The following is a 55,205-nucleotide window of genomic DNA, read 5'->3' as shown; positions in this document are numbered from 1 at the left end:
TGCGCAGGCCTTCGCTGTAGGGCCAGTCCAGCACGCTGCTGCTGACGCCGGGCATCTGCTTCTTGTCGGCGAGGGTGATGAACTGCACGTATTTCGCGCCGGGTTGCGGCTCGACGCGCCTGATCAGCTCGGCCAGCGGATAGCCGATCCAGGGGATTACCATCGACCATCCTTCGACGCAGCGCAGGCGGTAGACGCGCTCTTCCATCGCCGCGATCTTCATCAGCTCGTCCAGGTCGTAGACCTTGGGCTTCTTCACCAGCCCTTCCACCGACACCTGCCATGGGCGCGGGCGCAGCGTGCCGGCGTTGCGGGCCGGGTCGGACTTGTCGGTGCCGAACTCGTAGAAGTTGTTGTAGGTGGTCACGTCCTGGTAGGGCGTGCGCTTCTCGGTCACAACGTAGGCGTTGTTGGGCGTGGCCGCCAGCTTCGGGCCGTGCTGCCCCTCCGCCCAGGCGTTACGGGCAAACCATGGCGCCAGCGTGGCGCCGGCGGTGCCCGCGGCGGCCAGCGCCAGCATGCGGCGGCGCGACTCGAAGATATGGCGGGGAGTGATCTCGTCGGTGGCGATATCGCCGCCGCGGAGCCATTTGGGGGAAGGAATCAACATGGTTTTCCTCGTTGCCTGGCACTTGCAGGGTTGGACTCAGGGCTTGGTCGTGGCGTGCGGTCCATTCCTGACAAATTTTTTTCGGTGCGGCGTAGATGCGGCGCAGGCGCCACGCCGGCGGCTAGCCGCCCTGGTATTGCTGGTAGACCGCCTGCGCCAGCGTCAGCAGCCGCGCGCGCTCAAGCGGCCCGGCCAGCGCGAAGCCGAGGTCGCGGTCGATCCAGTAGAAGGCCATCGGCGCCGGAGCGGTGGCCGGCCGCCGCGCGCCTTCGCGCGGCATATGTTCGACGCGGAAGCCGGTGTCGGGCGTGCCTTGCGTCATGCGCCGCAACTGCAGCGACAGGCGCGTGCCGTCGTCCGCTTCGTACATCAGGATGGCCGACGGGCCGCCTTCGGCGACGCCCAGCCGTCCGCCGATCAGGTGGAAGCCCTGCGCGCGCAGGTCGGGCACTTGCAGCGCCATGCCGATGCGCTTGGACAACCACGCGATCAGGTGAGCTTCGTCGCTGGCGGCGACTTCCACGGGGTGACGCATTTCCGGCGCGTACACCACGTGCGTGGCAAGCGCCTCGCGTGCAAAGCGCTCGCCGGGTGCCATCGTCACGGTGGTGCTGCCCATGCGATCGTGGGCCACCCAGCCGAGCGCGCCCCCGAGCGCCAGCAGTGCCACCGAGGCACAGGTGGCGGCCAGTGCCATGGTCCAGCGCGGCGCGTGCCGGCGCCCGTCCTGGCGCGGCTCGCCACGCAGCGCGGGCGGCAGCGCGGCCAGCGGCACCGGTTCGTTCAATACGGGATCCAGCATGCCGTGCAGCGCATCGGCCTGGCGGCGCCATGCGGCGACCTGCGCCGCTGCGTCCGGGTGCTGCGCCAGGTACGCCTCCACCGCTGCGCGGCGCGCGCCGGACAGCTGGCCGTCGGCGTAGGCATGGAGATCGGCTTCGTGGATTGCGGACATCATTTCACCCGCTGCAGTGTGCTGGCGGCAGGCATGGGCTGGGCGGGAGCGCCGCCGTCGAGCAACCGCCGCATCTGCTCGCGCGCGCGCGCCAGGCGCGACATCACCGTGCCTTGCGGGATGTCGAGCACGCGCGCCGCCTCGGCATAGGTCAGTTGCTCCAGGCTGACCAGCAGCAGCACCGCGCGCTGGGCCTCGGGAAGCTGCGCCAGCGCCTGCAGCAGGTCGCGGCGCAGGCCAGGGTCGGCCGCGGGCGCGCTGACCTCAGGCAGGGTATCGGTGGCCACCACCAGGTCCTTGCGGCGCAAGCTGTTCAGGCGCAGCCGGTGCATCAGGGTCAGCAGCCACGGCAACAGACCGTCGGCGCCGTCGCCCCACCAGGCGCCGGGGCGCAGGCGGAAGCGCCAGCGGTAGCGCAGCGCGCGCTCGAGCGTGTCCTGCACCAGGTCGTCGGCCTGCGCCGAGTCGCCGGTGAGACCCCGCGCGTGGCGCCGCAGCCGCGGCGCCAGCGCTACGAGCTGGCCCTCAAAGCCTTCCATGCCGTGGCTTGCTTCAGTACGTCCAGGGCGTCAGCCCTTCAGGGCTTGGCGACGTGCCAGACGTTGTTGAGGTTGTCGCCGGTCTTGTCGCCAGGCTTGGCGTCCTTGGCAAAACGGTACAGCGGCATGCCGCGGTAGGCCCACTGCTTGCCGCCGTCATCGCGGGTGATGATGGTGTACTGGCCCGAGGGGTTCGTGCCCGGCGCGGCCATCAGCGGCGGCCAGTTGGTGGCGCAAGGGCCGTTGCAGGCGCTCTTGCCGCTGTTGGCGGTGTCGCGGTCGAAGGTGTACAGCGTCAGGCCCTGCGGGTCAGTCAGCACGCCATCGGTCACCTTCACCGTAGGCGGCATGGTGCCGGCGCTGCTGCCGCCCATGCCCATGCCCATGCCGGAACAGCCGGCGAGCAGGACAGCCGCGCAGCCGAGCGCCAGCGCGGCGGGACGAATGAGGGATGCTGCAGAGGTAAGACGCACACGTGCCATGATCTTTTTCTCCATGCTAACCGGTACCGCCAGCCGGCACCGTTCCACCAGTAAACACCGGATGTGATGCCTTTATTCCGTCACGTTGCAAAAAAAGACAAAAAAACCTGCCCGGAGGCAGGTTTTTTTGCATGGCGCCATGATCCGCCGTGCGTGGCGCTCAGAGTTCGCCGTAGCTGTGCAGGCCGGACAGGAACATGTTGACGCCGAGGAAAGCAAAGGTCGTCACCAGCAGTCCGACCAGCGCCCACCACGCAGCCACCGTGCCGCGCAGGCCCTTCATCAGCCGCATATGCAGCCACGCCGCGTAGTTCAGCCACACGATCAGCGCCCAGGTCTCCTTCGGGTCCCAGCTCCAGTAACCGCCCCAGGCTTCGGCCGCCCACAGCGCGCCGAGGATGGTGGCGATGGTGAAGAAGGCAAACCCGACCGCAATGGCCTTGTACATCACGTCGTCGAGCAGTTCCAGCGACGGCAGCCGCTCGGCAAGGATGCCGCGCTGCTTGAGCAGGTACGCGACCGATACCATCGCCGCCAGCGCAAAGGTGCCGTAGCCGATGAAGTTGGCCGGCACGTGGATCTTCATCCACCAACTTTGCAGCGCCGGCACCAGCGGCTGGATTTCCTGCGCGTTGCGGGTGACCGTGTACCACAGCAGGAAGCCCACAGCGGCCGACACCACCAGCATGACGAACGGGCCAAGCGCGCGCGTGCGGTAGCGGCCTTCGTAGTACAGGTAGAACAGCGAAGTGATCAGCGTGAACAGCACGAACACTTCATACAGGTTCGAGATGGGGATATGGCCGATGTCGGTGCCGATCAGGTACGACTCGTACCAGCGCACCAGCATGCCGGTGAAACCCAGCACGATCGCGCCCCAGCACAGCTTGCTGCCGATGCTGTAGCCGGTGTCCGAGCGCGTGGCCAGTCCGACCCAGTAGAACAGCGTGGACAGGAACACCAGCGCGCTCATCCACAGGATGGCCGACTGGCTCGACAGGAAGTACTTGAGGAAGAACGCCTGGTCCGCGCGCGCGAGCTGGCCCTGGTAGAGCTGGATCGCAAATAGCGACAGCACCGTCAGCCCCAGCATCAGCGGACGTACCGGCTTCCAGTGCCAGCCGAGCAGTGCAAAGGTAGGCACGGCGCCGATCAGCACGGCCTTGTCGTAGCCATCCATCCACTGGCCGTATTGCGACAGCGCAACGCCCGCGCCGACGGCCAGCGCCAGCGCGAACAGCCAGTCCACCGACGTCAGCCGGCGCAGGAAGGAAGGTTCGAGATAGGCCTCGTCGCCGGCGCCCGCCTGGGCGCGCTTGGCGTGGTGGGCCGGGTTCACGTTTGAAGACATAGCGTATCTGCTCGTTTAACGGCTGCCGCCCTGATGTGGGGCTTCCGTGGGGGTCCCGCCGGCGGCACGGCCGACGTCATCGCGCAGCGCCGTGAATTCCTTTTCGAAGTCCATCGTGCGGCGCTGGGTCGACATCGCCATCAGTACATGGCTGCTGGACGGCGTGGCCTCTGCGGAGGGCTTGTCCCTGATCCAGATCCAGACGCGGCGCTCGCGGATATAGAACATCGCGAACACGCCCAGCGTCAGCAGCAGACAACCAAGATACACGATGTTCTTGCCCGGCGCACGGGTCATCTGGAACACGCTGGCCTTGATTTCCTTGAACTCGTCGAGCTGCAGGAATACCGGTGCGCCGTAGAAGAAACTGTCCGACAGCGCATTGATCGCCTGCTGCAGGAAGGTGCCGCTTTGCGCGCTGTTTGGCACCACCGGCAGCTTGTCCTGGGCGCGCGCCAGCTGCCAAAGCTCCCACATCGAGCCATTCAGGATCTTCAGCAGCACGTCTGCGGCCTTCTGCTGCTCGGCCTGCGGCACCGACTTTTCCAGGAACGCCGCGATCGCGGTGAAGCCGCCCGGCGGCGAGTCCGGCGTCGGGCGCGTGGCGCCGGCAAACAGGTCGAGCGCGCGCAGCGCGCTTTCGGCAAGCTGGCGGCGCAGGTCGGCCTTGTCGTCTCCCGGCATCGAAACCAGCGCAAAACGGCGCGCGGCCTCGCCGCGCAGCGCACGGTCCTGCAGCGCGGCGCGCAGGCGCATCCAGTCGGCAACGCTGCCCTGGTCGTCGGCGGGAATGCGCAGGTAGCGGAACTGCTCGCTCGGCGATTCGCGCATGCCGGCCAGGAACACCGACTGCCCGTCCATCTGCACGGGCACCATGTAGTTGTTGTACTCGCGCGCCTGCCCGGTGCGATCGCGCAGCTTGTACTGCACCGAGGGGCCGACGTTTCGCAGCGTCTTGGCGCGGTCGGCGCTGGCCGCGGCACCCAGGTGCTTCTCCAGCGTCTCGTTCAGCGACTTGCGCGCGACGCCGCGCGCATCGGGCTTGCCCGAGGCATCGGTGACATTCTCGATATTCATCAGCCGGAAGTCGCTGAACTCGACCGTCACGCCTTCGCTGTCCGCGTCGGTGCCGGTGCCCTTGAGCGGCGCATTGCCGCCTACGGCACCATCGATGGCAAAGGTGCCGCGTGCGGTGCCCTGCATCGGATAGCCGACGAACTTCAGGCGCGAGCCGCCATCCTCGAAGCTGGACTGGTAGATCGCGATGCCGTCGACGATCAGCGGCTCGTTCACCTTGATGGTCGCCTCGGTCTGTTTGCCGGTGACGCGGTCGGTGACGACCACGTCGGAGGCGAACAGCTTGGGCATGCCGGTCTGGTAGAAATCGATTGAGAACTTCTTGAGCGTGAGCGCGAACGGCAGGTCCTGCACCAGCGCGCCGTCGGCGACGTTCAGGATGGCCGTGGACACGGTCTGCCCCTCGGGCACGTAGGCATTGCCGCGAAAGCCGGGGTTGGTCGCCGGCAGCCGATGCTGCGGCGGGATCTCGCTGATCACCGCGTTGCCGCTGATCGGGGTCTTGCCACCCAGCCACATCTGCGCGCGGATCAGCATGTCGCCGTCGAGCAGGCCGCCGATGCAGATCACCACGATGGCGGTATGCGCCAGGATATAGCCGACCTTGTTGGCGGCCCCCGCCTTGCCCGCCAGCAGCGTGGCGCCGTCATGCTCGACTGCCTTGATGCGGTAGCCGCGGTTGCGCAGCAGCGCCGACAGCCTGCCGACCGCCTCGGTGCGCGTGCGCGCGCCGTCGAACTCGCCGCGATGGTGGAAGGCGCGCAGGCTGCGCTCGCGCACATGGTCCTTCCACGAGCGCATGTCCGCAATCATCTTGGGCGTGTTGCGCACCAGGCAGAGCGTGGTGGACACCACCAGGAAGGCCAGGATCAGCAGGAACCACCACGAGCCGTAGACCTTCTGCAGCGACAGCGTATGGAAGACATCGGCCCAGAACGGCCCGAACTGATTGACGTAGTTCGGATACGGCTCGTTCTGCTTGAGCACGGTACCGATGACGCTGGCAATGGAGATCACGGTCAGCAACGTGATCGCGAAGCGCATCGAGGACATCAATTCGACCGCGTCGCGCAACACGCGGTGAGGGGTCTTCAGGTGCAGCCCTGAAGTGGAGGCGGTCGACATGTGCAGTGAAACCTAAGACAACGTGCTGCTTTGAAATGAAAAAGGGTGGACTTGCTTGGACGAGCAGGCCACCCTTTTCGATTTTGACAAGCGCGTTCGGTTGCATGCCACGCGGGCTGCATGCCGAAGCGCAGGCGCCTGGCGGCGCCAGCGTACTGCGCTAACGTCGTTACCGGACGCCGGCGACGTAGTCCGCCACCGCCTTGATCTCGGCATCCGACATCTTGGCGGCGATGGTCGTCATGACCGAATTGTTCTTGCGGGTGCCCTGGCGGAACGCCACCAGCTGTGCCTCGGTGTATTCCGACCACTGTCCGCCAATACGCGGATACTGGGCCGGGATGCCAGCACCGGTGGGGCCATGGCAGGCGGCGCAGGCCGGCACGCCCTTGGCGGCGATGCCGCCACGGTAGATCTTCTGGCCTTCCTCGATCGTGTTCTTGTTCTTGGCGGTGGCCGGCTTGATCGGCTGCTTGGCCAGGTAGGCGCCAATGTTGCGCATTTCGTCGTCAGTCAGCACCGATGCCATCGGCACCATGATCGCGTTATTGCGCGCCTTGGACTTGAAGTCGGCCAGTTGCTTGTGAACGTATTCCGGATGCTGGGCAGCCAGCTTGGGGTTGGCGGCGGCCGCGCTGTTGCCGGCTGCGCCGTGGCAGCTCAGGCAGGCGGGCACATTGCGATCCGGGGCACCTTGCGTGTACAGCGTCTCACCCTTGGCCGGGTCGGCCTTCGCGGCGGCCTGCTCTGCGGCAGATGCCAGTCCGGAAAGGGCGGCTGCAGGAACGGCCAGTGCCAGGACACCCAGAATCTTCGCAATGCGGTTCATTCGCACACCTTCTCTGAATTGTTTTGGATACCGTAATGCATGCCGACCGGCACTCTGCCGGCGGTGAGGACGCGCCGGGGCAAAGGCCTGACATCGTGGCGACCCGCGCGGATGACCGATCCGCTGCGGTTTGCCTGGCGGCAGACCCCCGCCAGCCCCTGCTCCGCAGCCGCGGCACCCGAGGTGCAACACATGATGCGAAACAAGGCCGTGCCCACGATAGGACGACACAACGAGGCTTCCCGTCCGGACAACGGCAGCCGAGCCACGCGGCAAAGGATGTCGCGCGTCACCCGGTCAGGAGACCGTAAACCGGCGTATTGTACAATAAGTTATGTGCCGGATTGATGCCTTGCGCCCTGCCGTGCCGTGTTGATGCGGCTGCGGGCTGCGCCAGATCAAACCCCGGCGAGCGGCCCCGGCCGCAGCCCTGCCCACCCTTGGCGGTACCCCCGGCCACGGCCGCGCCAAAGCGCGCCGCGCGGCGCCCCGCCCTACCTCTCCAGCGCATGTCCCTTCTTCACCAGGCCCGCTTCTTTATTACCGTCAACCACCTGCGCGACCTGCCCGCCACGGCCGTGCCCGAGGTAGCCTTCGCCGGCCGCTCCAACGCCGGCAAGTCCACCGCCATCAACATCCTGTGCAACCAGAAGCGGCTAGCGTTTTCCTCGCGCACGCCCGGGCGCACGCAGCACATCAACTATTTCACGGTAGCCCCGGTCAAGGCGCCGGAACCGCAGGCGTTCCTGGTCGATCTCCCGGGCTACGGTTATGCAGAGGTGTCGGGCTCGGCCAAGTACCACTGGCAGGGCCTGCTCAGCGACTACGTGCAGACGCGGCCGCAACTGTCGGGCCTGATCCTGATGATGGATGCGCGCCGGCCGTTCACCGACCTCGATTGCCAGATGGTCGAGTGGTTCCTGCCGACCGGCAAGCCGATCCACGTTCTGCTGACCAAGGCCGACAAGCTCACCAACAGCGAGAACGCCAAGGCACTGCGCGAGACGCGCAAGATGCTGCAGGGCTATGCCGAGCAACTGGAGACTCCGGTGCCCCTCACGGCCCAGCTGTTTTCCAGCCTCAAGCGGCGCGGCATCGAAGAAGCGCAGGGTGTGATCGCCGGCTGGCTCAACCTGCCTGAGGCTCAAAAGGACGCAGCGCAGGATGCAGCCCCGACGGCTGAGCCGCCTCCTTCCACGGGTCCTGCGTCCCCTGCGGCATAAAGCCGCAGCGTTGCAAGCGCGCAAAAAAAAAGCCCCGCTGCAAGCAGCGGGGACGAACTTTCCCGCCGCTGGGGCGGGTACCCGCTCAGGGAGGAGTAGCGGGGGACACCCGCGCCACGCAAGGCGCAACGCATAGTGTCCGCGAGTATGATGGCGGGCACGCACAAAAGTTTAGTTTTTCTTCAGCCGGCATCCTTGCGCCGCGCGCGCAGTGCTTGCCGGCTGGCAATTGGGACCTTCCTGTCCCGTCTCCAGCACAAGAAGCCTGCCATGTCGACCTTCCCCGAGTACCGCCCGCGCCGCATGCGCCGCGACGATTTCTCCCGCCGCATGATGCGCGAACATCGCCTGTCGCCGGACAACCTTATCTATCCGGTGTTCATCCTCGACGGCCAGAACCAGCGCCAGTCCGTGGCCTCGATGCCGGGCGTCGAGCGGGTCTCCGTGGACCTGCTGATGCCGGTGGCCGAAGACTGCGTCAAGCTCGGCATCCCGGTGCTCGCGCTGTTCCCGGTGATCGACTCTTCGCTGAAAACGCCCGATGGCATCGAGGCCATCAATCCCGACGGCCTGGTGCCGCGCGCGGTGCGGGCGCTGAAGGACCGCTTCCCCGAACTCGGCGTGCTGTGCGATGTTGCGCTCGACCCCTACACCAGCCATGGCCAGGACGGCGTGCTGGATGAAAACGGCTACGTCATCAACGACACCACCGTGGAGATCCTTGTGCGCCAGGCGCTGGCCCAGGCCGATGCGGGCGTCGATATCGTGGCCCCGTCCGACATGATGGATGGCCGCATCGGCGCGGTGCGCACGGCGCTGGAAGACAACGGCCACATCCATACGCGCATCATGGCTTACTCGGCCAAGTACGCATCGGCCTTCTACGGGCCCTTCCGCGATGCGGTGGGCTCGGCCGCCAACCTGGGCAAGGGCAACAAGATGACCTACCAGATGGATCCGGCCAACACCGACGAAGCCCTGCGTGAAGTGGCGCAGGACATCCTGGAAGGCGCCGACATGGTGATGGTCAAGCCCGGCATGCCGTACCTCGACATCGTGCGCCGCGTGAAGGACGAGTTCCGCTTCCCCACCTACGTCTACCAGGTCAGCGGCGAGTACGCGATGCTGAAGGCCGCCGCACAGAACGGCTGGCTCGATCACGACAAGGTCATGATGGAATCGCTGCTCGCCTTCCGCCGCGCCGGCGCCGACGGCATCCTGACCTATTTCGCACGCGACGCCGCGCGCCTGCTGGCCGCCTGAACTGCGCCGCTCTATCGGGAACTGATCACCTATGGAACTGCTCGGCTTCTCGGCCAGCCAGGTACACCCGCTTGCCTCGCTCGCCGAAGCGGGCAGCTTCCTCGGCGGGAATGCCGCCGCGCTGTTCGTCTGGGCGGACTTTTCCACGGAAGAAGTCACCGCTGCCCCGGATGCCTGGCGCGAGAATGTGCGCCAGCTCGCAGGCGCCTCGGTCCTCGACCTGCACCTGGCCGACGCCACCAATGCGGCGCATCCGTCGTATTTCGACACGACCAATGCGTATGACATGGTGATTTTCCGCAAGCTGACCTTCGAGACCAGCCGCGCGATCGCCGAGGCCGGGCCGCAGGAGGCAACGCCAGCCAATGCGCCCGGGACATCGGGCGACGCGACGGCGCGTGCGCGCCGGTATCCGCCCGGCTTTCTACCCGCACTGGCCAGGATCGATACCCAGCCGGTCACGTTCTTCGTCTTCGATACGCTGCTGGTCACGGTGCGCAGCGGCCCGTCGCGCACCGTCGACCAGGTGCGCCAGCGCCTGCTCGAGCTTTGCCAGGCGCCGCGGCCGCAAGCGGCGCCCGCGCGCGGCAACGGCCAGACGTTGCTGCACGGCGTGCGTCCGCCCAACCGGCCAGAGGACCTGATGCTGCGCCTGCTCAATGCGATGGTGGACCGCTATCTGGAATTGCGCGCCCCGCTGACACGCCAGCTCGACCGCTGGCAGCGCGCGCTGCTGAACTCGCGCCGCAGTTTTTCCAGCTGGGAGGGGCTGCTCGACGCGCGCATACAGCTGCGCAAGCTGGAGCACCTTAGCGAGGAGCAGCGCGATGCGCTGCAGGAATTCCGCGACAGCCTGCTCGACAACCGCTACAGCAGCGACCAGCAAGGCACCCCGGTAGACGTCCCGGGGCGCGACGAAGTGTTGCTGGTACGCATCAACGACGTGATGGAACATATCCAGCGCGTGCTCGCGCATGCGCGGCGGCTGGAGGATTCAATCGAGTCGGCGGTGCAGATCCACTTTTCGGCAGTGGCCCACCGCACCAACCGCACCATGCGCATGCTGACGCTGATCACGGCGCTGTTCATGCCGCTGACGCTGATCACCGGCATCTTCGGCATGAATTTCGAGCGCATGCCGTGGCTGCAGGCGCCGGATGGATTCTGGTGGTCCATCGGACTGATGGGGGCGGTGGTAGTGGTGCTGGGCGCGCTGTGGGCCGTGGCGCGGCAGCTGGAGCACTAGCGCAGGCGCGGGTACGCCTCAGGTGCTGGCGCGCTTGCCGAAGGCCCGCTCCAGGCTCTCCAGGAAACGGTTGGCCGACTGATAGCCGATCACCCGCACCGGCCGCTCGCGCCCATCCGGCCCGAACAGGATGATCCCCGGCGGCCCGAACAGCCCGAAGCGCTTGAGCAGTGCCTTGTCGTCGGCATTGTTGGCGGTCACGTCCGCCTGCAGCAGCACGATTTCGGACAACCGCGCGCGCACGCGCGGGTCGACGAAGGTCATGCGCTCCATTTCCTTGCAGCTGACGCACCAGTCGGCATAGAAATCTAGCAGCACCGGCTTGCCGGTTGCCGCGGCCTGCGCCACGCGGGCATCCAGGTCCGCGACACTGCGCACGCGCTCGAAGCGCACCGCCTGGGCGGCACCTGCGCTTTCCGCACCGCGGCCCGCGCTCAGGTGCGACAGCGGCTGCAGCGGGTCGCGCCCGCCCGATGCCACGCCGATCAGCACGATGGCCGCGGCGATCGCAAACAAGACGCCAAGCCCCTTGCCCACGCGCGCCAGGTTGCGCGGATCGGCACCGAGCCCGTCAAAGGCGCCGAGGAACACCGCCGCGACCAGCAACAGTACCGCCACCAGCAGCATCGTCGCCCACGCCGGCAGCACCGGACTAAGCATCCACAGCGCCACCCCCAGCAGCAGGAAGCCGAAGAAGCGCTTGGTCACTTCCATCCAGCGCCCGGCGCGCGGCAGCAGGTTGCCCGCGCCCACGCCCACCAGCACCAGCGGCACGCCCATGCCGATTGCCATCGCAAACAGCGCCGCGCCGCCGATGACCGCATCGCGGGTCTGCGCGATATAGGCCAGGGCGCCCGCCAGCGGCGCGGTCACGCACGGCCCGACGATCAGCGCGGAGATCGCGCCCATTGCCGCCGCACCGGCTACCTGGCCGCCCTGGCGGCGGTTCGACGATTCCGTCAGCCGCGTCTGCCAGCGCTGCGGCAGCTGCAGCTCGTACAGGCCGAACATCGAAAGCGCCAGCGCCACCATCAGCGCGGCAAACAAGCCCAGCACCCATGGGGTCTGCAGCGCGGCCGAGAGGCCTTCGCCCAGCAGCCCGGCAGCCACGCCGACGGCGGTGTACACCACCGCCATGCCCAGTACATAGGCCAGCGACACCACCAGAGCACGGCTGCGCGTAACGTGTTCGCCGACGACGATCGATGACAGGATTGGCACCATCGGCAGCACGCACGGCGTGAAGGTCAGCAGCAGGCCCAGGCCGAAGAAGAGCACCGCGATCAGGCCCACGTTTCCGCTCGCCAGCGCGCCCGCGATGCGGTCGCTGTCATCCGCGCGCAGCGTCGCAGCGGGCGCCGGCTGGGGCGGCTGGGCTGGCTGAGCCGGCGACGGGGCCGCAGCAGGTGCATCGGAGCGCCCGCGTTTGCCGAACAGGTCAGCCAGGCCGGTGCCGCCGACCTTGTAGACGCTTTCCATCGGGGGATAGCACAGGCCCTTGTCGGCGCAGCCCTGCGAGGTGACCGTCAGCTTCCACTTGCCGTCGGCAGGTGCCGCCGCCACCGGCACGCGGATGGTCACGCTGTCGCGGTACGTCTCCATCTCCTTGCCGAAGGTCTCGTCGAACTTGACCTTGCCATGCGGGAAGTCCGGCTTGCCGAGCTGCACGGCGGCAGGCTCGGTCGCAAAGGCGAAACGCTCCCGGTACATGTAGTAGCCGGGCGCGACATCGAAACGCACCTCCACGGTGTTTTCGTCGATCTGGCGCGCGGCGAAGCGGAAAGCTTGCTCTGGCGGCAGGAAGTCGTCCTCCGTTGCCGCCAGCGCAGCGCCAGCCAGGCAAAGCCAGGCCAGTACTGCGAGCAGGACTGCGGCAATATGCCGCGCGCGGACCAGCCCGCGCGCGCGCTCCGGAAGTGCCAAACCGATGTTCATGAACCTGTTCCCTGTCTGTTCTGGCTGATAGGCTCCGCCGTACCCGCTGCTGCGCGGCAGTCCCGCTGGCCCCTTATTCCACCGGCATCGCGCCGGCACCCGTCTCGCTGCGCACCCACGCCAGATAAGGCGCAAAACCCGCCGTCACCGGCACGGCGATGATCTCCGGCACGTCATAGGGGTGATGTTGCCGGATCACGGCCTCCAGTGCAGCGTAGCGTGCGCGCGTGGTCTTGATCAGCAGCGGCCACTCCTGCGCCTGCTCCAGCACGCCTTGCCACCAGTATTCGGATTCAACCGGGGGCAAACGGTTCACGCAGGCCGCCGCGCGCGCCTCCAGCACGGCCCGGGACAGCCGCGCCGCCGTCTCGGCATCGGGGGTATTGGTGATCACCACGAGCACTTCAGCGGGATCGGGTGACTGGCCGGCATCGGGCATCGGCACTCTCCTGGAATGGCTGGCAATGGCGGCTGGCGCCCAAAACAAAAGAGCCAGGCGGATGCCTGGCTCGATTGTAAGCGGTGTGCCCGCAACCGTCGCACGACGGCAGCAGGCAGGAAACGCACTTATTCCGCGGCTTCTTCAGCCGGGGCTTCGGTGATTTCCGGACGATCCACCAGCTCGACCAGCGCCATCGGCGCGTTGTCGCCCTGACGGAAGCCGAACTTCAGGATGCGGGTGTAGCCGCCCGGACGGGTGGCGTAGCGCGGGCCCAGTTCGGTGAACAGCTTGGTGACCATGTCGCGGTCGCGCAGGCGGGCGAAAGCCAGGCGGCGGTTGGCAACGGTGTCCTTCTTGGCCAGCGTGATCAGCGGCTCGACGACCTTGCGCAGTTCCTTGGCCTTGGGCACGGTGGTCTTGATCAGCTCGTGCTGGAACAGCGAGTTGGACATGTTGCGCAGCATCGCGAGACGGTGCGACGAGGTGCGGTTCAGTTTCCGCAGACCATGACGGTGACGCATGATGATTCCTTTCAGTTAAGTGTTTGACCAGCTCTTCTATCGTCCGATGCGGCTGGACGCGGGCCGGTAGTCATACATGCCCCGGCTGAAAGCCGGGGCGGTTACCGCAGTGCGGGGCCGAAACCCCGCGCCGCAATTACTTCTCCAGACCTGCGGGCGGCCAGTTCTCGAGCTTCATGCCGAGGGTCAGGCCACGCGAGGCGAGGACTTCCTTGATCTCGTTGAGCGACTTGCGACCCAGGTTCGGGGTCTTCAGCAGCTCGTTCTCGGTACGCTGGATCAGGTCGCCGATGTAGTAGATGTTCTCGGCCTTCAGGCAGTTGGCCGAACGCACCGTCAGTTCCAGGTCGTCGACCGGGCGCAGCAGGATCGGATCGATCTGCGGCGTGCGGCTCGAAGCAGCCTCGGCTGCCGACTCGGTACCTTCCAGCGCGGCGAACACGGACAGCTGGTCGACCAGGATGCGGGCCGACTGGCGGATCGCTTCCTCGGGCGAGATCACGCCGTCGGTTTCGATGTTCATCACCAGCTTGTCCAGGTCGGTACGCTGCTCGACGCGAGCGGACTCAACGGCGTACGACACGCGGCGCACCGGCGAGAACGAGGCGTCCAGCACGATGCGGCCGATGACCTTGCCCGACTCGTCGCCGAACTTGCGCACGTTGCCCGGCACATAGCCACGGCCTTGCTCGACCTTGATCTGCATGTCCAGCTTGCCGCCGGCCGACAGATGAGCGATTACGTGGTTCGGGTTGATGATCTCGACGTCGTGCGGCAACTCGATATCGGCAGCCGTGACAACGCCTTCGCCATCCTTGCGCAGCGACACCGTGACTTCATCACGGTTGTGCAGCTTGAACACCACGCCCTTCAGGTTGAGCAGCAGGTTGACGACGTCTTCCTGCACGCCGTCGATGGTGGAATACTCGTGGACCACCCCAGCGATCGTGACTTCGGTCGGGGCATAGCCGACCATCGACGACAGCAGCACGCGACGCAGGGCGTTACCGAGCGTATGGCCGTAGCCGCGCTCGAACGGCTCCATCACGACTTTGGCGTGATGGTCGCCCAGAGGCTCGACGGCAATGATTTTTGGCTTGAGGAGTGCTGTTTGCATTAGGTTGTCCTTTTCAATACCCTCGGCTCGTTACACCGATAAGGCTGACGTTTGGAACCTGAAAATACCCATCGTAACGATGGGCGAAGCCCGACCGCGCGTAGCGCGCGTCGGGCTGAAAGAGAAGCTTTGCGGAGAACGCAAGCGCTGGGCCGTCTGCTCGCGGATTAACGCGAGTACAGTTCGACGATCAGGCTTTCGTTGATGTCACCAGAGATATCGGCGCGATCCGGAACTTGCTTGAAGGTACCTTCGAACTTCTTGGCATCCACGGCAACCCAGGTCGGGAAGCCCGACTGCTCGGCCAGCGACAGCGATTCGGCGATACGGACTTGCTTCTTCGACTGTTCGCGGATGGCAACGATGTCGCCCGACTTGATCTGGGCCGACGGCACGTTCAGGGTCTGGCCATTCACCAGGATAGCCTTGTGCGAAACCAGCTGGCGCGCTTCGGCGCGGGTCGAGCCAAAGCCCATGCGGTAGACCACGTTATCCAGGCGCGATTCCAGCAGTTGCAGCAGGTTTTCGCCGGTGTTGCCCTTGCGACGGTCGGCTTCGGCGAAGTAGCGGCGGAACTGGCGCTCGAGCACGCCGTAGATGCGCTTGACCTTCTGCTTTTCGCGCAGCTGGTTGCCGTAGTCGGAGGTGCGGGCACCCGAGGTGCGGCCGTGCTGGCCCGGCTTGCTGTCCAGCTTGCACTTGTCGGCCAGCGAGCGGCGCGAGCTCTTCAGGAACAGGTCGGTGCCTTCACGGCGGGAAAGTTTGGCCTTCGGGCCGGTATAACGTGCCACGTTGTCTTCCTTTGATCGATCACGGCGCCTTCTTGACGCGCCGCGAGTCCGTCAACGCAGTTCTTCCCAGAACTCTGGGAGGACCGTGACGGACGGTGGGCTTATGAAGCGCGACCTGGCCGGTTGTGGCCGGATACGACGCTGAAAGCATTTACAGTGCATCAACGCCGGAATGTGCATTATGCGTCATCCCGTCGATGCAAAACGAAAACCTGCCGCATCAAATGCAGCAGGTCAACGCGCGATAGTACCATATCCGAAACCGGCAGGTAAACCCGCCGGGCCCGGACAACGCCAGCGCTTAGATGCGGCGGCGCTTCGGCGGACGGCAGCCGTTGTGCGGAATCGGCGTGACGTCTTCGATGATCGCGATCTTGATGCCCAGCGCATTCAGCGCGCGGACAGCCGACTCACGGCCGGGGCCGGGGCCCTTGATGCGCACTTCCAGGTTCTTGATGCCCTGGTCTTGCGCCACGCGGCCGGCGTTCTCGGCAGCAACCTGGGCAGCGAACGGGGTCGACTTGCGCGAACCCTTGAAGCCCTGGCCACCGGCGGTCGCCCACGACAGGGCGTTGCCCTGACGGTCGGTGATCGTGATGATGGTGTTGTTGAACGAGGCGTGGACGTGCGCAATGCCGTCGGCAACGTTCTTCTTGACCTTTTTACGCGCGCGAGCGGCGTTATTCGGACCTTTTGCCATTAGTTTCTTCCTCTGCCTTCGGCTTTACTTCTTCAGAGCCACGCCGGCCTTGCGCGGACCCTTGCGGGTACGGGCATTGGTCCGGGTACGCTGACCGCGCATGGGCAGGCCCTTGCGGTGACGCATGCCACGATAGCAACCAAGGTCCATCAGACGCTTGATGTTCATCGTGGTTTCACGACGCAGGTCACCCTCGACCGTAACCTTGCCCACTTCGTCACGAAGTTTTTCCAGGTCGGCGTCGGTCAGATCCTTGACCTTCTTGTCAAACGGTACACCGGTGGCCTCGCAAATCTTGCGAGCGCGCGAGCGGCCGACACCATAAATGGCCGTCAGGCCGATTTCGGTGTGCTTGTGGTTCGGGATGTTAACCCCTGCGATACGTGCCATTCGTCAATCCTCTTTCCGATTAGCCTTGGCGTTGCTTGTGGCGGGGATCCGACGAGCAGATCACGCGCACGACACCGTTGCGCTTGATGATTTTGCAGTTGCGGCAAATGCGCTTCACAGAAGCCAGCACTTTCATAATTTTCCTCTTCCTTCAATTCCTGTTCGCTCACTTCGTCCGGAAGACGATTCGTGCGCGCGACAGATCATATGGGGTCAGCTCGACCGTCACCTTGTCACCCGGAAGGATCCGGATGTAGTGCATTCTCATCTTGCCGGAGATATGGCCCAGCACTACATGGCCATTCTCCAGCTTGACTCGGAACGTCGCATTGGGCAGGTTTTCCAGGACCTCGCCCTGCATCTGGATGACGTCGTCTTTAGCCATACCTAGCCTGTACCGATCCGAAGTCAGCGCAAGGTCAGATTGCCCTTGAAATTCGCCTTCTTCAGCAGCGACTCATACTGCTGCGACATGACATAGGACTGAACCTGGGCCATGAAGTCCATCGTGACGACCACGATGATCAGCAGGGAGGTTCCGCCGAAATAGAACGGAACGTTCCAGCGCAGCACCAGGAATTCCGGCAACAGGCAGACCAGTGTGATGTAGATCGCACCAGCCAGCGTCAAACGCACCAGGATCTTGTCGATATAGCGCGTCGTCTGCTCGCCCGGACGAATGCCCGGAATGAAGGCACCGCTTTTCTTCAGGTTGTCTGCCACTTCACGGCTGTTGTAGACCAGGGCCGTGTAGAAGAAGCAGAAAAATACAATCGCAGCAGCGTACAGCAGGATATAGACCGGCTGGCCCGGCGACAGCGTGGCAGCCAGGTCCTTGATGAACCCGCCCACCGAGCCGGTCGCGTCAGACGTAAACCAGCCCGCGATCGTTGCCGGGAACAGGATGATCGACGATGCGAAAATCGGCGGAATCACCCCTGCCATGTTCAGCTTCAGCGGCAGGTGCGACGACTGGCCGCCGTACACCTTGTTGCCGACCTGACGCTTGGCATAGTTCACCAGGATCTTGCGCTGGCCACGCTCGACAAACACCACGGCGAAGGTCACACCGATCACGATCGCCACGATGAAGATCGCCGCGATGATGCTCATGGAACCCGTTCGGACCAGTTCAAACAGTCCGCCGATCGCGTTGGGAAGCCCCGCCGCGATACCGCCGAAGATGATGATCGAGATGCCGTTGCCGAGACCGCGCTCGGTGATCTGCTCACCCAGCCACATCAGGAACATCGTGCCGGTCACCAGCGTGATCACCGCCGTGGCCCGGAACATCAGGCCAGGATCCAGCACCAGCCCAGGCTGCGACTCCAGCGCCACCGCAATCGACAGCGCCTGGAACGTGGCCAGGACCACGGTGCCGTAACGCGTGTACTGCGTGATCTTGCGCTGCCCTGCCTGCCCTTCCTTCTTCAGCGCTTCCAGCTGCGGCAGCACGATCGTCAGCAACTGCATGATGATCGACGCCGAGATGTACGGCATGATGCCGAGCGCGAAGACGGTAAAGCGCGACAGCGCCCCGCCCGAGAACAGGTTGAACATCCCGAGGATGCCACCCGACTGACTCTGGAAAAGCTTCGCAAGCTGCTCCGGATCGATACCGGGCACCGGAATATGAGCGCCGATGCGGTACACGATCAGGGCCAGCACCAGGAACATCAGGCGGCGCTTGAGGTCGCCGTACTTCGCCGTGTTCCTGGCTTGCGCGCTTGCATTGGGTTTCGCCGTGGCCAAACGATGCTCCGACTATAACTGCCTATGCTGCGATAAATGCCTGTCAGGCTGCGATCTGGCCGCCGGCGGCTTCGATCGCGGCCTTGGCACCAGCGGTGGCGCCCAGACCCTTGATCGACACCTTGCGGGTCAGTTCGCCAGCCTTGATGACCTTGGCGCTCTTGACCAGCTCGCCCACCAGGCCAGCTTGCTTCAGGACCAGCAGGTCGACTTCAGCCGCTTCCAGGCGCTCGATGTCACGCAGCGTGACTTCGGCGGTGAACGCCTTGGTCAGCGAGGTGAAGCCGCGCTTCGGCAGGCGACGATACAGCGGCATTTGACCGCCTTCGAAGCCCACCTTGTGGAAGCCGCCCGAACGCGACTTCTGACCCTTGTGACCGCGACCGGCAGTCTTGCCCAGGCCGGAGCCGATACCGCGGCCGACGCGACGCTTGGCGTGCTTCGAACCGGCGGCCGGTTTCAGGTTGTTCAGTTGCATCTTGCTCTCCAAGTCCCGATCAGGCCAGAACCTTGACCAGGTACGAGACCTTGTTGATCATGCCGCGCACGGCGGGCGTGTCCTGCAGCTCCGACACCGAGTTGATGCGGCGCAGGCCCAGGCCACGCACGGTGGCGCGATGATCCTCGCGCGTGCCGATCAGGCTGCGCACGAGTTGCACTTTTACGGTTTTCTGCGACATTGCGTTCACCTTAACCCAGGATGTCTTCGACCGACTTGCCACGCTTGGCGGCGATTTCGCCCGGCGTGCTCATCTTCTGAAGGCCGTCCAGCGTGGCGCGAACCATGTTGTACGGGTTGGTGGAGCCGTGCGACTTGGTCACCACGTTGGTGACGCCCATCACTTCGAAGATCGCGCGCATCGGGCCGCCGGCGATCACGCCGGTACCTTCCTTGGCGGGCATCATCAGCACCTTGGCGGCGCCGTGCTTGCCAACGACTTCGTGTTGCAGCGTGCCGTTCTTCAGCGAGACCTTGACCATCTTGCGACGGGCTTCGTCCATTGCCTTCTGAACAGCAACCGGCACTTCCTTGGCCTTGCCCTTGCCCATGCCGATGCGGCCATCGCCGTCACCAACCACGGTCAGCGCTGCGAAACCGAGAATCCGGCCACCCTTCACCACCTTGGTGACACGGTTGACCGAGATCATCTTCTCGCGGAGGCCGTCGTCGCGTTCGTCCTGTTGGACTTTTGCTTGCATCTTTGCCATGACGTATCTCTCTCTATGCGCTTAGAACTTCAGGCCGGCTTCGCGGGCGGCGTCTGCCAGGGCCTTCACGCGGCCATGGAAACGGAAGCCGGCGCGATCGAACGCGACGGTTTCCACGCCGGCAGCCTTCGCCTTCTCGGCGATGCGCTTGCCAACCACAGTGGCGGCAGCGGCGGTAGCGCCCTTGCCATCCAGTTCCTTGCGCACTTCCACCTCGGCGGTCGACGCGGAAGCCAGCACCTTGGTGCCGCACTCCGAGAAAACCTGGGCGTAAATATGCGAATTCGTACGGAACACGGTCAGACGATTGACTTTCATCTCCGCGATCTTGGCGCGGGTCTGACGTGCACGGCGCAAACGAGCGTCTTTCTTGTTCATCATTGCACCCCTTACTTCTTCTTGGTTTCCTTCAGGATGACGCGCTCGTCGCTGTAGCGCACACCCTTGCCCTTGTAGGGCTCAGGCGGGCGGTACGCGCGAACTTCCGCGGCAACCTGACCGACTTTCTGCTTGTCCGCACCCTTGATGATGATCTCGGTCTGCGTCGGCGTTGCCGCCGTCACGCCTTCCGGCATCTCATGGATCACGTCGTGCGAGAAACCAAGCTGGAGCTTCAGCGCAGCGCCTTGCAGCTGGGCACGGTAGCCCACGCCAACGAGGTTCAGCTTGCGCTCGAAACCGGTGGTCACGCCCTTGACCATGTTCGCCGCCAGGGCGCGCATGGTGCCTTGCAGGGCGTTTGCTTCACGCGACTCGTCAGCCGGCGAGAAGGTCAGCGTGTCGTTCTCGACATTGACCTTGACCAGGCTGTGAATCGGTTGCGACAGCGTACCCAGCGGACCCTTGACGGAGAGCACGCCAGCTGCCACGTTCACTTCCGCGCCCTTGGGGAGCGCGATGGGAGCCTTACCTACACGGGACATGGTTCTCTCCTTAAGCGACGTAGCAGAGAACTTCGCCGCCCACGCCGGTGGCGCGAGCCTTGCGGTCGGTCATCAGACCCTGCGGGGTCGAGATGATCGCCACACCCAGGCCGTTCATCACTTGCGGGATGTCGCTGCGGCCCTTGTACACGCGCAGGCCGGGCTTCGAGACGCGCTCGATGCGCTCGATCACCGGACGGCCGGCGTAGTACTTCAGGCCGATGCTCAGTTGTGCCTTGCCGCCATCTTCCTGGACGGCGTAATCGTCGATGTAGCCTTCGTCCTTCAGGACCTTGGCGATTGCCACTTTCAGCTTCGACGACGGCATGACAACCGACGCCTTCTGCACGCCTTGGGCGTTGCGGATGCGCGTCAGCATATCGGCGATAGGATCGCTCATGCTCATACTGTTTCTCCTGTAGCCTGTGCGTAATTACCAGCTGGCTTTCGTCAGACCCGGGATTTCGCCCTTGAAGGCGATTTCGCGGATCTTGTTACGCGCCAGGCCAAACTTGCGGAAGGTACCGCGGGGACGACCGGTGATCGCGCAGCGGTTACGCTGGCGAGTCGGGTTCGCGTTGCGCGGGAGCTGTTGCAGCTCGAGACGCGCGCTGTAACGCTCTTCTTCCGACTTCTCTTGGTCGTCAATAATGGCCTTGAGGTTGGCGCGCTTGGCGGCATATTTTGCCACCAGCTTGGCGCGCTTCTTCTCACGTTCAATCAGAGCCAGTTTAGCCACGGTTACCCCTTAATTGCGGAACGGGAACTTGAACGCACCGAGGAGTGCCTTGGCTTCCTCGTCGTTCTTTGCCGTCGTCGTGATGCTGATGTTCAGACCACGCAGTGCGTCGATCTTGTCGTACTCGATTTCGGGGAAAATGATCTGCTCTTTCACACCGATGTTGTAGTTGCCACGACCGTCGAACGAACGGCCCGACACACCACGGAAGTCACGCACGCGCGGCAGGGCCACGGTGACGAAACGATCGAGGAATTCGAACATGCGCTCGCCGCGCAGGGTCACCATCGCACCGATGGGGTAGCCCTGGCGGATCTTGAAGCCAGCGATGGCCTTCTTGGCCTTCGTCACGACCGGCTTCTGACCGGCGATCTTGGTCAGGTCGCCGACGGCGTTTTCAATGATCTTCTTGTCATTGATCGCTTCGCCAAGGCCCATGTTCAGGGTGATCTTGGTGATGCGCGGCACTTCCATGACCGACTTGTAGCCGAACTGTTCGATCAGTTTCGGCACAACCTGTTCTTTGTAAAACTCTTGCAGACGTGCTGCCATGCTCAACTCCTAAACGTGCCCAGAATCAAGCTGCCACGACGGCGCCGGTGGTCTTCAGCACGCGCACGCGCTTGCCGTCTTCCACCTTGATGCCGACGCGCGACGGCTTGCCATTGGCATCCACGAGCGCAACGTTGGAAATATGCAGCGGCATGACCTTGTCAACCACGCCACCGGTGGTGCCGAGCATCGGGTTCGGGCGCGCATGCTTCTTGGCGATGTTCACGCCTTGCACCGCAACCTTGTCACCGAGCACGGCCTGCACGGTACCGCGCTTGCCCTTGTCCTTGCCGGTCAGGACGATGACTTCATCGCCTTTGCGAATCTTGTTCATGTCGGCTCCTTACAGCACTTCCGGAGCGAGCGACACGATCTTCATGAAGCGCTCGGTACGGAGTTCACGAGTCACCGGCCCGAAGATACGGGTGCCGATCGGCTCGAGCTTGTTGTTCAGCAGGACGGCGGCATTGCCGTCGAACTTGATCAGCGAACCGTCAGCGCGGCGAACGCCCTTGGCGGTACGCACGACGACGGCGTTGTAGATGTCGCCCTTCTTCACGCGACCGCGCGGCGCTGCGTCCTTGACGGTCACCTTGATGATGTCGCCAACGCTTGCGTAGCGGCGCTTGGAGCCACCCAGCACCTTGATGCACAGCACTTCGCGCGCACCAGTGTTATCGGCTACTTCGAGCCGGCTTTCTGTCTGAATCATGGTGTTTGTCTTCCCAACTTAATCCGCCAGGTGCCATAGCGCCCGTCGGTCAGTCTTGGTCCCGTCGGCTCCGGCCTTGCGCCAGCACCGTCTGGGTTGATCAACTTTGAAGTCGGTAGGAACCTGGCAATCCCGACAGATCGTCGAGGCCGCCTGGCCCTGGCTCGCTAAACAGGCCCGCCTGGGTGGTACAACTTAGGCGAACGCAATAAAGCGGAAGTCCAGGATTATAGCTACATAATCCTGGACTTGCAAGTCAAGCTAAGAACGTGTTGTTCTTAGATGACGCGAGCAGCCTCTACCAGCCGGGAAACCACCCAGGACTTGGTCCGCGACAGCGGACGGCCTTCCTGGATTTCGACCTTGTCGCCTTCCTTGTACTGGTTGGCTTCGTCGTGTGCGTGGTACTTCTTGGAACGCAGCACGTACTTGCCGTACAGGGGATGCTTGACGCGGTTTTCCACCAAGACCGTAACGGTCTTGTCCATCTTGTCGCTCACGACACGGCCGACCAGGGTGCGGCGAAGCGACTTTTCCGTTTGTGCAGCTTCAGTCATTTCGCGTTCGCCTTTTGAGTCAGCACGGTTTGCACGCGCGCGATGTCCTTGCGAACCTTCTTCAGCTGGCTGGTGTTCTGCAGCTGTTGGGTTGCCTTTTGCATGCGCAGGCTAAATTGGGCCTTCAGCAGCTCGGAGAGCTCCTGGTTCAGGCCTGCGGCGTCCTTGCCGCGAAGTTCGGATGCTTTCATTCCTGCTCTCCTTACGTCCCGACCTGGCGCACCACGAAATTGGTGGCGATCGGCAGCTTGGCGGCCGCGAGGCGGAACGCCTCACGCGCCAGCTCTTCGCTCACGCCATCCATTTCGTACAGCATCTTGCCCGGCTGGATTTCAGCCACGTAGTATTCCGGATTGCCCTTGCCGTTACCCATACGGACTTCAGCGGGCTTCTTCGAGATCGGCTTGTCCGGGAAGATCCGGATCCAGATGCGGCCGCCACGCTTGATGTGACGGGTCATCGCACGACGTGCCGACTCGATCTGACGAGCGGTCAGACGGCCACGGCCCATTGCCTTCAGGCCGAATTCGCCGAAAGACACGGCGTTGCCACGGGTAGCCTTACCCGTGTTGCGGCCTTTCTGCTCCTTGCGGTATTTTCTGCGCTTAGGTTGCAGCATCGTTATTCTCCACTCTTCGCATCGCCAGGCGCACCGCGGCGACCGGCACCTGCACCGGCGCCACCGCGACGGTTGCCACCCGGACGGCCTTCGCCTTCACGGCGGCGGCCTTCCGGACGACCCGGGCGACGACGACGGTCGTCTTGCGGCTCTTCCACCACCGGCGCGTCATTGCGGCCGAGGTGATCACCCTTGTAGACCCACACCTTGACACCAATGATGCCGTAGGTGGTTTCTGCTTCGGAGAAGCCGTAGTCGATGTCGGCGCGCAGGGTGTGCAGGGGCACACGGCCTTCGCGGTACCACTCGGTACGTGCGATTTCGATACCGTTCAGACGGCCGGCGCTCATGATCTTGATACCCTGGGCGCCCAGGCGCATCGCGTTCTGCATGGCGCGCTTCATGGCGCGGCGGAACATGATGCGGCGCTCGAGCTGCTGGGTGATCGAATCGGCGATCAGCTGAGCATCGGTTTCCGGCTTGCGGATTTCCTCGATGTTCACGTGCACGGGCACGCCCATGCGACGCTGCAGTTCGGCCTTCAGCAGTTCGATGTCCTCACCCTTCTTGCCGATCACCACGCCCGGACGCGAGCTGTAAATGGTGATACGGGCATTGCGGGCGGGGCGCTCGATCACGACGCGGCCAACCGATGCGTTCTTCAGCTTCTTCTTCAGGAAGTCGCGAACTTCGATGTCTTCCTTCAGCATGCCGGCGAACTTCGTGTTGCTGGCGTACCAGCGCGAAGCCCAGTTACGGCTGACAGCCAGACGGAAGCCAGTCGGATGAATCTTCTGTCCCATCGTGACTCCTTAGTTGCCGAGCGTCACAGTGATGTGACAGGTTTGTTTCTCGATGCGGTTGCCGCGGCCCTTCGCCCGTGCGGTGAAGCGCTTGAGCGAGGTCGCCTTGTCGACGTAGATCGATTTGACCTTCAGTTCGTCGATGTCGGCGCCTTCGTTGTGCTCAGCGTTGGCGATGGCCGATTCGACCACCTTCTTCACGATCCCGGCAGCCTTTTTCGGGCTGAACGCCAGGACATTGAGCGCGCGCTCGATCGGCAGACCGCGGATCTGGTCAGCGACCAGGCGCGTCTTCTGGGCGGAGATGCGGGCACCGCGATGAATCGCTTTCACTTCCATGATGGCACCTTACCTCTTCGCTTTCTTGTCAGCCGCGTGGCCCTTGAACGTGCGGGTGATCGCAAATTCGCCGAGCTTGTGGCCAACCATGTTTTCCGTCACGTACACCGGCACGTGTTGACGGCCGTTGTGCACGGCGATCGTCAGGCCAATGAACTCCGGCAGAATGGTCGAGCGGCGCGACCAAGTCTTGATGGGCTTCTTGTCCTTGCCGCTGACTGCAACTTCCACCTTCTTCAGCAGGTGGGCGTCGCAGAACGGACCCTTTTTAGCGGAACGAGTCATATCTTTAGCTCCTACCTACCGATTAACGCTTGTGGCGCTTCTGGACGATCATGCTGTCCGTGCGCTTGTTGCTACGGGTACGGTAACCCTTGGCCGGGGTACCCCACGGCGAAACCGGATCACGACCAGCAGCAGTCTTGCCTTCACCACCACCGTGCGGGTGATCCACCGGGTTCATCACGACACCACGCACCGTCGGGCGGATACCGCGCCAGCGGGTCGCACCGGCCTTGCCGATGACGCGCAGGCTGTGCTCTTCGTTGCCCACTTCACCGATGGTGGCGCGGCACTCGATGTGCACGCGGCGCACTTCACCGGAGCGCAGGCGAACCTGGGCGTACAGGCCTTCACGAGCCAGCAGCACGGCGGAACCGCCGGCGGCGCGTGCGATCTGCGAACCCTTGCCCGGCAGCATTTCCACGTTGTTGATCGTGGTACCAACCGGAATGTTGCGGATCGGCAGGTTGTTGCCGGCCTTGATCGGCGCTTCCGCACCGTTCAGCAGTTGCTGACCGGCAACCATGCCCTTGGTGGCGATGATGTAGCGGCGCTCGCCGTCGGCGAACAGCACCAGCGCGATGTTGGCGCTGCGGTTCGGATCGTATTCCAGGCGCTCGACCTTGGCGGGGATGCCGTCCTTGTCGTTGCGCTTGAAGTCGACCACGCGGTAGTGGTGCTTATGACCACCGCCCTTGTGGCGGGTGGTGATATGACCATTGTTGTTACGGCCCGACTTCTGGAATTGCTTTTCCAGCAGCGGAGCGTGCGGGGCGCCCTTGTGAAGGTCCTTGTTGACGACCTTCACCATCGAGCGACGACCCGGGGAAGTCGGCTTGGTCTTGACGAGTGCCATGATTACTTGGCCTCCGCTTCAAAATTGATTTCCTGACCCGGCTTCAGCGACACGTAAGCTTTCTTCACGTGGTTGCGACGGCCCATGAAACGGCCGAAGCGCTTCTGCTTGCCCTTCTGGTTCAGGATCTGAACGGACTGCACCTCGACCTTGAACAGCAGTTCGACGGCGGCCTTCACTTCTGCCTTGTTGGCATCGCGAGCCACTTCGAACACGACTTGTTCATTCTTGTCGGCGACCAGGGTTGCCTTTTCGGAAACCACCGGCGCGAGCAGCACCTGCATCAAACGATGATCGTTCTTGGCTACTTGCGTCATTTCAGCAACTCCTCGATCTGCGCGACGGCTGCCTTGGTCACCAGCACCTTCTTGTAGTGCACGAGCGACAGCGGATCAGCCTGGCGCGGCTCGACAACTGCCACGTGCGGCAGGTTGCGCGAAGCCAGGTAGAGGTTTTCGTCGAGGCTGTCGGTGATGATCAGCACCGAGTCCAGGCCCATGGCCTTGAACTTGTCGGCCAAGAGCTTGGTCTTGGGCGCGTCGACGGTGAAACCGTCCACCACATTGATACGGCCTTCACGTGCGAGCTGCGAGTAAATCGAGCGCATGCCGGCACGGAACATCTTCTTGTTGACCTTCTGGGTGAAGTTCTCTTCCGGCGAATTCGGGAAGATACGGCCACCCCCGCGCCACAGCGGCGACGAGGACATACCGGCACGGGCGCGGCCCGTACCCTTCTGGCGCCAGGGCTTCTTGGTCGTGTGCTTGACCTCTTCACGATCCTTCTGCTTACGGTTACCGCTGCGCGCGTTGGCCTGGTAAGCGACGACGATCTGGTGAACGAGGGCTTCGTTGTAGTCACGGCCGAACACTTCGGGCGAAGCGTCAACGCCCGCGCCGATCTGGCCATTGTCCTGGAGGAGCTTGAGTTCCATTACATGCGCTCCTTAAGCTTTGGCTTTGGCCTTGACGGCCGGGGTAACGATGACCTTGCCGTTCTTGGAGCCCGGGATGGCGCCCTTGACCAGCAGCAGCTTGCGCTCTGCGTCGATCTTGGCGATCTCCAGGTTCTGCACGGTGCGGGTGACATCGCCCAGGTGACCGGTCATGCGCTTGCCCGGGAACACGCGGCCCGGGTCCTGCGCCATACCGATCGAGCCCGGCACGTTGTGCGAGCGCGAGTTACCGTGGGTGGCACGGCCGGAGGCGAAGTGGTAGCGCTTGATGGTACCGGCGTAGCCCTTACCGATGGTCACGCCCTGCACGTCGATCTTCTGACCGACTTCGAACAGGTCGACCGACAGCGAACCGCCAGCTTGCAGTTCGGCAGCCTTGGCTGCATCGATACGGAATTCGCGGATGATTTCGCCGGCTTCCACGCCGGCTTTGGCGAGGTGACCCGCCAGCGGCTTGGTGACGCGGCTTGCGCGTCGTGCGCCGAAGGTGACTTGAACCGCGGTATAACCGTCGGTCTCGTCCGTCTTGATTTGCGTCACGCGGTTGTCGCCGACCTCGACCACGGTCACGGGAATTGCTTCACCGTCGTCCGTGAAAATACGGGTCATGCCAACCTTGCGACCTACAAGGCCAAGGCTCATGGTTTGCTCCATTCCCAGCTGCGATTGGCCGGGGCTGATTGATACACGAAAACTGTGTTTGCGCTTGTGCGCGGGTGGGCTGCGCTAAAGAGGACTGCGCATGGCCAAAACGACCAACCCACTACCCGGAGACACGGGTAGCCTTACACTATAACCATTCCCTGAGGAAAGGGCAATAAGCAATTGCGATTTGCCGGCGGGTGTTGTCAGCCGGATGCAGACAGATGTGCGCAAAAGCTGGCACGAAGGTGGCGCGAGGGCGGCCGGCGCCGCCCGCCGGCATGCGGAAGTCAGGCTGCGACGCGCACGAAGCCGCCGCCATAGAAGACCAGCGGCTCGCCCTCTTGCGCGGAGATTGACTCCACCGCGCCCACGATCAGCAGGTGGTCGCCCACGGGATCGGCACGCTCGACCCGGCACGCGAGCGTGGCGAGCGCGTCGTCAAGGTATGGCACGCCCCGGGCGCAGCGCGTATGGCGCACGCGGGCGAACTTGTCCGCCGCGGGGGTGGCGAAGCGGCGCGCCAGCTCACCGTGCCCGGCGCGCAGAATGCTGACGCCGAAGGGCTGGCCCGGGACGAACAGTGGCGCGTTGGGCGAGTGCGACGCCAGGCTCCACAGGATCAGCGGCGGCGCCAGCGACAGCGACGCGAACGAGTTGACGGTGATGCCGACCGGCCGCTGCTGCGCCGTACAGGCACCGATGACCGCCACGCCGGTCGCGTAGCGGCCGCAAACCCGGCGCAGCTCGCGCGGATCGAGCAGTGTCGCGGCATGACTGATGGTGTCCATGTCAGGCAGCCCGTGGCAGATGGTGGTCGATCAGCTGGTGGCAGGCCTGCGCGTCCATCCACCATGGGAAATAGTCCGGCGGATTGTCGAAGCCGTTGGCGATGCGCGCCGCCAGCGCCGGCGCCTGCCCCGCCGCGCCCAGCAAGGCCAGGATATGGGGCGGCGGCGGAGTCAGCAGCGAGTTGGTCCAGGCCACGACATCGCCGGCGTATTGCCAGTAGCGGGCGAAGGTCTGCTCCATCCAGTCACGGTCGAACGGCCGCTCGCCATGGTCGAGGATGGCGTCGAGATAGACCTTGCAGCATTTGGCGGCATTGTTGGAGCCTTGGCCGGTGATCGGGTCGTTGACCACCACGGCATCGGCCATGCCGAATACCAGCCGGCCCGAAGGCAGCGTCAGCACCGGCTTGCGCACCGTCGGCGCGAAGCGGCCCGCCAGGATGCCGTTGTCGTCGGTCAGCGCCACGCGCTCGCAGCGCTCGGCTTCCCACGGCGCATAGGTACGCAGGATGCGCAGGCTTTCCGCGAGGTGCTGCTCGGGCGTGCGCGCCTCGGCCCAGCGATCCATCGGCCCGCCAGGAATGCCCTCGAACACCATGATCTCGCACGGCCCCGACAGCGTCAGCGCCGGGAAGACGAAGTATTCGCCGACGCCCGGGATCAGGTTGAAGCAAACCCGCGAGAACGGCTCGCGCGGCACCATGCCGGTCACGTAGGTCAGCGCCAGCGCGCGTTGCGGCTTGTCGAACGGGCTGCGCTGCGCATCCCGCTCGAAGCGGCTCACGACCTCGCCCTTGCCGGCGGCCAGCAGCACCAGGTCGTGCTCGCGCGTCAGCGCTTCCAGCTCGTCCACGCCGACGTCGACGATGCGCAGGTCGCCGCCACGCGCGGCGAAGGCTTCCATCCATGCCGGCATCTTCAACCGCTGGTCGACCGCCTGCGCCGGACGGTCCAGCGGCGCGGCCCAGTCGATGGCTTTCGCGCCGGGCTGCTCGGGATGCGGCACGGCCAGGCCGATGCCCTCGACCGGCGGGCAGGTGTCGTCCCACCAGTTGAGGCCGAGGTCTCGCTCGGTCTGCAAGGCGCGGTCGAACATGCACTGGCTCGACATGACCTTGCCGGCGCGGACTTGTTCGGGCGTGCGGTTGGACAGCAGCGTGACCTGGTAGCCGGCCGCCTGCAGCCCGAGGGCCATTTGCAGGCCGGACTGCCCGGCCCCGACGATGGCGATGCGTTGGCGCATGATGTTGTCTCCTGGTTGGATGCGGGGATGGCGTCAGCCGGCCAGCTTGCCGATGGCCGGGACGTTCTGCTCCGGGCCCATGGCGCTGTAGCCACCGTCAACGGCGTAATCCGCGCCGGTAACGAAGCTGGCATGGTCGGAACACAGGAACAGCACTACCTGTGCAACTTCGTCGGGCTCGCCGACACGGCCCAGCAGGTGGAAAGGCGCGGCGACGGCATCGGTACGGGCGCGGTTGCCGCCGCTGACTTCGTCCATCAGCCGGCACCAGGTCCAGCCCGGCGAGACCGAGTTCACGCGGATGCCATCGGGCGCCAGGTCCATCGCCATGCTGCGCGTCAGCTGCGCGATGGCCGCCTTCGATACCGGATAGAGCCAGCGCCCGGTCTGCGCGACGTTGGCCGAGATGCTGGTGAAATTGACGATGGCGCCGCCGCCGCGCGCGCGCATCTGCAGCTGCACCGCCTGCGCCAGCATCACGCCGGACACGACGTTGACGTCGAGTGCCGCCAGCCAGTCGGCACGGCTGGAGCGGAAGCCGTCGTCGAGATAGGTGCAGGCGAGGTTGACCAGGAAGTCCACGCCGCCAAAGCGCTGCGCGACCTGGCTGACCGCATGGCGAACCTGCTCGTCCCGCGTGATGTCGGCCGCGATGAACAGTGCGTCCTTGCCCAGCTCCGCGGCGACCCGCTCGCCGTTGGCGGCATCGATATCGAAGATCGCCACGCGCGCGCCGGCCTCGACGAAGGCCCGCGCCACGCCCGCGCCGATCAGCGTGGCGCCGCCGGTGACGATGGCGACCTTGTCCTGCAATCCCTTCATGGTTGTCTCCTTGTTTGCCATCCGTGTCCGGGTCCGGGCGGGCCTCTGCGGGCCCGCGCCGGATCGATGCTGCAATGATCGCTACCTGAACTCGCCACCTGCCCTCGCCACCCTGACTTCACTACTTGCCTTCGCTCTCTTGCCAGCGCGCCATCAGCGTGTTCGACGGCAAGGCTTCGTCCAGCAGCTTGCGCGCGGTCTCCACGCCCGCCACCGGCAGACCCGCCGGATCCAGCTTGCCGATCTGCACCAGCACGCTGGCCTGGTCCCAGTAGATATGCTCGTGATAGAGCTTGTCGCCACGGAATTTGACGATGGCGATCAGCGGAATCTCCACGCGCTTGCCGGTAGGCGGCACGCCTGGCAGCATCCAGTCGATCTCGCAGGTATGCGTGAAGCAGAACAGCAATTCGTCGACGATCTGCGTGGCGCCGATCGTTCGCGACAGCGGGATCAGCGTGGTATCGGGCGGATTGCTGTGAACAAAGTGGTTCTGGTAGAAGCGCCGCAGCTGCGCGTAGCCGACACCGCCGGTCATGGTCGGGATATGGTTCACATACGGCTGCGGCACCATCGTCGCCATGGTGGCATCGACGTCGCGCGTGGCGAATTCATACTCGCAGTGCTTGTCCCACAGTGCGGAGAAGTCGAAGTGCGGCCCCATCTCGCGGCGCAGCGCGGCGATCGCACGCTGGTGCGCCATCAACGCCGACGGCTTGTCGAAGTGCTCGCCGCCGGCACGCGCAAAGGCGTGGTCGACGCCCGGGTAGACATAGACCTCGATGTTGTCGCGCCCGGCCAGGGCATCGCGGATCGCGGCCTGTGCCTGCGGCGGGCAGAAGCCGTCTTTTTCCGCGATATGCAGCACCAGGCGCCCACGCACGTGTGCGGCCTCGCCCAGCGCATGCTCGATGCCCACGCCGTAATACGCCACCGCGCAGGCCACGTCCGGCAGCCGGCACGCCGCCAGGTAAGCCAGCTTGCCACCCAGGCAGAAGCCCAGCACGCCGGTCTGGCCGACGCATTCCGGGCGCGCCCGCAGCGTGTCCAGCGCCGCGCCCACGTCCTGCACGCCCTTGGCTTCGTCGAACTGCTGATAGAGCCCGAGCGCGCGCTGGAAATCCTCACCACGGTCGGTCAGTTCGATGCCGGGCGCGAGGCGCCAGAACAGGTCGGGAACCAGCACCGTGTAGCCCTCTTCGGCGTAGTAGTCGGCGACCTGCCGCATGGTGGCATTGACGCCGAAGATCTCCTGGCACAGCACGATTCCCGGGCCCTTCCCTGTCGCGGGAACGGCGAGGTAGCCGCTGAAATTGCCCTCGGGGGTCTGGATCTGGATGGTCTGGCCCATGGCCTGGTCTCCTTGTCGTTATCTCTTGACGGTGTCCGCTGGCGCCGCCGTGCTGGCTTCCATGATGGTGGCTCCGCACCGCAGCAAACTAGCCGCCCGCTGCAGCGGCTATCCGATTAGTGCAGGAAACTGCAAACCCGGTCAACGCTGCATCGCTGACGGCAAGGGCATCCGCTATAGTGGATCGCGTGGGAAACCGCGGGCCGGCGTGCGTGCCGGCCACGTCCCCGGACCATGCGGCGCGCACGGCGCCAGGGCTCCGCCAGCACCCGCTGGCCGCCCTGCCCGGCAGCACCGCGGCCACGCCAGAGGAGCGAGACAATGCAGCTGCCCCCCGCCGCCACGGCTGTTCCGTCCACGGGACCGCTGGCGAGCGCCCTGCTCGGCGATCCCGCCCGGTGCGTGTTCGCCTCGACCGACCTGGCCGAGACGCGCGCCGCCGTCGGCCGTGTATTCAAGCCGCACCGGCTCGACGTGCGCGGCACGCGGCTGCAGGCGCGCATGCACCATGCGCCGCTTGGCGCTGTCTCTTTCAACCGCCTCGCCTATGGGGCCGACGTCACCATCGATCCCGGCCCGCTCGGCGACTTCCTGCTGGTGCAGATGCCGCTGTCAGGACACGCCGATATCCGCTGTGGCGACCAGCACATCGTCTCGACGCCCGACTGCGCTTCGGTACTGACGCCCAGCGATCCGCTGGTCATGCGCTGGAGCGCCGACAACGACCAACTGATCGTACGCATAGAACGCAGTGCGCTGGAACGCGTCTGCGCCGCGCACCTCGGCCGGCGCCCAGCGCGGCCGCTGCGCTTCGCGCTCGGCATGGCCTGGCGCTCGGGCGCCTGGCATGAGCTGGTGCGCTACCTCGCGGCAATGCTCGAGACCGCTCCCGAGACCACGCGCCATCCGCTCACCGCCTGCCAGCTCGAGCAGCTGGTCATCGGCACGCTGCTGACACGGCAGCCGCACAACCTGTCTGACGCGCTGCGCGAGCACGGCAAGCCGTTGGCGCCGCGCCATGTCAAGGTGGTGGAAGAGTACATGCATGCCAACGCCGATGCGGCTTTGACCCCGGCCTTGCTGGCGGAAGTTGCCGGCGTCAGCGTACGCAGCCTGTTCGCCGGCTTCCGCGAGCATCGCGGTATCGGACCGATGGCCTACCTGCGCACCGTGCGACTTGAGCGCGTGCGGCACGACCTGCTTAACGATGCGTCGGCGGCATCGGTCAGCGCCGCGGCATTGCGCTGGGGCTTTGCGCACCTGGGGCGCTTCAGCGCGGAGTATCGGCGCGCGTTCGGGGAGTGCCCGGCGCAGACGCTGCGACGGCGCGGCGCGGGTTAGCGGGCCCCACACGAAAGCGGCCGCCCAAAACAAAACGGCGAACCACACGGTTCGCCGTTTTGCTGCCTCAAGCCGCCTGAGCGGCCCGAAACATCTTTACACCTTGATCTCGACGTCCACGCCGGCCGGCAGGTCGAGCTTCATCAGCGCGTCAACCGTCTTGTCGGTCGGATCGACGATGTCCATCAGGCGCTGGTGAGTGCGGATCTCGAACTGATCGCGGCTGGTCTTGTTGACGTGCGGCGAACGCAGGATGTCGAAGCGCTGGATGCGGGTCGGCAGGGGCACCGGGCCCTTGACGATCGCGCCGGTACGCTTGGCGGTATCCACGATTTCGGCAGCCGACTGGTCGATCAGGCGGTAGTCGAAAGCCTTCAGGCGGATACGGATCTTCTGGTTCTGCATGATATTTCCTTAAAAGAGCGATTGGGCAACGTGCCCAGTTAAATGGGGACATGCCCGCGGGCATGTCCCAGGAAGTGCTTAGTCGAGGATCTTTGCCACGACGCCGGCGCCGACGGTACGGCCGCCTTCGCGGATAGCGAAGCGCAGGCCTTCTTCCATGGCGATCGGGGCGATCAGCTTGACGGTGATCGACACGTTGTCACCCGGCATGACCATTTCCTTGTCCTTCGGCAGCTCGATCGAGCCGGTCACGTCGGTCGTACGGAAGTAGAACTGCGGGCGGTAGTTGTTGAAGAACGGGGTGTGACGGCCGCCTTCGTCCTTCGACAGGATGTACACCTCGCCGGTGAAGTGGGTGTGCGGCTTGATCGAACCCGGCTTGCACAGCACCTGGCCGCGCTCGACGTCTTCACGCTTGGTGCCGCGCAGCAGCAGACCGACGTTGTCGCCAGCCTGGCCCTGGTCCAGCAGCTTGCGGAACATTTCCACGCCGGTGCAGGTGGTCTTCACGGTCGGGCGGATACCGACGATTTCGATTTCTTCGCCGACCTTCACCACGCCGCGCTCGATACGGCCGGTCACCACGGTGCCGCGACCCGAGATCGAGAACACGTCTTCCACCGGCATCAGGAAGGTACCGTCAACGGCACGCTCCGGCGTCGGGATGTAGGTGTCCAGCGCGTCGGCCAGGCGCATGATGGCTTCTTCGCCCAGGTCGCCCTTGTCGCCTTCCAGTGCCAGCTTGGCCGAACCCTTGATGATCGGGGTGTCGTCGCCGGGGAACTCGTACTTGCTCAGCAGCTCGCGAACTTCCATCTCGACCAGTTCGAGCAGTTCAGCGTCGTCCACCATGTCGCACTTGTTCAGGAACACGATGATGTAAGGCACGCCAACCTGACGGGCCAGCAGGATGTGCTCGCGCGTTTGCGGCATCGGGCCGTCAGCGGCCGAGCACACCAGGATCGCGCCGTCCATCTGGGCGGCACCGGTGATCATGTTCTTCACATAGTCAGCGTGGCCCGGGCAGTCAACGTGCGCGTAGTGGCGGTTGGCCGTTTCGTACTCGACGTGGGCGGTATTGATGGTAATACCGCGTGCCTTCTCTTCCGGCGCTGCGTCGATTTCGTCGTACTTCTTGGCGGCACCGCCGAACTTCGCAGCCAGCACCGTGGCGATCGCTGCCGTCAGCGTGGTCTTGCCATGGTCAACGTGACCAATCGTACCAACGTTCACGTGCGGCTTGGTCCGCTCGAACTTTTCCTTTGCCATTTTTCAGCTCCTAATGGAATTCACTGTGATTCGATTCATTACACCGCCACGCCGGATAAGGCGTGGCGGCAAAGCTTTTATTACTTGCCCTTGGCCGTCATCACGGCTTCGGCGATGTTCTTCGGTGCCTCTGCGTAGTGCTTGAATTCCATGGTGTACGTCGCGCGGCCTTGCGTGGCCGAGCGCAGCGACGTGGAATAACCGAACATTTCCGACAGCGGGACTTCGGCCTTGATGATCTTGCCGCCGCCCACCATGTCGTCCATGCCCTGCACGATGCCGCGGCGGGACGACAAGTCGCCCATCACGGTACCCGTGTAGTCTTCCGGCGTTTCCACTTCCACGGCCATCATCGGCTCGAGCAGAACCGGGCTGGCCTTGCGCATGGCTTCCTTGAAAGCCATCGAGCCGGCCATGCGGAACGCGTTTTCGTTCGAGTCCACGTCGTGGTACGAACCGAACGTCAGCGTGACCTTCACGTCCACCACCGGGAAGCCAGCCAGGATACCGTTCGGCAACGTGTCGACGATACCCTTTTCGACCGCCGGGATGTATTCGCGAGGAATCACACCGCCCTTGATGGCGTCGATGAACTCGAAGCCCTTGCCCGGCTCTTGCGGTTCCAGCGTGATCACAGCGTGACCGTACTGGCCGCGGCCGCCCGACTGCTTGACGAACTTGCCCTCGACGCCTTCGGCCGTCTTGCGAATGGTTTCGCGGTAGGCCACCTGCGGCGCGCCGATGTTGGCTTCCACGCCGAATTCGCGCTTCATGCGGTCGACCAGAATTTCGAGGTGGAGCTCGCCCATACCCGAAATGATGGTCTGACCCGATTCTTCATCGGTACGCACGCGGAACGACGGATCTTCAGCGGCCAGGCGGTTCAGGGCGATGCCCATCTTTTCCTGGTCAGCCTTGGTCTTCGGCTCGACAGCCTGCGAGATCACCGGCTCCGGGAACACCATGCGCTCGAGCACGATCGGGGCAGCCGGATCGCACAGCGTGTCGCCCGTGGTGGCGTCCTTCAGACCCACCGCAGCGGCGATGTCGCCGGCCAGCACTTCCTTGATTTCTTCGCGCTGGTTGGCATGCATCTGCAGAATACGGCCGAGGCGTTCCTTCTTGCTCTTGACCGGGTTGTACACGGTGTCGCCCGAATTGATCTTGCCCGAGTAGACGCGGAAGAAGATCAGCTGACCAACGAACGGGTCGGTCATGATCTTGAACGCCAGTGCCGAGAACTTTTCGTTGTCGTCAGCCTTGCGCTCGAGCTTCTTCTCGCTGTCGTCCTCGTCCGTGCCCGTAACCGGCGGAATGTCGACCGGCGACGGCAGGAAGTCGATCACGGCGTCGAGCATACGCTGCACGCCCTTGTTCTTGAACGCGGTGCCGCACAGCATCGGCTGGATTTCGCAGGCGATGGTACGGTCACGCAGCGCCTTGACGATCTCGGCGCGGGTCAGCTCTTCGCCGCCCAGGTACTTTTCCATCAGCTCTTCGCTGGCTTCGGCGGCGGACTCGACCATCTTCTCGCGCCATTCGTCAGCGGTGGCTTGCAGCTCAGCCGGGATGTCCTGGTATTCGAACTTCACGCCCTGGCTGGCTTCGTCCCAAACGATCGCCTTCATTTCCAGCAGATCGACGACGCCCTGGAAGCCGTCTTCAGCGCCGATCGGCACCACGACGGGCACCGGGTTGGCCTTCAGGCGGGTCTTCAGCTGGTCGTAGACCTTGAAGAAGTTCGCGCCGGTACGGTCCATCTTGTTGACGAACGCCAGACGCGGCACCTTGTACTTATTGGCCTGACGCCAAACGGTCTCGGACTGCGGCTGCACGCCACCCACCGCGCAGTACACCATGCACGCGCCGTCCAGCACGCGCATGGAACGCTCCACCTCGATGGTGAAGTCCACGTGGCCCGGGGTGTCGATGATGTTGAAGCGGTGCTCGGGGTAGTTGCCGCCCATGCCCTTCCAGAAGGCGGTGGTCGCAGCAGACGTGATGGTGATGCCGCGCTCCTGCTCCTGCTCCATCCAGTCCATGGTGGCCGCGCCATCATGGACTTCACCGATCTTGTGGTTCACACCGGTGTAGAACAGGATCCGCTCGGTCGTGGTGGTTTTACCCGCGTCAATGTGAGCCGAAATACCGATATTGCGGTAGCGCTCAATAGGAGTCTTACGAGCCACTTTAATCCTCTATTCGTCCGTGAGGCGCCGACATCTCATGGCCTGCGCCCCTAACACAAACGGGCGAGATGTGTAAAAACACAGCCCGCCCGGCAACCAACAAACGCTATCGCGCGCTTAGAAGCGGAAATGCGAGAACGCCTTGTTGGCTTCGGCCATGCGGTGCACTTCGTCGCGCTTCTTCATCGCGCCGCCACGGCCTTCCGATGCTTCCAGCAGCTCACCTGCCAGGCGCAGCGCCATCGACTTCTCGCTGCGTTTCTTCGCGGCCTCGCGCAGCCAACGCATCGCCAATGCCAGACGACGCGACGGACGAACTTCGACCGGAACCTGATAGTTGGCGCCGCCCACGCGACGGCTCTTCACTTCCACCACCGGCTTCACGTTGTTGATGGCAACGGAGAACACTTCGATGGGGGCCTTGCCTGCCTTCTTTTCGATCTGGTCGAACGCGCCATAGACGATACGTTCGGCAACCGACTTCTTGCCGTCCAGCATCAGCACGTTCATAAACTTGGCAACTTCAACGTTGCCGAACTTCGGATCAGGCAGAACATCCCGCTTGGGGACTTCACGACGACGTGGCATCTTATTTCCTTTAGATTCAGTTGAGAGCGCGGTCAGTTGTTTCCGCTCTCCGGCCACCAACTAGCTTGCATGCAGTAGACAGCAAATTCGCCGGGTGACCACTTACTCGACGGCACGGTTGCCAAAAAGGCGCTCCGTTGTACCGCCGCCTGGTGACAGCACCATGACTTGCGCCACAGGCTATCGGTTGTTGCTTCTTCGGGTCTTTCGGACCCAGGCACCCTAAGCTTAGGCCGCCTTCGGACGCTTCGCGCCGTACTTCGAACGGGCCTGCTTGCGGTCCTTCACGCCTTGCAGGTCGAGCGAGCCACGGACGATGTGGTAACGCACACCCGGCAGATCCTTCACACGGCCGCCGCGGATCAGCACGACCGAGTGTTCCTGCAGGTTGTGGCCTTCACCGCCGATGTACGAAATGACTTCGAAACCGTTGGTCAGGCGCACCTTGGCGACCTTACGCAGTGCCGAGTTCGGCTTCTTCGGCGTCGTGGTGTACACGCGGGTGCACACACCACGGCGCTGGGGGCAGTTCTCAAGCGCCGGGCTCTTGCTCTTGACGACTTCAGAGACGCGCGGCTTGCGAACCAGTTGGTTGATAGTTGGCATTGTTCAATCCAGCTTGGTTTTACGAAAAACGCCCCTCGCGCCGGCATGCGCCAGGCTGGAGAGGCAACTACGAGTTTTTGGGCGGGAGAGATGAGCGGACGCGCTCTGGAGACGGGACTGTGCGGTAACAGCATGCCAAAGAGCGCGAGCCGGCACCCGGATCCCGCGTCTGCCGCCACCGGTCCATCAAAACCGGTCCGGAAGGCTTGCGCCAGCAGCGGCATGAAAGCCACTTATCCGACGGGCGAGCGAAATCCAAAGCCAAAAACTCGAATCTGGCATCGTAGCAGCGGTTTCGTATACCGTCAAGCCGTATACCCAATTGGTATACGCATTGGCTGGGCTGGGGACTAGACCGCGCGCAGCGTGTCCAGGATGCCCTGCCCGTAGCGCTCCAGCTTGGATGCACCAATCCCGGGAATGCCTTGCATTGCCGACAGCGAGTCCGGCGCAGTGCGCGCCAGTTCGGCCAGCGTGGCGTCATGGAAAATCACGTAGGCCGGTACGCCGTGCTCGCGCGCGGCCTCGGTGCGCCAGCGGCGCAGCGCCTCCCAGTTGGCCAGCGTGTCGGCATCCATGTCCGCGGTATGGTCGATGCGGTTGCCGCGCGCCGCGCGTTCGCCGGACTTGCCCGGCTTGGCAGCCTGGCGCCGCAGGATGATCTGTCGCTCGCCCTTGAGCACTTCGCGCGCGCGTTCGCCCAGCAGCAGTGCGCCGTGGCCGCCATGGTCGATCATCAGCAAGCCCTGGGCGATCAGCTGGCGGAAGACCGTGTGCCACTCATGCACCGAACGGTCCTTGCCGATGCCGAAGGTCGATACCTTGTCATGGCCCCACTGCTTGATCTTCTCCGAGGTATTGCCGCGCAGCACGTCGACCAGGTGGGTCGCACCGAAGTGGATGCGGCTTGCCTGCGCGGTGCGGTACACGCATGACAGCGCCATCTGCGCCTCGCGCGTGCCATCCCAGGTGGCCGGCGGCTCCAGGCAGGTATCGCAGTTGCCGCAGGGCTCGCTGGCTTCGTCGAAGTACGCAAGGATGCGCTGGCGCCGGCAGCCGGCGGTCTCGCACAAACCCAGCAGCGCATCGAGCTTGGACGACGACACGCGCTTGAACGCCTCGTCCGCCTCGGACTCGTCGATCATGCGCTTCTGCTGCACCACGTCGCCCAGGCCGTAGGCCATCCAGGCATTGGCGGGCAACCCGTCGCGGCCGGCGCGGCCGGTTTCCTGGTAGTAGCCCTCCATGCTCTTGGGCAGGTCCAGGTGCGCGACGAAACGCACGTCGGGCTTGTCGATCCCCATGCCGAACGCGATCGTCGCCACCATCACGATCCCTTCTTCTTCTCGGAAGCGTGCCTGATGGCGCTGGCGGATGGCGGCATCCATGCCCGCGTGATAGGGCAGCGCATTGATGCCATGCCCTTGCAGCCACGCCGCTGTTTCTTCCACTTTCTTGCGCGACAGGCAGTAGACAATGCCGCTGTCATGGGTACCGTCGCCCGCGGTGTGCTCAGCCTTGATAAAGGCCAGCAATTGCTGGCGCGCATTGTCCTTCTCGACGATGCGGTAGCGGATATTGGGCCGGTCGAAGCTGGAGATGAAAACGCGGGCGTCGTCCAGCGCCAGCCGCTCGATGATCTCGTTGCGCGTCAGCGCGTCGGCGGTAGCGGTCAGCGCGATGCGCGGCACGTACGGGAAGCGTTCGTGCAGCACCGACAGCTGGATGTACTCCGGCCGGAAATCATGGCCCCACTGCGATACGCAATGCGCCTCGTCGATGGCGAACAGTCCGACGCGGGTACGCTCGAGCAGGTCGAGGAAGCGCGGCGTCATCAGCCGCTCGGGTGCGACGTAGAGGATCTCCACCCTGCCGGCCAGAAGGTCGCGCTCGACGGCGGACGCTTCCGAACCGGTCAGCGTCGAATTCAGTACCGCGGCTCGCACGCCCGCTTCGGTCAGCGCGGCGACCTGGTCCTGCATCAGCGCAATCAGCGGCGATACCACGATGCCGACGCCCTGCCCTGTGCGCTGGCGCAGCAGTGCCGGAATCTGGTAGCACAGCGACTTGCCGCCGCCGGTTGGCATCAGCACCAGGCTGTCGCCGCCTTCGGCAACGTGGTCGATGATCTCGGCCTGGCGCCCGCGGAAGGCGTGGTAGCCGAAGACATCCTTGAGGATCGCCAGTGCTTGCGACATGGACTGCGGAATTGCTGAAGCCGGAAAAGCCGTAACCTTACCACTAAGGGACCCGGCCACCGCGCCTGGCGGGCAAACTCTCCGACGTTTCTCACGAAAGGTCACGCCACGTGCGGACGTAAAAAAAGCCCGGCTGGATCAGCCGGGCTTTCGACCGCCTTGCGGCGGGCATTCACTACTGCAAGATCAGGCGTTGTCGCCTTCACCCTCGGTCGTCGCCTGCACCACCGGCGTCGGCTCGATGAAGAGCGACTGCTCTTCTTCGGCGATCGCCTGGGCGCGTTCGCGCTCGGAGGCCTCGCGTGCCTTGCGGGCACGGTGGTAGGCCAGGCCGGTACCGGCCGGGATCAGACGGCCGACGATCACGTTTTCCTTCAGACCACGCAGGTCGTCGGTCTTGCCCATGATCGCGGCTTCGGTCAGCACGCGCGTGGTTTCCTGGAACGATGCCGCCGAGATGAAGCTGTCGGTAGACAGCGACGCCTTGGTAATACCCAGCAGCAGGTTCTCGTAGGTTGCCGGACGCTTGCCTTCGGCGATCACGCGGTCGTTCTCGTCGAGCAGTTCCGAACGCTCCACCTGTTCACCCGGGATGAACTTGGTGTCGCCCACATCGACGATCTGCACACGACGCAGCATCTGGCGAACGATCACCTCGATGTGCTTGTCGTTGATCTTCACGCCCTGCAGTCGGTACACGTCCTGCACTTCGTCCACGATGTAGTGCGCCAGCTCTTCGATGCCCTTCAGGCGCAGGATGTCGTGCGGGTCCGCCGGACCTTCCACGATCATTTCGCCCTTGTTCACCACCTGGCCGTCGTGCACCAGCACCTGCTTTTCCTTCGCGATCAGGAACTCGTGGGCATTGCCGTCCAGGTCGGTAATGACCAGGCGCTGCTTGCCCTTGGTGTCCTTGCCGAACGAGGTCGTGCCGGTGACTTCCGCCAGCACGGCGGCATCCTTCGGCGAACGCGCTTCGAACAGCTCGGCCACTCGCGGCAGACCACCGGTAATGTCGCGGGTCTTCTGCGATTCGGTCGGGATACGCGCGAGCACTTCACCCACGTGCACCTGCTGGCCGTCCTTCACCGTGATCAGCGCGCCGACCTGGAAGCCGATGGTCACGGAGTGGTCCGTGCCCGGGATCTTTACTTCCTGGCCGTTGGCGTCGAGCAGCTTCACCTGCGGGCGGATGCCCTTGGTTGCAGCCGTGCGGCGCTTGGCGTCGATCACCACCAGGGTCGACAGGCCCGTCACTTCGTCCATCTGCTTGGCGACGGTCACGCCTTCTTCAACGTTCTCGAACTTGGTCGTACCGGTGTATTCCGAAACGATCGGGCGAGTCAGCGCGTCCCAAGTGGCCAGCTGCGTGCCAGCCTTGATCGCCTGGCCGTCCTGCACCAGCAGCGTGGCGCCGTACGGGATCTTGTGGCGCTCGCGCTCGCGGCCATGGTCGTCGGTGATCAGCGCCTCGCCCGAACGCGAGATGACGATCAGTTCGCCCTTCGCATTGGTGACGTAACGCATGGTCGCCGTGAAACGCACGGTACCGGTCGCCTTGGCTTCCACGCTCGATGCCACTGCCGCACGCGATGCAGCACCACCGATGTGGAACGTACGCATGGTCAGCTGCGTGCCCGGCTCACCAATCGACTGGGCGGCAATCACGCCCACCGCTTCGCCGGAGTTCACCAGCACGCCGCGGCCCAGGTCGCGGCCATAGCACTTGCCGCACAGGCCGTAGCGCGTGTCGCACGACAGCGGGGTGCGGACCTTGACTTCATCCACGCCGATGTTGTCGATCAGCTCGACCAGGTCTTCGTCCAGCAGCGTGCCGGATTCGATCGCGGTTTCCTGGGTTTCCGGGTTCACCACGTCGGCCACGGTCACGCGGCCGAGGATACGGTCGCGCAGGGCTTCGATCACTTCACCGCCTTCGACCAGGGCCTTCATGGCCACGCCGTTGGAGGTGCCGCAATCGTCTTCCACCACGACCAGATCCTGGGTCACGTCGACCAGACGACGGGTCAGGTAACCCGAGTTCGCGGTCTTCAGTGCCGTATCCGCCAGACCCTTACGGGCACCGTGGGTCGAGATGAAGTACTGCAGAACGTTCAGGCCTTCACGGAAGTTCGCCGTAATCGGCGTTTCAATGATCGAGCCATCCGGCTTGGCCATCAGGCCACGCATGCCGGCCAGCTGGCGGATCTGCGCGGCGGAACCCCGTGCGCCCGAGTCGGCCATCATGTAGATGGAGTTGAACGACTCTTGCTTCACGGTCCTGCCTTCGCGGTCGACCACGTCTTCGTGCTGGAGCTGCTCCATCATCGCCTTGCCCACCTGGTCGCCGGCGGCGCCCCAGATGTCAACGACGTTGTTGTAGCGTTCCTGGTCGGTCACCAGACCCGACATGTACTGCTTGTCGTATTCCTTCACCTTGGCCGAGGCCTCGGCGATGATCTTTTCCTTGGCGGGCGGCACCAGCATGTCGTCGATCGCGATCGAGATACCGGCGCGGGTTGCCAGGCGGAAGCCCGACTGCAGCAGCTTGTCGGCGAAGATCACGGTCTCGCGCAGGCCGCACTTGCGGAACGCAGTGTTGATCAGGCGCGAGATTTCCTTCTTCTTGAGCGGCTTGTTCAGCACCGAGAACGGCAGGCCCTTCGGCAGGATCTCGGACAGGATCGCGCGGCCGACCGTGGTAGCCTGCAGCGTGACCTTGGGTGCGAAACGGGCGTCGCCTTCAGCGTCCTTGTCGACCAGCTCATACTCGGTGATACGCACGTTCACGCGCGAAGCCAGTTCGACTTCCTTGTTCTCGTAAGCGCGGATCACTTCGCTGATGTCGGCAAAGGTCATGCCCTCGCCGCGGCCGTTGATCTTGTCGCGGGTCGTGTAGTACAGACCCAGCACCACGTCTTGCGACGGCACGATCGACGGGTCGCCGTTAGCCGGGAACAGCACGTTGTTGGAGGCCAGCATCAGGGTGCGGGCTTCCATCTGCGCTTCCAGCGACAGCGGGACGTGGACAGCCATCTGGTCACCGTCGAAGTCGGCGTTGAACGCCGCGCAGACCAGCGGGTGCAGCTGGATGGCCTTGCCTTCGATCAGCACCGGCTCGAACGCCTGGATGCCCAGGCGGTGCAGCGTCGGCGCACGGTTCAGCATTACCGGGTGCTCGCGGATCACCTCTTCGAGGATGTCCCACACCACCGGGGTCTGGCTTTCGACTTCCTTCTTCGCCGCCTTGATGGTGGTGGCGATGCCCATCGTTTCCAGCTTGTGGAAGATGAACGGCTTGAACAGCTCGAGCGCCATCAGCTTGGGCAGGCCGCACTGGTGCAGCTTGAGCGTCGGGCCCACCACGATGACCGAACGGCCCGAGTAGTCGACGCGCTTGCCCAGCAGGTTCTGACGGAACCGGCCGCCCTTGCCCTTGATCATTTCGGCCAGGGACTTCAGCGGACGCTTGTTGGCGCCGGTCATCGCCTTGCCGCGACGGCCGTTGTCCAGCAGCGAGTCAACCGCTTCCTGCAGCATGCGCTTTTCGTTGCGCACGATGATCTCGGGCGCCTTCAGCTCCAGCAGGCGCTTCAGGCGGTTGTTACGGTTGATGACGCGGCGATACAGGTCGTTCAGGTCCGAGGTCGCAAAGCGGCCGCCGTCCAGCGGCACCAGCGGGCGCAGCTCGGGCGGCAGCACCGGCAGCACTTCGAGGATCATCCACTCGGGCTTGATGCCCGAACGCTGGAAGGCCTCGAGCACCTTCAGGCGCTTGGCGAACTTCTTGATCTTGGCTTCGGAGCCGGTGGCCTGCAGCTCGGCGCGGATCTGTTCGATCTGCTTCTCGATGTCGATGCCGCGCAGCAGTTCACGGATGCCCTCGGCACCCATCATGGCGACGAACTCGCCCTCGCCGTACTCGTCGCACTTCGCCAGGTAGTCGTCTTCGGACATGATCTGGCTCTTCTTGAGCGGGGTCATGCCGGGTTCGATCACCACGAATGCTTCAAAGTACAGCACGCGCTCGATGTCGCGCAGCGTCATGTCCAGGACCATGCCCAGGCGCGACGGCAGCGACTTCAGGAACCAGATGTGCGCGGTCGGCGCGGCCAGTTCGATGTGGCCCATGCGCTCGCGGCGCACCTTGGCCAGCGTCACTTCAACGCCGCACTTCTCGCAGATCACGCCACGGTGCTTCAGGCGCTTGTACTTGCCGCACAGGCACTCGTAGTCCTTGATCGGGCCAAAGATCTTGGCACAGAACAGGCCGTCGCGTTCCGGCTTGAACGTACGGTAGTTGATCGTTTCCGGCTTCTTCACTTCGCCGTACGACCACGAACGGATCTTCTCGGGCGAGGCCAGGCCGATCTTGATCGCGTCGAACTGCTCTTCCTGCTGTACCTGCTTAAAGAGATCGAGCAATGCTTTCATTGCAACTCCTTGTTTCGCCACCGTCCCGGAGTCTGTCCGGATCGGTGGCATTCATTCTGTGGGAAATCCTGCGCTGGTGAGTGCCGGCCGCAGCCGGCACCCGCATCGGCTCGATCAGTAGCGATCGAGGTCGATGTCGATACCCAGCGAGCGGATTTCCTTCACCAGCACGTTGAACGATTCCGGCATGCCGGCGTCGATCGAGTGCTCGCCCTTGACGATGTTTTCGTACACCTTGGTACGGCCGTTCACGTCATCGGACTTGACCGTCAGCATTTCCTGCAGCACGTAGGACGCGCCGTAGGCTTCCAGTGCCCACACTTCCATCTCACCGAAACGCTGGCCACCGAACTGCGCCTTACCACCCAGCGGCTGCTGCGTCACCAGCGAGTATGGGCCGGTGGAACGTGCGTGCATCTTGTCATCGACCAGGTGATGCAGCTTCAGCATGTGCATCACACCCAGCGTGACCGGACGCTCGAACGCTTCGCCGGTGCGGCCGTCGAACAGCGTGACCTGTTGCTTGGAGGCGGTCAGGCCCTTTTCCTTCGCGATCTCTTCCGGATAGGCGAGGTCCAGCATGCGGCGGATTTCATCCTCATGCGCACCATCGAACACCGGCGTCGCGAACGGCACGCCCTTCTTCAGGTTGTCGGCCAGTTCCAGGACTTCCGAATCCGACAGGCTGTCGAGGTCTTCGACCTTGCCGCTCTCGTTGTAGATCTGCGTGAGCAGGTTACGCACTTCGGCTGCCTTGGCCTGCGCCTTCAGCATGTTGCCGATGCGCTCGCCCAGACCGCGCGCGGCCCAGCCCAGGTGGGTCTCGAGAATCTGGCCCACGTTCATCCGCGAAGGCACGCCCAGCGGGTTCAGCACGATGTCGGCGGGGGTACCGTCGGCCATGTAGGGCATGTCTTCGATCGGGGTGATCTTGGACACGACACCCTTGTTGCCGTGACGGCCTGCCATCTTGTCGCCAGGCTGCAGGCGGCGCTTGACGGCCAGGTACACCTTGACCATCTTGATCACGCCCGGCGGCAGTTCGTCGCCCTGCGTGAGCTTCTTGCGCTTCTCTTCGAAAGCCAGGTCGAACTCGTGGCGCTTCTGCTCGATGGCTTCCTTGACGGCTTCCAGCTGGGCAGCCAGTTCCTCGTCCGCCGGACGGATGTCGAACCAGTGGTACTTGTCGACGTCAGCCAGGTATTCCTTGGTGATCTTGGCGCCCTTGGCCAGCTTCTTCGGACCGCCGTTGACGGTCTTGTCGATCAGCAGGCGCTCCAGACGCTGGAAGGCATCGCCTTCCACGATACGCAGCTGGTCGTTCAGGTCCAGGCGGTAACGCTTCAGTTCGTCGTCGATGATCGACTGGGCACGCTTGTCACGGGTCACGCCTTCGCGGGTGAAGACCTGGACGTCGATCACGATGCCGCTCATGCCCGACGGCACGCGCAGCGAGGTGTCCTTCACGTCCGAAGCCTTCTCGCCGAAGATCGCGCGCAGCAGCTTCTCTTCCGGAGTCAGCTGGGTCTCGCCCTTCGGCGTGACCTTGCCCACCAGCACGTCGCCGGCTTCGACCTCGGCGCCAATGTAGGTGATGCCCGACTCGTCCAGGCGAGCCAGCTGGGCTTCGGCCAGGTTCGAGATATCGCGCGTGATTTCCTCAGGTCCCAGCTTGGTGTCGCGGGCAACGACCGACAGTTCCTCGATGTGGATCGAGGTATAGCGGTCTTCGGCCACCACACGCTCCGAGATCAGGATCGAATCCTCGAAGTTGTAGCCGTTCCACGGCATGAACGCCACCAGCATGTTCTGGCCCAGTGCCAGTTCACCCAGGTCGGTCGAGGCGCCGTCGGCGATCACATCGTTGCGGGCAACGATATCGCCAACCTTGACCATCGGACGCTGGTTGATGTTGGTGTTCTGGTTCGAGCGCGTGTACTTGATCAGGTTGTAGATGTCCACGCCGACTTCGCCGGCCACGGCTTCGTCGTCGTTCACGCGGATCACGATACGCATTGCGTCGACATAGTCGACCACGCCGCCACGCATCGCCTGCACGGCAGTACCCGAGTCGACCGCAACGGTGCGCTCGATGCCGGTACCGACCAGCGGCTTGTCCGGACGCAGGCAAGGCACGGCCTGACGCTGCATGTTCGCGCCCATCAGTGCACGGTTCGCGTCATCGTGTTCCAGGAACGGCACCAGCGAGGCAGCGGCCGACACGATCTGCGACGGCGCCACGTCGATGTACTGCACGCGGTCCGGCGTCACCATACGGGTTTCACGCTCGGAGCCTTCACGCGCCGACACCAGTTCGTCGGTCAGGTTGCCGTCGGCGTCGACGGTCGCGTTGGCCTGCGCCACCACGTACTTGCCTTCCTCGATCGCGGACAGGTAGTCGACCTGGTCGGTCAGCTTGCTGTTCTCGACCTTGCGGTACGGGGTTTCCAGGAAGCCGTACTCGTTCAGGCGCGCATACAGTGCCAGCGAGTTGATCAGACCAATGTTCGGACCTTCCGGCGTTTCGATCGGGCACACGCGGCCGTAGTGGGTCGGGTGCACGTCGCGGACTTCAAAGCCGGCGCGCTCGCGGGTCAGACCGCCCGGGCCCAGTGCGGAGACACGACGCTTGTGCGTGATCTCGGACAGCGGGTTGGTCTGGTCCATGAACTGCGACAGCTGCGACGAACCGAAGAACTCGCGGATCGCCGACGAGATCGGCTTCGAGTTGATCAGGTCGTGCGGCATCAGGTTCTCGGTCTCGGCCTGGCCCAGACGTTCCTTGACGGCACGCTCCACGCGCGACAGGCCGGCGCGGAACTGGTTCTCGGCCAGCTCGCCGACGCAACGCACGCGACGGTTGCCCAGGTGGTCAATGTCATCGACCTCGCCCTTGCCGTTGCGCAGGTTGACCAGGATCTTGATGGTCTCGAGGATGTCCTCGTCCTGCAGCACCATGGCGCCTTCACCGCTGGGGCGGCCCAGGCGGCTGTTGACCTTCATGCGGCCAACGCGCGACAGGTCGTACGACTCTTCGCTGTAGAACAGGCGCTGGAACAGCGCTTCCACGGCTTCCTCGGTCGGCGGCTCGCCCGGGCGCATCATGCGGTAGATCGCGATACGCGCGGCGGTCTGGTCGGCGGTCTCGTCCACGCGCAGGGTCTGCGACATGTACGGGCCCTGGTCCAGGTCGTTGGTGTACAGGGTCTGGATCTGCTTGACGCCGGCTTCGCGCAGGTTTTCCAGCAGCGTTTCGGTCAGCTCGTCGTTGGCGTTGGCGATCACCTCGCCGGTATCCGGGTCGATGATGTTCTTGGCCAGCACGCGGCCCAGCAGGTAGTCTTCCGGCACGCTGATCAGCTTGGTGCCGGCCGAGTCCAGGTCGCGGATATGCTTGGCGTTGATCCGCTTGTCCTTCTCGACCACCACGCGGCCGTTCTTGTCGGCGATGTCGAAGCGCGCGACTTCACCGCGCAGGCGCTCGGGCACGAACTCCAGTTGCGCGCCTTCCGACTGCAGCGTGAAGTTGTCGAACACGAAGAAGTGCGCGAGGATCTGTTCCGGGGTCAGGCCGATCGACTTCAGCAGGATCGTCACCGGCATCTTGCGGCGGCGGTCGACGCGGAAGTACAGGATGTCCTTCGGGTCGAATTCGAAGTCCAGCCACGAACCGCGGTAGGGGATGATACGTGCCGAGAACAGCAGCTTGCCCGAGCTGTGGGTCTTGCCCTTGTCGTGCTCGAAGAACACGCCCGGCGAGCGGTGCAACTGCGAGACGATGACACGCTCGGTGCCGTTGATCACGAACGAACCGGTGGAAGTCATCAAGGGGATCTCACCCATGTAGACTTCCTGCTCCTTCACTTCCTTGACCTTGCCCGGGTTCTCGCGATCGTTGATGATCAGGCGAACCTTCGCGCGCAGGGCCGAGTGGAAGGTCAGGCCACGCTGTTGGCATTCCTTGACGTCGAACGGCGGGTTGGACAGGTGGTACGAGACGAACTCCATACGGGCAAGCCCGTTATGCGAGGAGATCGGGAAGATTGCGTTGAAAGCGGCCTGGAGGCCTTCGCTCTTGCGACGCGCGGTCGGCGTTTCCGCTTGCAAGAACTGAGTGTAGGATTCAATCTGAGTGGCAAGCAGGAATGGAACCTGATGTACCGTCGCGCGCTTCGCAAAACTTTTGCGAATGCGCTTCTTTTCGGTGAAGCTGTACGCCATGGGATCTCCGAATCATCGCAGGACGGCTGGACCTGGCCGTGCCTGAGGTGTTCAGCGACTGGGAGGGGATTTGGCGGTTGGCCGCTACCAACCTCTGGCTGACGGTGTCCGCACGCTGCGGGCGGTGTGGTCGTCGCATCAGCGCAACGCCTGTACTCGCCCGGGGGACACCCGACCAAACTTGTCTTCTGCAGTCGGTTCAGAAGACAAACATCAGCAGCAACCACTTAGTGTGCCACTGATGTTTGGCCTCTGCTGAGTTGCCGGCAAATCAAGTGCTGCCGGGACTCGCAAACATCACTTCTTGCAACTTTGCCGCTGTGCAGAGTGGTGACTAAAACACAATCGCACAAGCGCAAAAAGGCTGGCGCCGGGAATTTCCCTTTGCCAGCCCCATTCGCGTGCCGCAAGGGCACGCGAATACAGCATTACTTGACGTCGACCTTGGCGCCGGCGTCTTCCAGCTTCTTCTTGGCTTCGGCAGCAGCGGCCTTGTCCACGCCTTCCTTGACGGGCTTCGGTGCGCCATCGACCAGGTCCTTGGCTTCCTTCAGGCCCAGACCGGTGATTTCGCGAACGGCCTTGATCACGCCAACCTTGTTGGCGCCGACTTCGGCCAGGATCACGTTGAACTCGGTCTGCTCTTCAGCAGCGGCGGCACCGCCAGCGCCCGGAGCAGCAGCCACGGCCATGGCAGCAGCCGACACGCCAAACTTCTCTTCGAACGCCTTGACCAGGTCGTTCAGTTCCATCACGGACATCGCGCCAACGGCTTCCAGGATGTCGTCTTTGGTGATTGCCATTTGAAATACTCCTACTAGATTTGATTCGGTATCGGTAATGCGATCTTTCGATGCGCGGCCTGGGTTGCCTTAGGCGCCGGCGGCTTCCGCTTCCGCGGGAGCACCTTCGGCGTTCTTGGCGGCCAGGGCAGCCAGCAGACGGGCGAAGCCCGACACCGGTGCCTGCATCACGCCCAGCAGCTGAGCAATCAGTTCGTCGCGGGTCGGGATCGAGGCCAGCGCCTTCACGGCGGCAGCGTCGAGAACCTTGCCGTCATACGACCCGGCGCGCAGGACCAGCTTGTCGTTGGTCTTGGCGAAGTCGTTGAGAACCTTGGCCGAGGCCACTGCATCTTCGGAAATACCGTAGATCAGCGGACCGGTCATCTGCTCTGCGAGGCCTGCAAACGGCGTACCTTCGACGGCACGGCGAGCCAGCGTGTTCTTCAGAACACGCAGGTACACGCCTTGCTGGCGAGCGGCAGCACGCAGCTTGGTCAGATCGCCAACCGCAATGCCGCGATATTCGGCGACGACGATGGTCTGGGCCTTGGCGACTTGCGCCGAGACCTCAGCAACGACGGCCTTCTTATCTTCAATATTGAGTGGCACGGTTAAGCTCCAAAATGACGCTGTGTCTCCGGCAATACCGGAGCCTTCACGTCAGCACAAACGAACGGCGTCCGATTGGCCCGAATCAGCCGGGTCAGTGCCCGGTTGCTTCAACCCCTTCGGGTGCGCCATCTGCGCTGGCTGGCCGGAAGACGTCGCTCAGGCTTGGAAGCCTTCCCGCACGTTCCGACCGATTAAGCCCTTTCCGCATCATTGCCGCGGACAAGGACACCAGCGGTCTTTGATAACCAGCGGTGCCGCCAGCGCTTGCGCGCCTTGCGGGCACCACTGCCCAAAGCCTTGCTCCATTCCTCGCGGTCCGGAGCCGATCCCCGCCTCGGCGAGGACCTTCAATTCTTTCAGCCGACCAGTTGTTATCGGGTTCCGGTCAGCACGCTGCCGTCAGTTCAGGCAGCCAGCGTGGCCTGGTCGACGCGCACGCCAACGCCCATGGTCGACGAGACGGCGATCTTGCGCAGGTACACGCCCTTGCTGGTAGCCGGCTTGGCCTTGACCAGCGCTTCCAGCAGCGCCGACAGGTTGCTCTTCAGCGCGGTGTCTTCGAACGAACGACGGCCGATGGTGGCGTGGATGATACCGGCCTTGTCGACACGGAACTGGACCTGACCGGCCTTGGCGTTCTTCACGGCCTGGGCCACGTCGGGGGTCACGGTGCCAACCTTCGGGTTCGGCATCAGGCCGCGCGGGCCCAGGATTTGGCCCAGCGTACCAACGATACGCATCGTGTCCGGCGAAGCGATCACGACGTCGAAGTTCAGGTTGCCGGCCTTGACTTGCTCAGCCAGGTCCTCCATGCCGACGATGTCAGCACCGGCGGCCTTGGCGGCCTCGGCCTTCTCGCCCTGGGCGAACACAGCCACGCGCACCGACTTGCCGGTACCGGCGGGCAGCACCACGGAACCACGAACCACCTGGTCCGACTTCTTGGCGTCGATGCCCAGTTGCACGGCCACGTCGATCGACTCGTCGAACTTCGCCGAGGCGCAGCCCTTCACCAGGCCCAGGGCCTCGTCGATCGGGTAGAACTTGGTACGCTCGATCTTCGCCTTGTTGGCGGCGACGCGCTTGGAAACCTTAGCCATTTACAGACCCTCCACGGTGATGCCCATCGAACGAGCCGAACCGGCGATGGTACGCACGGCGGCGTCCAGGTCGGCGGCGGTCAGGTCAGCGTTCTTGGCCTTGGCGATTTCTTCAGCCTGGGCGCGGGTGATCTTGCCAACCTTGTCGGTATGGGGCTTCGGCGAACCCTTGGTGATGCCGGCTGCCTTCTTGATCAGCACGGTCGCCGGCGGCGACTTCATCACGAAGGTGAAGCTCTTGTCGGCGAAGGCGGTAATCACCACCGGCACCGGCAGACCAGGCTCCATGCCTTGGGTCTGGGCGTTGAACGCCTTGCAGAACTCCATGATGTTCAGACCACGCTGACCCAGTGCGGGACCAACGGGCGGGGAGGGATTTGCCTTACCAGCCGGAATCTGCAGCTTGATAAAGCCAATGATCTTCTTGGCCATTTCTACTCCAATCCGGATCGCCCCATGAAGGGGTTGCGATCCTGTTGAGTCGTAACGCGCTGTCGCCGCACCGGTGGCACGGCCTCACGCTCCTCTTTGGCAACGCCCTGGGGCGCTGCCGTTGCCAGTTGCCGCCTTTCGGCCGACAACCGGCAAATTCCTTAAACCTTCTCGACCTGGCCGAACTCGAGCTCGACCGGCGTAGCGCGCCCGAAGATCGTGACCGAGACGCGCAGGCGCGACTTCTCGTAGTTCACTTCTTCCACGTTGCCGTTGAAGTCGGTGAACGGGCCGTCCTTGACGCGCACCATTTCGCCCACTTCGAACAGCGTCTTGGGACGCGGCTTCTCGACCCCTTCCTGCATCTGGGTCATGATCTTGTCGACTTCGCGCTGCGAAATCGGGCTCGGGCGGTTGCGAGCGCCACCCACGAAACCGGTGACCTTGCTGGTGTTCTTCACCAGATGCCAGGTCTCGTCGGTCATTTCCATTTCCACCAGCACGTAGCCCGGGAAGAAACGGCGTTCGGTGACCGACTTGTGGCCGCCCTTGATTTCCACGACTTCTTCGGAAGGCACCAGGATGCGGCCAAATTTGTCCTGCATCTCGGCGCGCTCGATGCGCTCCTGCAGCGCGCGCTGCACGCTTTTCTCCATACCGGAGTAGGCGTGAACGACATACCAGCGCTTCTTCGACGAAGGCAATTCCGGCGCGGTGGTTTCCTGCTGAGCGTTATCCGTCATGTGCTACCTCTTATTTCCAGCCCAGTACAAGCGAAAACACGATCCACTCGATGAGCTTGTCCGCCGACCACAGGAACAGTGCCATGATGACGACAAAGACGAAGACCAGCCCCGTCATCTGCCCGGATTCCTTGCGCGTCGGCCAGACGACCTTGCGAACTTCCCGATACGATTCTTTGGCGAACCCAATGAAGTCCTTGCCCGGTGCCGACACCAGTGCAACGACGACACCCAGTGCAATACCGCCGAACAGCGCAGCGCCACGTACATAAGACGGTTGCTGTGCGAGTGCATAGAAACCGATGACGCCGGCAACCACCAGCAGCACCGCGACGCCGAGCATCCACTTGCCGCTGTTGGCGTTTACGGTTTCAACATTGGGATTGGCCATGTTTCGCAAACGAGACTAAGCCGCGTCACGATTGTTCCTCGCGACGCGGCTGATTGATTTGGCAGGGGCAGAGGGAATCGAACCCCCAACCTTCGGTTTTGGAGACCGACGCTCTGCCAGTTGAGCTATACCCCTAGAACTACTGAGAGCCGGCGCTTGCGCCAACCCTCTTCTGGCAACGAACGCGGCCGGTTGGTGCCGCGTTCGCTATCGAACAGCTTAGTCGAGGATCTTTGCCACGACGCCGGCGCCGACGGTACGGCCGCCTTCACGGATAGCGAAGCGCAGGCCTTCTTCCATGGCGATCGGGGCGATCAGCTTGACGGTGATCGACACGTTGTCACCCGGCATGACCATTTCCTTGTCCTTCGGCAGCTCGATCGAGCCGGTCACGTCGGTCGTACGGAAGTAGAACTGCGGGCGGTAGTTGTTGAAGAACGGGGTGTGACGGCCGCCTTCGTCCTTCGACAGGATGTACACCTCGCCGGTGAAGTGGGTGTGCGGCTTGATCGAACCCGGCTTGCACAGCACCTGGCCGCGCTCGACGTCTTCACGCTTGGTGCCGCGCAGCAGCAGACCGACGTTGTCGCCAGCCTGGCCCTGGTCCAGCAGCTTGCGGAACATTTCCACGCCGGTGCAGGTGGTCTTCACGGTCGGGCGGATACCGACGATTTCGATTTCTTCGCCGACCTTCACCACGCCGCGCTCGATACGGCCGGTCACCACGGTGCCGCGACCCGAGATCGAGAACACGTCTTCCACCGGCATCAGGAAGGTACCGTCAACGGCACGCTCCGGCGTCGGGATGTAGGTGTCCAGCGCGTCGGCCAGGCGCATGATGGCTTCCTCGCCCAGGTCGCCCTTGTCGCCTTCCAGTGCCAGCTTGGCCGAACCCTTGATGATCGGGGTGTCGTCGCCGGGGAATTCGTACTTCGACAGCAGTTCGCGAACTTCCATCTCGACCAGCTCGAGCAGTTCAGCGTCGTCCACCATGTCGCACTTGTTCAGGAACACGATGATGTACGGCACGCCGACCTGGCGGGCCAGCAGGATGTGCTCGCGCGTTTGCGGCATCGGGCCGTCAGCGGCCGAGCACACCAGGATCGCGCCGTCCATCTGGGCGGCACCCGTGATCATGTTCTTCACGTAGTCGGCGTGGCCCGGGCAGTCAACGTGCGCGTAGTGGCGGTTGGCCGTCTCGTACTCGACGTGGGCGGTATTGATGGTAATACCGCGTGCCTTCTCTTCCGGCGCTGCGTCGATTTCGTCGTACTTCTTGGCGGCACCGCCGAACTTCGCAGCCAGCACCGTGGCGATCGCTGCCGTCAGCGTGGTCTTGCCATGGTCAACGTGACCAATCGTACCAACGTTCACGTGCGGCTTGGTCCGCTCGAACTTTTCCTTTGCCATTGCGCGACTCCTGTCTCGGTAGCGATGTTGCCAGTGCGGTGGTGTTTGGTGCCCATGGGCAGGATCGAACTGCCGACCTCTCCCTTACCAAGGGAGTGCTCTACCACTGAGCCACATGGGCGAAACTAGACGTACTACTTTATGACAGCAACCGCGCGACTTGGAGCGGGTGAAGGGAATCGAACCCTCGTCGTAAGCTTGGAAGGCTTCTGCTCTACCATTGAGCTACACCCGCCCGGTTCTTTCCTACTTCTTCACCGGCATTGCCGGCTGCTGTCTTGCATTCTGGTGGAGAGGGCTGGATTCGAACCAGCGTAGGCGTAAGCCAACAGATTTACAGTCTGCCCCCTTTAGCCACTCGGGCACCTCTCCGCAGAGAACTATCGATTATGGGGCTATTCACCTTGCCTGTCAAGCACTTTCCGTTGCGGACTCTGTACTTGGCCAAGCCAGGGAAGGCGTTCCAGCGTGGCGCTAGGTGCCGCCTGATCGCTCCCACAAGCGCAGCTTAGATTGCTACGTTCTCACCCTATAGGGGCTTCGCGGCGCGGCTCCTGGAGGCTCTGGAGCGGCCTGGCGGGTCTTCGCGACACCATGTAAGCCCGGCGGGACAAAGCAAAAACCCCTCGCAGCGAACGCTGTCGAGGGGTTTTGCACAATAAGAGCCTGGCGATGACCTACTTTCACACGGGTAATCCGCACTATCATCGGCGCGGAGTCGTTTCACGGACCTGTTCG

60 protein-coding genes and 4 tRNA genes (1 of these 64 running past the window's edge) are annotated in these 55,205 nt (G+C 63.8%); 4 read left to right on the top strand and 60 right to left on the bottom strand.

Translation table 11 applies throughout. From position 1 onward, the window contains the following. The 7 genes from msrP to VSR71_RS22105 all read right to left on the bottom strand — a co-directional run. A protein-coding gene (gene msrP / locus VSR71_RS22135; RefSeq protein ID WP_342915957.1) for a protein-methionine-sulfoxide reductase catalytic subunit MsrP crosses the window boundary here: on the bottom strand, positions 1-610 show its 5' portion. Its footprint begins 392 nt before the window's first position; only the first 610 of its 1,002 coding nucleotides appear in the window; its start codon is at positions 608-610; its stop codon lies off the left edge, out of view. A 121-nt stretch (positions 611-731) separates the two neighbouring features. Beyond that, the gene (locus tag VSR71_RS22130) at positions 732-1,568 is read right to left on the bottom strand and encodes an anti-sigma factor (RefSeq protein ID WP_342915956.1); all 837 of its coding nucleotides are present in this window, start codon (positions 1,566-1,568) and stop codon (positions 732-734) included. Beyond that, the gene (locus tag VSR71_RS22125) at positions 1,565-2,104 is read right to left on the bottom strand and encodes an RNA polymerase sigma factor (RefSeq protein ID WP_342915955.1); all 540 of its coding nucleotides are present in this window, start codon (positions 2,102-2,104) and stop codon (positions 1,565-1,567) included. Before VSR71_RS22125 ends, VSR71_RS22130 begins: the two co-directional genes overlap by 4 nt. Positions 2,105-2,142: 38 nt before the next feature. After that, entirely contained in the window at positions 2,143-2,586 is a 444-nt protein-coding gene (locus VSR71_RS22120) for a hypothetical protein (RefSeq protein WP_342915954.1), read from the bottom strand. A 160-nt stretch (positions 2,587-2,746) separates the two neighbouring features. After that, complete coding sequence (gene ccsB, locus VSR71_RS22115) at positions 2,747-3,937, bottom strand: c-type cytochrome biogenesis protein CcsB (RefSeq protein ID WP_342915953.1); 1,191 nt, start codon at positions 3,935-3,937, stop codon at positions 2,747-2,749. A gap of 15 nt (positions 3,938-3,952) precedes the next feature. After that, a complete protein-coding gene (locus VSR71_RS22110; protein ID WP_342915952.1) occupies positions 3,953-6,139 on the bottom strand; it encodes a cytochrome c biogenesis protein ResB in 2,187 nt (728 codons plus the stop codon). A 169-nt stretch (positions 6,140-6,308) separates the two neighbouring features. Further along, positions 6,309-6,968 (bottom strand): c-type cytochrome, encoded by a 660-nt coding sequence (locus VSR71_RS22105; protein WP_133093435.1) that lies wholly within the window; start codon positions 6,966-6,968, stop codon positions 6,309-6,311. 509 nt (positions 6,969-7,477) lie between these two features. Here VSR71_RS22105 and yihA point away from each other — a divergent pair. From yihA to VSR71_RS22090, 3 genes are all read left to right on the top strand, one after another. After that, positions 7,478-8,191: a ribosome biogenesis GTP-binding protein YihA/YsxC gene (gene yihA / locus VSR71_RS22100; RefSeq protein ID WP_342915951.1), complete on the top strand. Its 714-nt coding sequence runs from the start codon at positions 7,478-7,480 to the stop codon at positions 8,189-8,191. Between the two features lie 270 nt (positions 8,192-8,461). Then, a complete protein-coding gene (gene hemB / locus VSR71_RS22095) occupies positions 8,462-9,454 on the top strand; it encodes a porphobilinogen synthase (RefSeq protein WP_342915950.1) in 993 nt (330 codons plus the stop codon). Between the two features lie 31 nt (positions 9,455-9,485). Continuing rightward, positions 9,486-10,700 carry a magnesium transporter CorA family protein gene (locus VSR71_RS22090; RefSeq protein WP_342915949.1) on the top strand — a complete coding sequence of 405 codons (1,215 nt, stop codon included), beginning with the start codon at positions 9,486-9,488 and terminating at the stop codon, positions 10,698-10,700. Between the two features lie 18 nt (positions 10,701-10,718). Here VSR71_RS22090 and dsbD read toward each other — a convergent pair whose 3' ends face one another. From dsbD to VSR71_RS21920, 34 genes are all read right to left on the bottom strand, one after another. Then, positions 10,719-12,635, bottom strand: a complete 1,917-nt coding sequence (gene dsbD, locus VSR71_RS22085; protein ID WP_342915948.1) for a protein-disulfide reductase DsbD — start codon at positions 12,633-12,635, stop codon at positions 10,719-10,721. A 73-nt stretch (positions 12,636-12,708) separates the two neighbouring features. Continuing rightward, positions 12,709-13,074, bottom strand: a complete 366-nt coding sequence (cutA, locus tag VSR71_RS22080) for a divalent-cation tolerance protein CutA (RefSeq protein WP_342915947.1) — start codon at positions 13,072-13,074, stop codon at positions 12,709-12,711. 128 nt (positions 13,075-13,202) lie between these two features. After that, positions 13,203-13,598, bottom strand: a complete 396-nt coding sequence (gene rplQ, locus VSR71_RS22075; protein ID WP_010812373.1) for a 50S ribosomal protein L17 — start codon at positions 13,596-13,598, stop codon at positions 13,203-13,205. Positions 13,599-13,734: 136 nt separating this feature from the next. After that, a complete protein-coding gene (locus VSR71_RS22070; RefSeq protein ID WP_010812374.1) occupies positions 13,735-14,715 on the bottom strand; it encodes a DNA-directed RNA polymerase subunit alpha in 981 nt (326 codons plus the stop codon). 167 nt (positions 14,716-14,882) lie between these two features. Then, positions 14,883-15,506: a 30S ribosomal protein S4 gene (gene rpsD / locus VSR71_RS22065; RefSeq protein ID WP_342915946.1), complete on the bottom strand. Its 624-nt coding sequence runs from the start codon at positions 15,504-15,506 to the stop codon at positions 14,883-14,885. 301 nt (positions 15,507-15,807) lie between these two features. Further along, positions 15,808-16,206, bottom strand: a complete 399-nt coding sequence (rpsK, locus tag VSR71_RS22060; RefSeq protein WP_010812376.1) for a 30S ribosomal protein S11 — start codon at positions 16,204-16,206, stop codon at positions 15,808-15,810. Between the two features lie 24 nt (positions 16,207-16,230). After that, entirely contained in the window at positions 16,231-16,596 is a 366-nt protein-coding gene (gene rpsM, locus VSR71_RS22055) for a 30S ribosomal protein S13 (RefSeq protein ID WP_010812377.1), read from the bottom strand. 19 nt (positions 16,597-16,615) lie between these two features. Continuing rightward, on the bottom strand, positions 16,616-16,732 hold the full coding sequence (gene rpmJ / locus VSR71_RS22050; protein WP_008642959.1) for a 50S ribosomal protein L36: 117 nt from the start codon (positions 16,730-16,732) through the stop codon (positions 16,616-16,618). Between the two features lie 30 nt (positions 16,733-16,762). Next, entirely contained in the window at positions 16,763-16,981 is a 219-nt protein-coding gene (gene infA / locus VSR71_RS22045; protein WP_029047590.1) for a translation initiation factor IF-1, read from the bottom strand. Positions 16,982-17,004: 23 nt separating this feature from the next. Next, the gene (secY, locus tag VSR71_RS22040) at positions 17,005-18,348 is read right to left on the bottom strand and encodes a preprotein translocase subunit SecY (RefSeq protein WP_342915945.1); all 1,344 of its coding nucleotides are present in this window, start codon (positions 18,346-18,348) and stop codon (positions 17,005-17,007) included. 43 nt (positions 18,349-18,391) lie between these two features. Further along, a complete protein-coding gene (gene rplO / locus VSR71_RS22035) occupies positions 18,392-18,826 on the bottom strand; it encodes a 50S ribosomal protein L15 (RefSeq protein ID WP_116320345.1) in 435 nt (144 codons plus the stop codon). 19 nt (positions 18,827-18,845) lie between these two features. Further along, positions 18,846-19,028 carry a 50S ribosomal protein L30 gene (gene rpmD / locus VSR71_RS22030; RefSeq protein WP_010812381.1) on the bottom strand — a complete coding sequence of 61 codons (183 nt, stop codon included), beginning with the start codon at positions 19,026-19,028 and terminating at the stop codon, positions 18,846-18,848. A gap of 10 nt (positions 19,029-19,038) precedes the next feature. Continuing rightward, entirely contained in the window at positions 19,039-19,557 is a 519-nt protein-coding gene (rpsE, locus tag VSR71_RS22025) for a 30S ribosomal protein S5 (protein ID WP_006160449.1), read from the bottom strand. 21 nt (positions 19,558-19,578) lie between these two features. Beyond that, positions 19,579-19,935: a 50S ribosomal protein L18 gene (rplR, locus tag VSR71_RS22020; protein ID WP_010812382.1), complete on the bottom strand. Its 357-nt coding sequence runs from the start codon at positions 19,933-19,935 to the stop codon at positions 19,579-19,581. Between the two features lie 11 nt (positions 19,936-19,946). After that, on the bottom strand, positions 19,947-20,480 hold the full coding sequence (gene rplF, locus VSR71_RS22015; protein ID WP_116320346.1) for a 50S ribosomal protein L6: 534 nt from the start codon (positions 20,478-20,480) through the stop codon (positions 19,947-19,949). 10 nt (positions 20,481-20,490) lie between these two features. After that, entirely contained in the window at positions 20,491-20,886 is a 396-nt protein-coding gene (rpsH, locus tag VSR71_RS22010; protein WP_010812384.1) for a 30S ribosomal protein S8, read from the bottom strand. A gap of 27 nt (positions 20,887-20,913) precedes the next feature. Continuing rightward, positions 20,914-21,219 carry a 30S ribosomal protein S14 gene (gene rpsN / locus VSR71_RS22005; RefSeq protein WP_010812385.1) on the bottom strand — a complete coding sequence of 102 codons (306 nt, stop codon included), beginning with the start codon at positions 21,217-21,219 and terminating at the stop codon, positions 20,914-20,916. A gap of 9 nt (positions 21,220-21,228) precedes the next feature. Continuing rightward, positions 21,229-21,771 carry a 50S ribosomal protein L5 gene (gene rplE / locus VSR71_RS22000; protein ID WP_010812386.1) on the bottom strand — a complete coding sequence of 181 codons (543 nt, stop codon included), beginning with the start codon at positions 21,769-21,771 and terminating at the stop codon, positions 21,229-21,231. 25 nt (positions 21,772-21,796) lie between these two features. Continuing rightward, a complete protein-coding gene (gene rplX / locus VSR71_RS21995; RefSeq protein ID WP_010812387.1) occupies positions 21,797-22,105 on the bottom strand; it encodes a 50S ribosomal protein L24 in 309 nt (102 codons plus the stop codon). A gap of 9 nt (positions 22,106-22,114) precedes the next feature. Continuing rightward, positions 22,115-22,483, bottom strand: a complete 369-nt coding sequence (gene rplN, locus VSR71_RS21990; protein ID WP_010812388.1) for a 50S ribosomal protein L14 — start codon at positions 22,481-22,483, stop codon at positions 22,115-22,117. A gap of 278 nt (positions 22,484-22,761) precedes the next feature. Then, positions 22,762-23,040 (bottom strand): 30S ribosomal protein S17, encoded by a 279-nt coding sequence (gene rpsQ / locus VSR71_RS21985; RefSeq protein ID WP_010812389.1) that lies wholly within the window; start codon positions 23,038-23,040, stop codon positions 22,762-22,764. Beyond that, on the bottom strand, positions 23,037-23,231 hold the full coding sequence (gene rpmC / locus VSR71_RS21980) for a 50S ribosomal protein L29 (RefSeq protein WP_010812390.1): 195 nt from the start codon (positions 23,229-23,231) through the stop codon (positions 23,037-23,039). The genes rpsQ and rpmC overlap by 4 nt, the downstream gene beginning before the upstream one ends. 11 nt (positions 23,232-23,242) lie before the next feature. Beyond that, positions 23,243-23,659, bottom strand: a complete 417-nt coding sequence (gene rplP / locus VSR71_RS21975; protein WP_006576240.1) for a 50S ribosomal protein L16 — start codon at positions 23,657-23,659, stop codon at positions 23,243-23,245. A gap of 2 nt (positions 23,660-23,661) precedes the next feature. Then, positions 23,662-24,462: a 30S ribosomal protein S3 gene (gene rpsC / locus VSR71_RS21970; protein ID WP_013958243.1), complete on the bottom strand. Its 801-nt coding sequence runs from the start codon at positions 24,460-24,462 to the stop codon at positions 23,662-23,664. Positions 24,463-24,471: 9 nt separating this feature from the next. Next, positions 24,472-24,801 carry a 50S ribosomal protein L22 gene (gene rplV, locus VSR71_RS21965; protein ID WP_224081396.1) on the bottom strand — a complete coding sequence of 110 codons (330 nt, stop codon included), beginning with the start codon at positions 24,799-24,801 and terminating at the stop codon, positions 24,472-24,474. 9 nt (positions 24,802-24,810) lie between these two features. After that, on the bottom strand, positions 24,811-25,086 hold the full coding sequence (rpsS, locus tag VSR71_RS21960) for a 30S ribosomal protein S19 (RefSeq protein ID WP_029047585.1): 276 nt from the start codon (positions 25,084-25,086) through the stop codon (positions 24,811-24,813). A gap of 22 nt (positions 25,087-25,108) precedes the next feature. Then, positions 25,109-25,939, bottom strand: coding sequence for a 50S ribosomal protein L2 (gene rplB, locus VSR71_RS21955; RefSeq protein WP_342915944.1), 831 nt, complete (start codon positions 25,937-25,939; stop codon positions 25,109-25,111). A 2-nt stretch (positions 25,940-25,941) separates the two neighbouring features. Then, entirely contained in the window at positions 25,942-26,256 is a 315-nt protein-coding gene (gene rplW, locus VSR71_RS21950) for a 50S ribosomal protein L23 (RefSeq protein WP_006576245.1), read from the bottom strand. Then, complete coding sequence (gene rplD / locus VSR71_RS21945) at positions 26,253-26,873, bottom strand: 50S ribosomal protein L4 (RefSeq protein WP_010812396.1); 621 nt, start codon at positions 26,871-26,873, stop codon at positions 26,253-26,255. The genes rplW and rplD overlap by 4 nt, the downstream gene beginning before the upstream one ends. Positions 26,874-26,885: 12 nt before the next feature. Then, positions 26,886-27,536, bottom strand: coding sequence for a 50S ribosomal protein L3 (gene rplC, locus VSR71_RS21940; protein WP_010812397.1), 651 nt, complete (start codon positions 27,534-27,536; stop codon positions 26,886-26,888). Positions 27,537-27,826: 290 nt separating this feature from the next. Further along, complete coding sequence (locus tag VSR71_RS21935; RefSeq protein ID WP_342915943.1) at positions 27,827-28,327, bottom strand: flavin reductase family protein; 501 nt, start codon at positions 28,325-28,327, stop codon at positions 27,827-27,829. Between the two features lies 1 nt (position 28,328). Then, on the bottom strand, positions 28,329-29,570 hold the full coding sequence (locus VSR71_RS21930) for a styrene monooxygenase/indole monooxygenase family protein (protein ID WP_342915942.1): 1,242 nt from the start codon (positions 29,568-29,570) through the stop codon (positions 28,329-28,331). 33 nt (positions 29,571-29,603) lie between these two features. Next, positions 29,604-30,392 carry an SDR family oxidoreductase gene (locus VSR71_RS21925; protein ID WP_342915941.1) on the bottom strand — a complete coding sequence of 263 codons (789 nt, stop codon included), beginning with the start codon at positions 30,390-30,392 and terminating at the stop codon, positions 29,604-29,606. Between the two features lie 121 nt (positions 30,393-30,513). After that, the gene (locus VSR71_RS21920) at positions 30,514-31,743 is read right to left on the bottom strand and encodes a dienelactone hydrolase family protein (RefSeq protein ID WP_342915940.1); all 1,230 of its coding nucleotides are present in this window, start codon (positions 31,741-31,743) and stop codon (positions 30,514-30,516) included. Between the two features lie 321 nt (positions 31,744-32,064). Here VSR71_RS21920 and VSR71_RS21915 point away from each other — a divergent pair, with 321 nt between their 5' ends. Beyond that, the gene (locus VSR71_RS21915) at positions 32,065-33,084 is read left to right on the top strand and encodes an AraC family transcriptional regulator (protein ID WP_342915939.1); all 1,020 of its coding nucleotides are present in this window, start codon (positions 32,065-32,067) and stop codon (positions 33,082-33,084) included. Positions 33,085-33,180: 96 nt separating this feature from the next. Here the strand turns inward: VSR71_RS21915 and rpsJ are convergent, their stop codons facing one another. The 19 genes from rpsJ to VSR71_RS21820 form a co-directional block, all read right to left on the bottom strand. Continuing rightward, positions 33,181-33,489, bottom strand: coding sequence for a 30S ribosomal protein S10 (rpsJ, locus tag VSR71_RS21910; protein ID WP_006160488.1), 309 nt, complete (start codon positions 33,487-33,489; stop codon positions 33,181-33,183). 78 nt (positions 33,490-33,567) lie between these two features. After that, the gene (gene tuf, locus VSR71_RS21905) at positions 33,568-34,758 is read right to left on the bottom strand and encodes an elongation factor Tu (protein ID WP_342915933.1); all 1,191 of its coding nucleotides are present in this window, start codon (positions 34,756-34,758) and stop codon (positions 33,568-33,570) included. A gap of 80 nt (positions 34,759-34,838) precedes the next feature. Then, a complete protein-coding gene (gene fusA, locus VSR71_RS21900; protein WP_029049804.1) occupies positions 34,839-36,947 on the bottom strand; it encodes an elongation factor G in 2,109 nt (702 codons plus the stop codon). A 117-nt stretch (positions 36,948-37,064) separates the two neighbouring features. Next, a complete protein-coding gene (rpsG, locus tag VSR71_RS21895; protein ID WP_010810459.1) occupies positions 37,065-37,535 on the bottom strand; it encodes a 30S ribosomal protein S7 in 471 nt (156 codons plus the stop codon). 228 nt (positions 37,536-37,763) lie between these two features. Then, positions 37,764-38,141 carry a 30S ribosomal protein S12 gene (rpsL, locus tag VSR71_RS21890; RefSeq protein ID WP_010810460.1) on the bottom strand — a complete coding sequence of 126 codons (378 nt, stop codon included), beginning with the start codon at positions 38,139-38,141 and terminating at the stop codon, positions 37,764-37,766. Positions 38,142-38,491: 350 nt separating this feature from the next. Continuing rightward, positions 38,492-40,339 (bottom strand): DNA helicase RecQ, encoded by a 1,848-nt coding sequence (recQ, locus tag VSR71_RS21885; RefSeq protein WP_342915938.1) that lies wholly within the window; start codon positions 40,337-40,339, stop codon positions 38,492-38,494. Positions 40,340-40,525: 186 nt separating this feature from the next. Continuing rightward, positions 40,526-44,773 (bottom strand): DNA-directed RNA polymerase subunit beta', encoded by a 4,248-nt coding sequence (gene rpoC, locus VSR71_RS21880; RefSeq protein WP_342915937.1) that lies wholly within the window; start codon positions 44,771-44,773, stop codon positions 40,526-40,528. 114 nt (positions 44,774-44,887) lie between these two features. Further along, complete coding sequence (rpoB, locus tag VSR71_RS21875; RefSeq protein WP_342915936.1) at positions 44,888-48,994, bottom strand: DNA-directed RNA polymerase subunit beta; 4,107 nt, start codon at positions 48,992-48,994, stop codon at positions 44,888-44,890. Positions 48,995-49,422: 428 nt separating this feature from the next. Further along, positions 49,423-49,797, bottom strand: coding sequence for a 50S ribosomal protein L7/L12 (gene rplL, locus VSR71_RS21870; protein ID WP_010810464.1), 375 nt, complete (start codon positions 49,795-49,797; stop codon positions 49,423-49,425). Between the two features lie 69 nt (positions 49,798-49,866). Further along, positions 49,867-50,388: a 50S ribosomal protein L10 gene (gene rplJ, locus VSR71_RS21865; protein ID WP_116338086.1), complete on the bottom strand. Its 522-nt coding sequence runs from the start codon at positions 50,386-50,388 to the stop codon at positions 49,867-49,869. 407 nt (positions 50,389-50,795) lie between these two features. Then, a complete protein-coding gene (rplA, locus tag VSR71_RS21860; RefSeq protein WP_342915935.1) occupies positions 50,796-51,491 on the bottom strand; it encodes a 50S ribosomal protein L1 in 696 nt (231 codons plus the stop codon). After that, entirely contained in the window at positions 51,492-51,923 is a 432-nt protein-coding gene (gene rplK / locus VSR71_RS21855) for a 50S ribosomal protein L11 (RefSeq protein ID WP_010810467.1), read from the bottom strand. It lies immediately after the preceding gene. 161 nt (positions 51,924-52,084) lie between these two features. Continuing rightward, positions 52,085-52,666: a transcription termination/antitermination protein NusG gene (gene nusG, locus VSR71_RS21850; RefSeq protein WP_342915934.1), complete on the bottom strand. Its 582-nt coding sequence runs from the start codon at positions 52,664-52,666 to the stop codon at positions 52,085-52,087. A 10-nt stretch (positions 52,667-52,676) separates the two neighbouring features. After that, on the bottom strand, positions 52,677-53,057 hold the full coding sequence (secE, locus tag VSR71_RS21845; RefSeq protein WP_029049797.1) for a preprotein translocase subunit SecE: 381 nt from the start codon (positions 53,055-53,057) through the stop codon (positions 52,677-52,679). A gap of 59 nt (positions 53,058-53,116) precedes the next feature. Beyond that, positions 53,117-53,192: transfer RNA gene (locus tag VSR71_RS21840), tRNA-Trp, on the bottom strand. Between the two features lie 84 nt (positions 53,193-53,276). After that, positions 53,277-54,467, bottom strand: a complete 1,191-nt coding sequence (gene tuf, locus VSR71_RS21835; protein WP_342915933.1) for an elongation factor Tu — start codon at positions 54,465-54,467, stop codon at positions 53,277-53,279. A 46-nt stretch (positions 54,468-54,513) separates the two neighbouring features. After that, positions 54,514-54,588 (bottom strand) — tRNA-Thr (locus VSR71_RS21830). 40 nt (positions 54,589-54,628) lie between these two features. After that, positions 54,629-54,702, bottom strand: a tRNA-Gly gene (locus VSR71_RS21825). Positions 54,703-54,753: 51 nt separating this feature from the next. Further along, a tRNA-Tyr gene (locus VSR71_RS21820) sits at positions 54,754-54,839 on the bottom strand. Positions 54,840-55,205: the final 366 nt, after the last annotated feature.

The organism is Cupriavidus oxalaticus (assembly GCF_038900635.1).
Classification (GTDB): domain Bacteria; phylum Pseudomonadota; class Gammaproteobacteria; order Burkholderiales; family Burkholderiaceae; genus Cupriavidus; species Cupriavidus oxalaticus_B.
The sequence above is the reverse complement of the archived record's forward strand: the minus strand, read 5'-3'. Positions and strand labels throughout refer to the sequence as shown.

What these genes read in the sequence shown, in the direction of transcription:
- VSR71_RS22130 (WP_342915956.1), bottom strand. Translation starts at nt 1,568, where the DNA reads ATGATGTCCGCAATCCACGAAGCCGATCTCCATGCCTACGCCGACGGC.
- VSR71_RS22125 (WP_342915955.1), bottom strand. Translation starts at nt 2,104, where the DNA reads ATGGAAGGCTTTGAGGGCCAGCTCGTAGCGCTGGCGCCGCGGCTGCGG.
- VSR71_RS22120 (WP_342915954.1), bottom strand. Translation starts at nt 2,586, where the DNA reads ATGGCACGTGTGCGTCTTACCTCTGCAGCATCCCTCATTCGTCCCGCC.
- ccsB (WP_342915953.1), bottom strand. Translation starts at nt 3,937, where the DNA reads ATGTCTTCAAACGTGAACCCGGCCCACCACGCCAAGCGCGCCCAGGCG.
- VSR71_RS22110 (WP_342915952.1), bottom strand. Translation starts at nt 6,139, where the DNA reads ATGTCGACCGCCTCCACTTCAGGGCTGCACCTGAAGACCCCTCACCGC.
- VSR71_RS22105 (WP_133093435.1), bottom strand. Translation starts at nt 6,968, where the DNA reads ATGAACCGCATTGCGAAGATTCTGGGTGTCCTGGCACTGGCCGTTCCT.
- yihA (WP_342915951.1), top strand. Translation starts at nt 7,478, where the DNA reads ATGTCCCTTCTTCACCAGGCCCGCTTCTTTATTACCGTCAACCACCTG.
- hemB (WP_342915950.1), top strand. Translation starts at nt 8,462, where the DNA reads ATGTCGACCTTCCCCGAGTACCGCCCGCGCCGCATGCGCCGCGACGAT.
- VSR71_RS22090 (WP_342915949.1), top strand. Translation starts at nt 9,486, where the DNA reads ATGGAACTGCTCGGCTTCTCGGCCAGCCAGGTACACCCGCTTGCCTCG.
- dsbD (WP_342915948.1), bottom strand. Translation starts at nt 12,635, where the DNA reads ATGAACATCGGTTTGGCACTTCCGGAGCGCGCGCGCGGGCTGGTCCGC.
- cutA (WP_342915947.1), bottom strand. Translation starts at nt 13,074, where the DNA reads ATGCCCGATGCCGGCCAGTCACCCGATCCCGCTGAAGTGCTCGTGGTG.
- rplQ (WP_010812373.1), bottom strand. Translation starts at nt 13,598, where the DNA reads ATGCGTCACCGTCATGGTCTGCGGAAACTGAACCGCACCTCGTCGCAC.
- VSR71_RS22070 (WP_010812374.1), bottom strand. Translation starts at nt 14,715, where the DNA reads ATGCAAACAGCACTCCTCAAGCCAAAAATCATTGCCGTCGAGCCTCTG.
- rpsK (WP_010812376.1), bottom strand. Translation starts at nt 16,206, where the DNA reads ATGGCAAAAGGTCCGAATAACGCCGCTCGCGCGCGTAAAAAGGTCAAG.
- rpsM (WP_010812377.1), bottom strand. Translation starts at nt 16,596, where the DNA reads ATGGCACGTATCGCAGGGGTTAACATCCCGAACCACAAGCACACCGAA.
- rpmJ (WP_008642959.1), bottom strand. Translation starts at nt 16,732, where the DNA reads ATGAAAGTGCTGGCTTCTGTGAAGCGCATTTGCCGCAACTGCAAAATC.
- infA (WP_029047590.1), bottom strand. Translation starts at nt 16,981, where the DNA reads ATGGCTAAAGACGACGTCATCCAGATGCAGGGCGAGGTCCTGGAAAAC.
- rplO (WP_116320345.1), bottom strand. Translation starts at nt 18,826, where the DNA reads ATGCAACTGAACAACCTGAAACCGGCCGCCGGTTCGAAGCACGCCAAG.
- rpmD (WP_010812381.1), bottom strand. Translation starts at nt 19,028, where the DNA reads ATGTCGCAGAAAACCGTAAAAGTGCAACTCGTGCGCAGCCTGATCGGC.
- rpsE (WP_006160449.1), bottom strand. Translation starts at nt 19,557, where the DNA reads ATGGCAAAGATGCAAGCAAAAGTCCAACAGGACGAACGCGACGACGGC.
- rplR (WP_010812382.1), bottom strand. Translation starts at nt 19,935, where the DNA reads ATGAACAAGAAAGACGCTCGTTTGCGCCGTGCACGTCAGACCCGCGCC.
- rplF (WP_116320346.1), bottom strand. Translation starts at nt 20,480, where the DNA reads ATGTCCCGTGTAGGTAAGGCTCCCATCGCGCTCCCCAAGGGCGCGGAA.
- rpsH (WP_010812384.1), bottom strand. Translation starts at nt 20,886, where the DNA reads ATGAGCATGAGCGATCCTATCGCCGATATGCTGACGCGCATCCGCAAC.
- rplE (WP_010812386.1), bottom strand. Translation starts at nt 21,771, where the DNA reads ATGGCAGCACGTCTGCAAGAGTTTTACAAAGAACAGGTTGTGCCGAAA.
- rplX (WP_010812387.1), bottom strand. Translation starts at nt 22,105, where the DNA reads ATGAACAAGATTCGCAAAGGCGATGAAGTCATCGTCCTGACCGGCAAG.
- rplN (WP_010812388.1), bottom strand. Translation starts at nt 22,483, where the DNA reads ATGATTCAGACAGAAAGCCGGCTCGAAGTAGCCGATAACACTGGTGCG.
- rpsQ (WP_010812389.1), bottom strand. Translation starts at nt 23,040, where the DNA reads ATGACTGAAGCTGCACAAACGGAAAAGTCGCTTCGCCGCACCCTGGTC.
- rpmC (WP_010812390.1), bottom strand. Translation starts at nt 23,231, where the DNA reads ATGAAAGCATCCGAACTTCGCGGCAAGGACGCCGCAGGCCTGAACCAG.
- rplP (WP_006576240.1), bottom strand. Translation starts at nt 23,659, where the DNA reads ATGCTGCAACCTAAGCGCAGAAAATACCGCAAGGAGCAGAAAGGCCGC.
- rpsC (WP_013958243.1), bottom strand. Translation starts at nt 24,462, where the DNA reads ATGGGACAGAAGATTCATCCGACTGGCTTCCGTCTGGCTGTCAGCCGT.
- rplV (WP_224081396.1), bottom strand. Translation starts at nt 24,801, where the DNA reads ATGGAAGTGAAAGCGATTCATCGCGGTGCCCGCATCTCCGCCCAGAAG.
- rpsS (WP_029047585.1), bottom strand. Translation starts at nt 25,086, where the DNA reads ATGACTCGTTCCGCTAAAAAGGGTCCGTTCTGCGACGCCCACCTGCTG.
- rplB (WP_342915944.1), bottom strand. Translation starts at nt 25,939, where the DNA reads ATGGCACTCGTCAAGACCAAGCCGACTTCCCCGGGTCGTCGCTCGATG.
- rplW (WP_006576245.1), bottom strand. Translation starts at nt 26,256, where the DNA reads ATGACGCAAGTAGCCAAGAACGATCATCGTTTGATGCAGGTGCTGCTC.
- rplD (WP_010812396.1), bottom strand. Translation starts at nt 26,873, where the DNA reads ATGGAACTCAAGCTCCTCCAGGACAATGGCCAGATCGGCGCGGGCGTT.
- rplC (WP_010812397.1), bottom strand. Translation starts at nt 27,536, where the DNA reads ATGAGCCTTGGCCTTGTAGGTCGCAAGGTTGGCATGACCCGTATTTTC.
- VSR71_RS21935 (WP_342915943.1), bottom strand. Translation starts at nt 28,327, where the DNA reads ATGGACACCATCAGTCATGCCGCGACACTGCTCGATCCGCGCGAGCTG.
- VSR71_RS21930 (WP_342915942.1), bottom strand. Translation starts at nt 29,570, where the DNA reads ATGCGCCAACGCATCGCCATCGTCGGGGCCGGGCAGTCCGGCCTGCAA.
- VSR71_RS21925 (WP_342915941.1), bottom strand. Translation starts at nt 30,392, where the DNA reads ATGAAGGGATTGCAGGACAAGGTCGCCATCGTCACCGGCGGCGCCACG.
- VSR71_RS21920 (WP_342915940.1), bottom strand. Translation starts at nt 31,743, where the DNA reads ATGGGCCAGACCATCCAGATCCAGACCCCCGAGGGCAATTTCAGCGGC.
- VSR71_RS21915 (WP_342915939.1), top strand. Translation starts at nt 32,065, where the DNA reads ATGCAGCTGCCCCCCGCCGCCACGGCTGTTCCGTCCACGGGACCGCTG.
- rpsJ (WP_006160488.1), bottom strand. Translation starts at nt 33,489, where the DNA reads ATGCAGAACCAGAAGATCCGTATCCGCCTGAAGGCTTTCGACTACCGC.
- tuf (WP_342915933.1), bottom strand. Translation starts at nt 34,758, where the DNA reads ATGGCAAAGGAAAAGTTCGAGCGGACCAAGCCGCACGTGAACGTTGGT.
- rpsG (WP_010810459.1), bottom strand. Translation starts at nt 37,535, where the DNA reads ATGCCACGTCGTCGTGAAGTCCCCAAGCGGGATGTTCTGCCTGATCCG.
- rpsL (WP_010810460.1), bottom strand. Translation starts at nt 38,141, where the DNA reads ATGCCAACTATCAACCAACTGGTTCGCAAGCCGCGCGTCTCTGAAGTC.
- recQ (WP_342915938.1), bottom strand. Translation starts at nt 40,339, where the DNA reads ATGTCGCAAGCACTGGCGATCCTCAAGGATGTCTTCGGCTACCACGCC.
- rpoC (WP_342915937.1), bottom strand. Translation starts at nt 44,773, where the DNA reads ATGAAAGCATTGCTCGATCTCTTTAAGCAGGTACAGCAGGAAGAGCAG.
- rpoB (WP_342915936.1), bottom strand. Translation starts at nt 48,994, where the DNA reads ATGGCGTACAGCTTCACCGAAAAGAAGCGCATTCGCAAAAGTTTTGCG.
- rplL (WP_010810464.1), bottom strand. Translation starts at nt 49,797, where the DNA reads ATGGCAATCACCAAAGACGACATCCTGGAAGCCGTTGGCGCGATGTCC.
- rplA (WP_342915935.1), bottom strand. Translation starts at nt 51,491, where the DNA reads ATGGCTAAGGTTTCCAAGCGCGTCGCCGCCAACAAGGCGAAGATCGAG.
- rplK (WP_010810467.1), bottom strand. Translation starts at nt 51,923, where the DNA reads ATGGCCAAGAAGATCATTGGCTTTATCAAGCTGCAGATTCCGGCTGGT.
- nusG (WP_342915934.1), bottom strand. Translation starts at nt 52,666, where the DNA reads ATGACGGATAACGCTCAGCAGGAAACCACCGCGCCGGAATTGCCTTCG.
- secE (WP_029049797.1), bottom strand. Translation starts at nt 53,057, where the DNA reads ATGGCCAATCCCAATGTTGAAACCGTAAACGCCAACAGCGGCAAGTGG.
- tuf (WP_342915933.1), bottom strand. Translation starts at nt 54,467, where the DNA reads ATGGCAAAGGAAAAGTTCGAGCGGACCAAGCCGCACGTGAACGTTGGT.